We start from the raw sequence: 56100 nt of genomic DNA, 5'->3' as shown, positions 1-56100 counted from the left end.
CCCTACCGGGACCACCCGGTGGAATACCCGGTGGTCACCGGATACTTCATGGGCGCGCTCGGCCTGCCGGTGCACAACATCGGAGTGGACCGGCCCGAGATCAACCAGGCGCAGTGGTTCTACAACCTCAACGCGCTGGTCCTCGGGGCGCTCGCGGTGGCCACCGTGGCGATGATCCTGTCGTTGCGCCGCCGCCGGCCGTGGGACGCCGCCATGTTCGCGCTCTCCCCCGCGCTGCTGGTCACCGCCACCGTCAACTGGGACCTGCTCGCCATCGGGCTGGCCGCGATCGGCATGTACGCCTGGGCGAAACGACAACCCCTGGCCGCCGGCATCCTGCTCGGGCTGGCCACCTCCGCGAAACTGTGGCCGCTCTTCGTGCTCTGGCCGCTCTTCCTGCTCGGGCTGCGTACCGCCCGGGTGAAGGAGATGCTGGTGACGATCGGTTCGGCCATCGTCACGATCGTGGCGGTGAACCTGCCGATCGCGATCCTCTATCCCGACAACTGGCGACGCTTCTTCGACCTGAACAGTGAGCGGGCGGTCGACTGGGGGACACTCTGGTACATCGGCCGCTACCTGGACAGCAAGTGGAACAGCGGCAGCCCTGGCGACCAGGGCCCGTTCCAGTGGCTCAGCAACAACATCCCGACCCTGAACACCGTGTCGTACGCCCTGATCACGCTGGCCTTCCTCGCCATCGGCGCGCTGGCGCTGTTCGCCAAGCGCCGGCCCCGGCTGGCTGCGCTGGTCTTCCTGATGGTCGCGGCGTTCCTGATCTTCAGCAAGGTGTGGTCGCAGCAGTTCAACCTCTGGCTGCTGCCCCTGCTGGTGCTGGCCCGGCCGCGCTGGGGCGCCTTCCTCGCCTGGCAGTTCGCCGAGGTCGGTTACTTCGTCGCGTTCTACGGCGAGCTGCTCGGGGCCGGCGGCAAGCAGGTCTTCCCGGAGGGCGTCTTCGTGTTCGCCGCCACGCTGCGGCTGACCACCGTCGTGGTGCTCTGCGTGCTGGTCGTCCGGGACATCCTGCGGCCCGAGGGCGACCCGGTCCGGAGCAGCTACCTCGACGACCCCGACGGCGGGATCTACGACGGTGCCCCGGACGCCTCCTGGCTCGCCCGACTCCGTGGCCGGCCGGCCCCGGCCGAACCGGCGCCGGCCACGACCTGACCCGTGCCGGCCTAGCGGTACCGGCTTAGCCGTGCCGGCCACGGCCCGACCGGCACCGGCCGGGCCTGCGCCGGCCACGACCCGGTCCGCACGGTCGCGGCAGCACCGACGGGATCGTGGACCGAGCCGGGAGCGCGGACGGCGGAGCGGCCCGGATCAGAGCCGGTAGACGACCGTCTCCCCGACGTCCTCCCGGCTGATTCCCAGGCTGTCGACCGGCAGGTCGACGGTGGCCTGCAACGGGGTACCGGCCACCCGGTCCCGGAGCACGATCACCGTACGCACGCCCATGGTGCGCAGGAAGTCGATGCTTGCCTGGTCGGGGAAGTTCGCGGTGGCCTGGCGTACCTCGGCGAGCCGGTTCGGCGTGAACCCGCTGCCGCCGTTGACGACGTCCTGGAACCGGCTGGTCGACCAGAGCATCACGTGCTGGTCGGTCTTCTGGTCCGAGGGGAGCACCAGGATCGGGCCGTTGGCGACCCGCATCGACGCGGGCTGCACCGGTACCACCGGATGCGGCGTGGTGTTGAGCCCCTCGGCCAGCACCAGCACGATCGGCAGCAGCGTGACCAGCCGCAGGAACGGTCCCGGCCGGGGCGGCACCCGCTCGGCGGCCGAGATCTGCCGGGCCCGCTCCGCGAACGCGCCGACCGAGCCGGCGGCGAGGACGCCGAGCAACAGGGTGACCCAGATCATCAGCCGGCCCGGCGTACGCAGACCGTCCCAGCCGGGCAGGTGCTCGAAGAGCGGCAGGTAGGTCCAGGTGCCGCCGAAGAACCGGCTGCCCATCGCCAGCACCCCGGCGGCGAGCACGGCCGCCAGCAGCAGTAGGCGCTGGCGTACCGTCCAGATCGAGAAGAAGAGGCCGGCGAGGGCGAGCGCGAAGAGGACGTACCCCGGCAGCAGGGTGGTCTCCGGCAGTCCGGGCAGCCCGCCCCGGACCGGCTCGTGCAGGTCGCCCCAGATCAGCGACTCCGGCGGAGCGGTGAGGAAACCACCCGGCGGCGGGGAGTAGTTGTGCAGCTCCTCGGCGGTCCGCCGGGCGTGGGGGTGCAGTTCGGCGACCTTGAAGTACGGGATCGCCAGCAGGGCACCGGTCGCCGCGAAGATCGCGCCGCCCCAGAAGTCGGCCAGCAGCAGCCGGAACCCGAACCACTGCCCTGGCCGGCGCAGGATCCGCCGGACCAGCCAGCTCAGCAGCACCACGACCGCGATCAGACCCATCACGTACGCGAAGACGAGACCGATGCCGAAGCCGAGGCTGAGCTGCCAGGCGGCGACCAGCCAGCCGGCGAACGCCCAGCCGGAACGTCGACGTTCGGGTCGGTAGCCGTGCCGCAGCGACCAGCCGTGTCCCCGGGCCAGCATGGCCAGGGCGAGCGGGATACCGCCGTTGGAGAGCACGTGCAGGTGACCGGCCTGGCCGAGCAGCCAGGGCGCGTACGCGAAGCCGATCCCCGCCACCGCCGCCCCGATCCGTCCCGCCCCGAGCTGCCGTACCAGCGCGTACGCCCCGAGCGCGGCGAGCGCGTGGGCCAGGACGAAGAGGATGTTGTAGCGGAGGATCGCCGCCTCCGGGCCCTGACCGATCATGCCCGCCGGGGCGTACCCGAGCAGGGTGTCGGAGAAGGCGAAGGTCCAGGTCTCCGGGAAGAACGCGTTGCTCTGCCACAACTGGGCCGGCTTGGTCAGCAGGATGTGCCCGGACCAGGCGACCTGCCAGGCCTGTAGCGCCGGATCCCAGTAGTCCTGCGGCAGCGTGTGTCGGGGGTAGCGCAGCGTCGGCCAGGTCATCAGGACGGCCAGGGCCAGTGCGCCGAGCCCGGCCAGGGTCCACTCGTGTACCACCCGACGGCCGACCGCCCGACCGATCCGCCGGATCCGCCCGGGTACCACCTCGGGAGCCGGCGCGAACGCGGCGAACGGGTCGGCGGGCTTCGCCGGCTGGTCGTCACCGGCCGCCTTCTCCTTGCCGTCCTTGCCGTCTTTGTCGTCCTTCTCCTTGCCGGCCTTGTCGTCCTCGGCCTGGCTGTCCTTCGACGTCTTGTCGTCGCCGCCCGCCGCCTCGCCCTCGGCGTCGTCGCCCTTGCTCTCCTCGGCTTTCCCGGCTTCGCCTCCGCCGCTGCCGGACTGCGCCGGCTCCCCGGGCGGGGTGTCGGGCTTCCCGCCTGGCGCCGGGTCGGAGAGCTGCGCCGTCGTTGACGTCACCGCCGTCGCCGGGGCGCCGCCATCGCCGGCTGCCCGCGCGGTCGACGCCGTACCACCGGAGACGGTGGGGTGCGAGCCGCTTCCCGAAGCCGGTACGGCCGACCGCAGGGTCGTGGCGGTCCCGGCCTCGGTCGATGTCGTCCGCTCCCCGGCGGCGCCGGAGTCCGCGCTGGTGGGCGTACCCGATCCGGCCGTCGTGCCCAGGGTCGGGTCCGGGTTGGTGCCGACTGGCGCGGCGCCGGGCCGGGTTGTCTCGTTGGCGTTGGACTGGTCCGTCGACATCGGGTCCTCGTCCCTACCGGCCTACGCGGTCGCGGAGATAGGCGATGTCGGTGGCCTGACCGTCGGCCCCGCCGGGCGTCTCGACGATGACCGGCGCGCCGGCCGCCCGGACCACCGCCACCACCAGTTCCGGATCGATGGTGCCGCTGTCGAGGTTCTCGTGGCGGTCCCGGCCGGAGTCGAAGGCGTCCTTGGAACCGTTGGCGTGGATCAGGTCGATCCGGCCGGTGATCGCCAGAACCCGGTCGACGATGTCCAGCAGGTCCTCGCCGCCCGCGTGCGCGTGGCAGGTGTCCAGGCAGAAGCCGACGTCGTATTCGCCCACCGCATCCCAGAGCCGGGCCAGGTTGTCGAACCGGCGGGCGCAGGCGTTGTCGCCGCCGGCCGTGTTCTCGATGAGCACCGGGACGTCGTGCCCGCCGGACTCGGCGGCCTGGGCGAAGGCCTTGCGCCAGTTGTCGAAGCCCTTGGCGATGTCGTCTCCCGCGTTGACGTGCCCGCCGTGCACGATCAGGCCCTTGGCGCCGACCGCGGCGGCGGCGGTGGCGTGTCCGAGCAGCAGCTTCCGGCTCGGGATGCGGATCCGGTTGTTGGTGGTGGCGAGGTTGATGACGTACGGCGCGTGGATGTAGACGTCCACCTCGGAATCGCGCAGCCGGGCCGCGTCGGCCCGTGGCTGCGGTGTCTTCCAGTCCTTCTGCGGATCGGCGAGGAAGAACTGGACCGCGTCCGCCTTCCGGAGGGCCGCCTCGTCCAACGGATCCGTGGCATCGACATGGGCTCCGATACGCATGAAGGCGAGCCTACGTCGCGCCGGTCGGTCGGGCGGGGACGGGCGCACCTGTCCGGCCCGGCAGCTCGGGCGCGGCGGTCCCGGGGCGGTCCGCGTCACCGCCGGGGGGATGGATCGTTTCTCCAGGTGAGATCCGTTCGCCCGGCGTACGGGCCCGGATCGAGCCACGAGTTGTGCCGGAAAGAGGGAAGACGTGACCCTGTCGCTCCGCCGCCGAGCCGCAGCAGCGGTCCCCGCACTCGCCGCGGGCGCACCACGGCTGCTGTCCGGCTTCGCGGTCGGGGCGTCGGAGCCACTGTCTGGGCCGGGGTCATGCCGGTCCGTGTCGTCCCCGCCGGGTCGGTCGGGCGGGTCGAGGTGGGGTCGGTGCCGCATGGTCCCGATGTGGCCGGCCCCCGGAGCGCCAGGGCGCCGCAGGACGCGGCGCCGGGCAGCTACCCTCCGCCGCCCGACCGACTCGGCGGGGCTGCCGCCGTCCGGGTGCGCCCGGGTGGCCCTTCCGGCCCGCCGGACGGGTCCGGCTGCTGGGCGCCGGTGGCCGCGGTCTGTGTGGTCGGGGTCTCGACAGGAGCAATTCGGGCGATTCTCGCTCAACGCACAACACAGACTGTTATCGCGTAAGATGACAATACAATAGGCTCCGCGGGGCGCCTTCCATCCAACTCATCGGTGTGGTCGTTCCTCCCCAGGTCCCACCCAAAGAATGCGGACGGGATGCGCCCCGCGGCTCTGCGTCGAAGAGCCTCCTCCGGTCAACGCGACCGGAGGAGGCTCTTGGCGCCGGTCCGAGCGCGGGGCGGCCCGGCGGGCATGGGGTCCGCCGACGTCCGGCGCCGGTGGACCGGGTATTCTGCTCAGGTTGTCCGCGCGCGACGGGATCCCTCCCGATACCGCCCGGCAACGACGCATGACCTCCTGCCACGGAAGGACCGTGGCCGCTAGCCCAGAGGAGGTGAGCACGTCTTGCGTCATTACGAGATCATGGTCATCCTCGATCCAAGCCTCGAGGAGCGCACCGTCGCCCCGTCGCTCGACACGTACCTCAACGTGATCCGGACCGCGGGTGGCTCGGTGGAGAAGCTCGACGTGTGGGGTCGTCGGCGCCTCGCGTTCGAGATTGACAAGAAGGCCGAGGGAATCTACGCCGTCATCGACCTGCAGGCGACGCCTGCGGCGGTGGCCGAGCTGGACCGGCAGCTCCGACTCAACGAGTCCGTGCTGCGCACCAAGGTCATCCGGCCGGAGACGCGCTGACGCGTTTCCGGCACGCCCGGATCAGCCTCATCCGTCCTGTCGTACTGCTCTGGCAGCCTTTCAGGGACTGATGAGTGCGCGAGGAGATGGTCATGGCAGGAGATACCACCATCACGGTCATCGGCAACCTGACCGACGACCCCGAGTTGCGTTTCACCCCGTCCGGCGCCGCGGTCGCCAAGTTCCGGGTCGCCTCGACGCCCCGGTTCATGGACCGGACGACGAACGAGTGGAAGGACGGCGAGCCGCTCTTCCTCTCGTGCACCGTCTGGCGGCAGGCGGCCGAGCACGTCGCCGAGTCGTTGCAGCGCGGTGCTCGCGTGATCGTGTCGGGCCGGCTCCGGCAGCGGTCCTACGAGACCCGCGAGGGCGAGAAGCGCACCGTCATCGAGCTGGAGGTCGACGAGATCGGCCCGTCGCTGCGGTACGCCACGGCGAAGGTGCAGAAGATGTCGCGCTCCGGCGGCGGCGGGTTCGGCGCCTCCGGCGGTGGTGGCGGTGGCGGTGGCCAGGGTGGCGGCGGAGGCAACTTCGACGACCCGTGGGCCACGGCGGCTCCGGCCTCCTCGCGTACGTCCGGTTCGGGCGGCGGCAACTTCGACGACGAGCCCCCGTTCTGATCCGGGTGGCTAACACCCGGGATCGCAAACCAGGAGCAAGAGCAATGGCAAAGGCTGCGGCACTGCGCAAGCCGAAGAAGAAGGTGAACCCGCTCGACAAGGACGGGATCACCTACATCGACTACAAGGACACGGCGCTGCTGCGCAAGTTCATCTCCGACCGCGGCAAGATCCGCGCTCGGCGGGTGACCGGGGTCACCTCCCAGCAGCAGCGGCAGATCGCTCGTGCGGTCAAGAACGCCCGCGAGATGGCGCTTCTGCCGTACACGGCCACGGCCCGCTGAGAGGAGGCACCGACATGAAGATCATCCTGACCCAGGAGGTGTCGGGCCTCGGCGGCCCCGGCGACATCGTCGAGGTCAAGGACGGCTACGGCCGCAACTACCTGCTGCCGCAGGGCTTCGCCATCGCCTGGACCAAGGGCGCGGAGAAGCAGGTCACGGTCATCCAGCGGGCCCGCGCGGCCCGGGAGATCCGGGACCTCGGTCACGCCAACGAGGTGAAGGCCCAGCTTGAGGGCCTCAAGGTCAACCTGACCGCGCGCGCCGGCAACGGCGGGCGGCTCTTCGGCTCGGTGACCCCCGGCGACGTGGTGGACGCGGTGAAGGCGGCCGGTGGTCCGTCCCTCGACCGGCGTCGGCTGGAGCTGCCGGGCGCCATCAAGTCGGTCGGCAGCCACCAGGTGCGGGTCAAGCTGCACCCGGAGGTCACCGCGCGGTTCGACCTGAAGGTCGTACCGGGCAAGTAGCCGGCCAGGCGACAGACAGAGTTCCGGGGTGCCGTCCGATCGGGCGGCACCCCGGAGCCGTCTTGCACCCGGAGCCGTCTCGCCAGCGGGCGGGACCAGACCTCAGCCGACCGGTTGACCACTGATCGCGCTGAAGAAGACGGTGGAGAGCCCACCACCGACGACCGCTGCCGCGAACCCGACGGTCACCGCCCGCCAGGTGCGGTTGAACCAGCGCATCAGGGCCGCGACCACCAGACCGGTCGCCAGCGCGGCGAGGAACCGGGGCACCCCGGCCAGCAGCGCGGACATCGCCTGGCCGCGCTCCGATTCACAGGCACCGGAGACCTCCGGTACGCAGTCCACCGGCACACTGGTGTCGAGCGTGAGTACCCAGACGAAGACGGCCAGCACGGCGACCGCGTACCAGGCGGCGGTGTAGAGGACGGCGGTGAGCGGGCCGCTGGGCCGCGGATCGAGCAGATCGTCTTCGAGTCGTCGACTCAGCGGACTGGGTCGGCCCGTCCTGGTCGCCGAGGTGAGCAGGCTGCCGCTCGGTGCGCGCCGGGTGGCCGTACCCGCTCCGCTGACGCTCCGGGCGGAGCCGACCGTACCGGCGCGACCGCGACCCGGTGCCGGCCGCCGGGTGGGGGTCGGGGGCTCGCTCGCCCGGCGTGCCGGCGACACCGGCCGGGCCAGTGGCGGGTAGGCGACCGCCGGAGAACGCGGCGCCGAGTCCGGGATACCCATCCAGCGCGGGTCGTCGCCGGCCAGCCTGGTGCCGGACCAGAACGTGTCGCCACCCTCCGGCCCGGTGCGGTCCGCGCCCCGGGAGCCGCCGTCGGTGGTGTTGTCGCGCCCGCTCCCGGCATCCCGGGCCAGCCCGGCGAGTTCGCCGTGCCGCCACTCGGTGGTGTCGGTGAACCTGTCCCACTGGCCGGTGTCGGTGAACCTGTCCCACTGGCCGGTGTCGGTGCTCCGGTCGCGGCGACGGCCGGTGCCGGGACCTTCCGGCGGCTCGGAGTCGGTGACCCGATCCAACATCCCGGTGTCGGTGAGCCGGTCCCATGGCCCGGCCTCGGTACGCCAACCCGGGCCGGCATCCCCGCCCCGCTCCGGCCCGGGATCGGCGTGCCGGCCCCGGCCACCCCGGTCCTCGCCGACCCGGCGTACCGGTCCGGCGTCGGCCCGGTAGCGGCGGACGGGCTCGGCGTCCGGCTCACGTTGCCGTCGGCGGGCACTGGCGCCCCCCGGACCGGGCAGCGGATCGGCGCTCCGCGACCGCCGGCCGGTACCGCGGCCCGGGTCGCTCTCGCCGGGCGACCGTACCCAGCGGGGATTTGCTCTCGACCGCTCGGTCTCCGGGCCCGGCTCGGTCCCGGCGATGGCGTCCGGCTGCTCCGCGACCTCCGTCGGGTCCTCCGCGCGGTGCCGGGAACGCCGCCGTCCGGCGGTCGGCACCGGGCCGCTCGGATCGTCGGGCTCCCAGCCGGCCGGCTCGGCGCGGCGCCGTCGCCCCGGCGCCCGCCGCGCCGAGCCGTACGTCGTGCCGGGCTCCCGGTCGCCGGTCCGGTCCCACCGGCCGGGCGCGGAATCGTCGGCCGGCTCCCGCCAACCGACCGCGGTGTCACCCCGATCGCGCCGGCCGGTCTCGGTGGACGGCGAATCGACGGCTCCGGCACCCCAACCCGAGGTGGGTACCGCGGTCGGATCGTCGTCCGGGTCGGCCCGGCGCCGTCGGCCCCGGCCGGAGGTCGTGGGAGGGTCACCGAGCAGGCCGCTGTTGGCGCCGGCACCGGTGGTGGGTGCGGCGGCGGCCCATCCGCCGGAGGTGGGCGCCTCGGAGATCCATCCGCCGCTGGTCGGGGCGGCGGCGCCGGCGCCGGTGGTGGGGGCCGCGCCGACCCAGCCGCTGGTGGGGGCCGCGCCGACCCAGCCGCTGGTGGGTGCGGCGGCGGCCCAGTCGTCGGCCTCGTCCCCGCGCCGGCCCGCACCGGCGCGACGCCGGCCGTGTCGGCCGGCCGCCCCGCTGTCGGTGGCCTCGCTCCGGGTGCTCCCGGTCGCGTCGCCGCGCCGCCGGTCGCCGGCACCGCGCCAGCGGTCGTCGTTGCTCTCGCCGCCCGGTGTGTCGTCGGCCGCGCCGCTCGGACCGCGCCAGTATTCGCCGGTGCTGTCCCAGGTCACCTCGGGGGCGACCCGTCGACGCCCGGGCCGGCCGGTCTCCGTCGCCGGCTCGGCCGCCGCGTCGGCGCGGTGGTGCCGGCCCCCGTCGCGACGCTCCGGCTCCGGCTCGGAGGCCCATGTGGAGCTGTCGGCGTACGCCCGGGAGGAGCGGGGCTGGAGCGGCTCGGTGGACTCCCGGGCCCAGGACGGCGTGTAGCTGTCGACCGGGTCCGGTGCGCCACGGTACCGGGCCCGCCGCCGGCTCGGGGTGCGATAGGTGACGTCGGGACGCGAATAAGGATCACCTGGCCAGGGCGTCGCCGGGTCGCTCCGGCCGGCGCTGTCCTGCCACTCATGTCGGGCGAGCTCACCCCGCCCCCGATCCCGATGGTCCACTGCCGAGGCGTGACCTTTCTGGTTAGTCGATCGCGAGGAGTCTGGTAGGTCGTTCGCGAGTAGCCGTACGCAAGATTGCCGTCGCCCGATGATACGCCGTCCCGGTAGCCCGAATTTGACCTGTTTCTTTCCTCCACATGGTGGGGACCGAGTCGGCGCAGGTCAGAGCGGCTACAGGCTATCTTCCCCAATCGTTGTCCACAGCCTGTGCACAGGGCTGCGCACACCCCGCCGGGAACCGTCCACAGGTTGTCCCGAACTCCGTCCACCGGTGTGCTTGAGTCCCTGACCTCGACGTCCGTATCGTTGCTGCCCTGACCCTGCCACCCGTGCCGACATCTCCCCCGGTCAAGGCGGCTGGCCAGGGCCGGTCCGGCCCCTCGGCCGGACGGGGCCGTGGGTCAGCCGAGAAATGTCGTACGTCGGCGGTTCGCTAGGAGCCAGCCGGTGTGGCGGAGGGGGATGCCCGTGTCGGTCACCGACGACGTCCGTGGGGAGTCGCGCCCGTCGCGCGGAGAGTCGCGACCGCCGGCGCCGTCGACCGACGTCCCGGCGCCGCGCGATGGCCAGTTCGACAAGACGCCGCCGCAGGACATCGCGGCCGAGCAGTGCGTGCTCGGCGGGATGCTGCTCTCCAAGGACGCGATCGCCGACGTCGTCGAGATCCTCCGGACCAACGACTTCTACCGGCCGGTGCACTCGACCGTCTTCGACGCGATCCTGGACCTCTACGGCCGGGGCGAGCCGGCCGACGCCATCACCGTCGCCGCCGCGCTCGCCGACTCCGGCGACCTGGCCCGGATCGGCGGCGCGCCCTATCTGCACACGCTGATCGCCAGCGTGCCGACGGCCGCGAACGCTTCCTACTACGCCCGGATCGTCGGCGAGCGCGCCGTGTTGCGGCGCCTGGTCGAGGCGGGTACCCGGATCGTGCAGCTCGGCTACGGCTCGGCCGGTGGCGGCGGGCGGGACGTCGACGACGTGGTGGACCTGGCCCAGCAGGCGATCTACGACGTCACCGAGAAGCGGGTCAGCGAGGACTTCGCGGTGCTCGCCGACATGCTCCAGCCGACGCTGGACGAGATCGAGGCGGTCGGTGCGCAGGGCGGCGTGATGACCGGCGTACCGACCGGCTTCACCGACCTGGACCGGCTGCTCAACGGCCTGCACCCGGGGCAGCTCGTTATTGTGGCGGGTAGGCCTGGTTTGGGAAAAGCCCTGGCGCTCGACACGCCGCTCCCAACCCCCGCCGGTTGGACCACCATGGGCAATGTCAAGGTAGGCGACCAGCTCCTCGGAGCCGACGGGCGCCCCACCACCGTGACGCACGCCTTCGACGTCCTCCACAACCGCCCCTGCTACGAGGTCGAATTCTCCGACGGAAGCGTGATCGTGGCTGACGGCGAGCACCTGTGGAAGACCACCACCAGGGCCAGCCGCCGACAGCGGGCCGAGGGCAAGCGATCCCACCAATGGTCTGCAGATGCACGCGCTACCGCTACCGCCGCACACCAGACAGCCATGGCGGAACCCGATGAACTAATCACATTCCGCGAAGCGGTGGCGCTGACCGGCGAACAGTTCCGGAACGTACTGCACATCGTCGGAGCCGAGGTGGGCTTCGCCGGCGAGGTGGCCCGTGAGTACATTCGGGCGGGCAAGCCGTGGCGCAGGACGAATATCCGCGCCTACTCTCGTCGCGCCCTGATGGCGGCCCTGGCTCGTCGGGTGAACCGGTTGATGAATGTCGAGAACACCGCCAACCACGGTGAGCCGATCACCACAGCCGGCATCGCGATCACGCTCCGGCACCCCACTGACGGGCGACTCAACCACGCCGTCGAGAACGCTCTCCCGATCGAGTTGCCATGTCGCGATGACCTTCCGATCCCGCCCTACACGCTTGGTGTGTGGTTGGGCGACGGCTCCACCCGGTCGGCCCGCTTCACAACCGCCGATCCGGAGATGGTTACCCACGTCAGGGAGGACGGGTTCATTGTTGCACCCGTCGGGACCGAAACCCTCGCCTACTCGATCAAGGTCGCAGGCTTGAATCCGCTCCCAGACCGGGATTGCATTGTCTGCGGCAACAGCTTCACTCCGCGCGGCCCCAGCGTTCGAACCTGTGGGCAGTCCTGCGGGGGAAAGTCCAAAGGTCTTGTGAACCCTGCCGACCGCACCGGCTGCGCGTCCTGCGGGAAGCTTCCCGAGAGCGGCTGGACCGGTGCCCGAAGATGCGCCTCGTGTCACAACCGTTGGGGATCGTTCGTCGGCTACCTCCGCGCGGCTGGCGTGCTCGGCGACAAGCACATCCCGACCGCGTACCTCCGCGCCTCGGAGGCCCAACGGCGCGCGTTGCTCGCCGGATTGATGGATACCGACGGAACTGTCACGCCGACCGGCAGCCTGCAGTTCGCAGTCACGTCGCGACGTCTCGCCGAGGACACTCGCGAGCTGATCGTCAGCCTCGGCTATCGGTGCTCGGTCAACACGAAGCGGGTGAAGGGAAAGACCGAGGAGACCTCCACTGCGTACATCCTGAACTTTTCGACCGAAGACGATGTGTTTCGACTGACGCGAAAGAAGATTGCCCACAAGGAGCGCTGTCGTACGAATGGCACCGCTCGCACCGGTTGTCGGTATATCGTCGACGTTCGCCCGGTTCCCAGTGTCCCCGTGCGGTGCGTAACTGTTGACAACGCCGATCATCTATATCTTGCCGGCCGATCCATGATCCCCACCCACAACAGCACCGCCTCGATGGACTTCGCCAGAAACGCCGCGATCCGGCACAACTGTGCGAGTGCCATCTTCTCGCTGGAAATGAGCAAGGTCGAGATCGTGATGCGACTCCTCTCGGCCGAGGCCCGGGTGCCGCTGCACGTGCTGCGCAGCGGGCAGCTCTCGGACGACGACTGGACCAAGCTGGCCCGCCGGATGGGCGAGATCAGCGAGGCGCCGCTCTTCGTTGACGACACCCCCAACATGAACCTGATGGAGATCCGGGCCAAGGCCCGCCGGCTCAAGCAGCGGCACGACCTCAAGATGATCGTGGTGGACTATCTCCAGCTGATGAGTTCGCCGAAGCGCACCGAGAGCCGCCAGCAGGAGGTCGCCGAGCTGTCCCGAGGGCTGAAGCTGCTTGCCAAGGAGGTCGAGTGCCCGGTGATCGCGGTCAGTCAGCTGAACCGTGGCCCGGAGCAGCGTACCGACAAGCGTCCCCAGTTGTCCGATTTGCGGGAGTCTGGGTCGATCGAGCAGGATGCCGACGTCGTCATACTTCTGCACCGGGACGACTACTACGACAAGGAGTCGCCCCGGGCCGGCGAGGCGGATTTCATCGTCGCCAAGCACCGGAACGGGCCGACCGACACCGTGACGGTGGCGGCGCAGCTCCACCTGTCGCGCTTTGTGGACATGGCAATCGTATGACGGGCCCGATCGAGCGGTGTCTGCGAAATGACGGGTGCCGCGGAGGAGTCGCAGCGCGAACCGTCAGCGACGCTGGCGGGCGTTGAGCCGAGCGGCCTGGCGCGTCAGGTGATCCCGTTCGGCGAGGTTGGGTGCCTTCCGGGCCGCCTCGGCGTACAGCCGTGCCGCCGTCGCCAGATCACCGTCGCGTTCGTGCAGGTACGCCGCCACCGCCGCGTGCCGGGGCAGCGAGTCGTCCAGCGCCGCGAGCGCCGCCAGCCCGGCGCGTGGTCCGTCGGCCTCGCCGACGGCCACTGCGCGGTTGAGCCGGACGACCGGGCTGTCAGTCAGGCGCGCGAGTTCGTCGTACCACTCGACGATCTGCACCCAGTCGGTCTCCTCGGCGGTGGGCGCGTCGGCGTGGAGTGCCGCGATGGCGGCCTGGGCCTGGAACTCGCCCAGCCGGTCGCGGGCGAGGGCCGCCTGGAGGATCTCGACGCCCTCGGCGATCGACTTGGTGTCCCACCGGTCGCGGTCCTGCTCGGCGAGCGGCACCAGACTGCCGTCGGGCGCGGTCCGGGTGGCCCGCCGGGCGTGGTGCAGCAGCATGAGGGCGAGCAGCCCGGCCACCTCGGGGTGGTCGATCGCGGCCGCGAGCTGCCGGGTGAGCCGGATGGCCTCGGCGGCGAGGTCGACGTCGCCGGAATAGCCCTCGTTGAAGACCAGGTAGAGGACCCGCAGCACGGTGGCGACGTCGCCGGGCTGGTCGAACCGCACGCCGGAGACGGTCCGCTTGGCCCGGCTGATCCGCTGCGCCATGGTCGCCTCGGGCACCAGGTAGGCCTGGGCGATCTGGCGGGTGGTCAGCCCGCCGACGGCGCGCAGCGTGAGCGCGACCGCGGACGACGGCGTCAGCGACGGGTGGGCGCACAGGAAGTAAAGCTGGAGCGTGTCGTCCACCGACGGCGCGGGCCCCGGCGACGGCTCCTCGTCGACGAGCTCCTCACGCCGGCGGCGGGCGGTGTCCGTCCGGGTCGTGTCGAGGAACCGGCGCCAGGCCACGGTGATCAGCCAGCCCTTCGGGTCCCGCGGCGGGTCGGCCGGCCAGACCCGGACCGCCTCGACCAGCGCGTCCTGCACGGCATCCTCGGCCGCCGCGAAGTCGGCTCCGCGGCGGACGAGGATGCCGAGCACGCTCGGCGTGAGGCTCCGGAGCAGCGCCTCGTTCATCTCAGAGGTCACTCCGTGATGGTGGGCGGCTCGGCCAGGAACGGCCGCAGCTCGAGCCACTCGTGGATCGGCTTCCCGCCCGCCCCGGGCGCGGCCGACAGTTCTCCGGCCAGTTCGATGGCGCGCTCGTAGCTGTCGACGTCGATCACCATCCAGCCGGCGATGAGGTCCTTGGTCTCGGCGAACGGGCCGTCGGTGACCGGCGGGCGCCCCTCACCGTCGTACCGCACGAACGTCCCCTCGGGGGCGAGCGCCTGACCGTCGACGAACTCGCCGGTCCCCTCGAGCCGGGCCGCGAAGTCGCGCATGTACTGCACGTGCGCCGAGATCTCCTCCGGCGTCCACTGGTCCATCGGCACGTCGTTGACCGCGGCCGGAGCGCCCCGGTAGTGCTTGAGCAGCAGGTACTTGGCCATCGGGCTTCTCCTCGGTACTGATGCGACCCATCTTGGTCACGTTCACCCGCGGGGACGGAGCCGGTCACGGATTCTCGACATCGCCGCCGGAATTGTTTTTGGCGCTCGTGGCTGAGCCTGGTTGAGCCGTCGCTGTCCGGTTCCACGGCGTGGCGCGAGGGCGGAACCGGACGGAGAGTACCCGAGTCTCCGGCGTGAGCCGCCTCGCGGACTCAGCCGAGCAGTGGGAACCAGCCGGCGGCCTCGCCGAGCACCAGCCGGTCGTGCGTGGTCAGCGGGAGCCGCCCCGTCCCTTTCAGCAGATAGTCGGTGTCCGACCAGTCGGCCGGGCGGATCGCCTCGGCGCTGAGCAGTCCGTCCAGGGTCGCCACCGCGATGGCCACGCCGTCCGGCTCCGGGTTTGGCGCGTCCGGGAGGTCCACCGCCAGGTCGAGATGGTGCACCACCGCCTCGGTGACCAGGGTGGCGAGGAACTCCGGCACCGCCAGCACGTGGCCCTGGGTGGTGACGTACCCGAGCGGGTCGGCTGCGGCGGCGGCCCGGACCGCCGCCGGTGCGGTGTCGGTCCAGAGCCGGACCACCCCGCGCGGCCGGTCGAAGGCGGCGGCCGACCGGCGTACCCAGGCCGCGTGCCGCCCCTCGTCCGGATCGCTCGGCGACAGCCAGTAGCTGACGCCGTCCACGTCGGCCGGCCCGACCACCGGGCTGGCGAGCGTGACCAGGGCCCGCTGGGCGTCCAGGACGAGATGCAGGAGCAGGTCGACGACGAACCAGCCCCGGCAGCGGGTCGGCCGGAGCAGGTCGGCGTCGGCGAGGCCGTCGACGGTCGCGGTGATCCGGTCGTACGCCGCACCGAGCGCTCGGCACGGCTCCGCCGCCCGGGCGGCCTCACTGCCCGGCGCCGGGGACAGCTCACCGCCCGCCGCCCGGGGCGCCTCCACGCCGTCCAGCCGACCCACCCACCTTCGCCCAATGGCACGAGCCCCGCACCCGGCGACGTACGCCCGCCCGTCGACGACGCGCGAGGTTCGTTGCCGGGCACGGGGTCCGCGAAGACTCCGGTCAGCCGGCCGGTCCGGTAACCGGCCCCGCAGTGGGGGCGGGTACCGCCCTGCCGGCGGGGCCGGTCAGTCGAAGAAGTCGTTCAGGAAGCCCTTCCGCTTCTTGTGCCGGTAGTGCCCGTGGTAGCCGTAGTGCGGCTGCCCGTGCTGCCCGTACGCCGGTGCCGGTGCCGGCGGGTAGCCGTGGCCGGGCGGTGGCGGCGGCGGTGGCGGTGTGTGGCTCGGACCTCCGTAGGCGGGCTGGTGCGGGGCCGGCGGCGGCGGAGGGTACCCGGCGCCCGGCGCGGGTGCGTGCTGCGACGCCGGCGCCTGCTGCTGGCTCCAGTTGGCCTCGGCCTCGAACAGCTTCTCCAACTCGCCCCGGTCGAGGAAGATGCCACGGCATTCGGTGCACTGGTCAACCGTGACGCCGCTGCGCTCGTACTGGCGCATGTCGCCACGACACTTGGGACAGGTCATCTGCATCACTCGACGGTACCCGGTCGAATCACCGAGTTCCTGTCAGCGCGGCCACCACTTCGGCATCGGACACTTCGTGGAAGTCGTCGTAGTAACGGCTGACGGCGCCGAAGTCGGCCGGGCGCTCCGGGCAGACCACCTCGTCGGCGGCGTCGCTGAGCACGTCGTACGCCTGCGGCGCGCCGACCGGGACGGCCAGCACCACCCGTCGGGCGCCCAGTTGCCGGCCGACCCCCACGGCGGCCCGCGCGGTGGCCCCGGTGGCCAGCCCGTCGTCGACGATCACCGCGATCCGGCCGTCCAGCCGCAGCGGCGGCCGGTCCTTCCGGTAGAGCCGCTCGCGCCGTTCGAGTTCGGCGGTCTCGGCCCGCACCACCGCGTCCACCTCCTCCGGGTCCAGCCGGTCGGCGATCTCCTCGTTGAGCACCCGCAGCCCGCCCGGTCCGACCGCACCGAAGGCCACCTCGGGTGCCTCCGGCAGGCCCAGTTTCCGGACCACCAGTACGTCCAGCGGTGCGCCGAGCCGTTCCGCCACCGCCGCGGCCACCGGTACGCCGCCCCGGACCAGCCCGAGGACGACCACGTCCGGGTCGCCGGCGATCGAGGTGAGCCGGTCGGCGAGTGCGGCACCGGCCTCCGCCCGATCCCGATAGGTCGCGTTCATGCCTCAGGTTTACGCCCTGCCGGCCGATCCCGCTCGGCAGACGCCCCAGAAAAGCTGTCGGGAGGGCGGGTGGGACGTTCCTCGGGCGGCGGCCCGGCCATCCCGCCGGGTCCGGCGTACCGCCACCGTCCCGGTCGGCCGGGTGGGTGGGCGGGTCACGGGATCACTGGAGGCTGCCGAGTTGCCAGCCCAGGGCGGCGGCGCCGAGCCCGACGGCGAGGGAGGTCAGCACGTTCAGCACCGCCCAGCCGCGCCCGGCCGGCCCGCTCCGGAGCAACTGCACGGTCTCGTAGCCGAACGTCGAGTACGTGGTCAGGGCGCCGCAGAAGCCGGTGCCGACCAGCGCGCCGACCCAGCCCGGCAGGGCGGCACCGGTGCCGGCGAGCAGGCCCAGCACCAGTGAGCCGGCGACGTTGACCGTGAACGTGGCCCACGGCGCGGGGCGGGACCGGCGCTCGACCAGCCAGTTGACCGTGAACCGGCCGACCGCGCCGACCGCGCTGCCGAGCAGCACCGCCGTCCAGGTCAGCATCGCGGTCCCCGCTGCCCGGTCACGACCGCACCCGGTCCGCCGCCCACATCCCGAGGCGTACCGCGACCAGCGCTCCGGCGAGCGTGCCGAGCAGGTAGCCGACGGCGACACCGGGGCGGCCCGCGGCGAGCAGTCCCCGGGTCTCCACCGCGTAGGTGGAGAACGTGGTGAAGCCGCCGAGGATCCCGGTGCCGAGGAACGGCCGGACCAGCCGGTGCGGGGCGGCGGCGGTGGTGACCAGCCGCATCAGCAGGCCGATCAGGGCGCAGCCGGAGAGGTTGGTGACCAGGGTCGCCCACGGTACGCCGGTCGCGGCGTGCGGCCAGAGCACCACCAGCCCGTACCGGCCGGCCGCGCCGAGCGCCCCGCCGAGGGCGACCACGGCGAAGACATCCCAGCCGGGCCGGTTCGGCAGCGCGGGCGGCTCGTCGGGTTCGTCGGGCTCGTGCGGCTGATGGGGCTGATGGGGCTCGGCGGGTTCGTCGGAGCGGGGCGGGTTCACGGACGGCCGTCGGCATTCACGGGGTGGCCGTCGGCACCGGTGTGCGGTCGGAGTCCGGGGTGTCCCGCGGGGTGCGGGCGAGCCGGAGCGCGGTGACCCAGCCGAGGAAGGCGACCGGATAGAGCAGGTACCCGAACCGGGTCGACGGCATCAGCAGGATCGCGGCGAGCAGCCCGTACCCGCAGAACAGCGCGGCGGAGGCGGCCGTGCGCGGCGGGCGGCGCAGCAGCAGGACGGCGATCAGCAGACCGGCCGCGACCAGCAGCGCGGCGGCGACCACCCGGCCGGCGGGCAGTGCCTGCGCGATCAGGTACCCGGGGAACGGTGACGCGGCCGGGCTGCTGACCAGGCCGTGGCCGAGCGGGAAGCGCAGCACGTTCTCGACCAGCGCCGCCGAGTCGACGAGCTGGGCCGGGACGAGCGCGACCAGCGGCAGGCCGAGCGCCCCGGCGGCCAGCCGCAGCCCGGTCCGGCGGCCCCGCGTGGCGGCGTGCACCAGCAGGACCAGCGCGACCGGCCAGGCGAAGAGTTTCAGTGCCGCCGCGAGTCCGACCGCAAGCCCGGCGGCGACGAAGCGGTCCCGGGCGGCGCAGGCGAGGGCGAGCAGGCAGAGGGCGAGGACCGGCAGGTCGTCACCGCCGGTCGCCAGGGTCAGCGCGCAGACCGGCAGTACCGTCGCGAGCTGCACCGCCCGGACCAGCGCGGCGTCCCGGGCACCGGCCCGCTCCACCGACGGCGCGGTGCGACCGCCGGCGACCGTCGCCGCCGGGCGGCGCAGCAGCAGCACGGCCAGGCCGAGCGCGACGGCGGTGGCCACGGCGAACCAGATCCGGGCGTCCGTCCACCACGCGGTGCCGGCGACGGCGCGGGGCAGCCCGAAGAGCGCCATGCCCGGCTGGTACGGGGTGTAGCCGAGGAGCTGCTCTCCGCCCGGCAGCGCGGCGATGGCGTCCCGGGTCAGGTACGGCGTGCCGTGGTCGAGCAGCCGGGCGCCGGAGTGCTCGACCACCACCACCTCCTCCTGGGCCCGGTCGAGTCGGCCGCCGACCCGCTCGACCGCCTGCCAGACCAGCGGCAGCAGGGCGGTGGCGGCCCAGGTGACGACGGTCAGCCCACCTCGCGCGGCGGTACCGGCCAGCCGGGAGTCGGGCCGGCGGCGCCGGACGAGGAGTTGACCGAGCACCATGATCGTGCCGAGCAGGTAGCCGACGGCGGCGACGCTGCCCCAGGCCCGGTGCGGCAGGAGTGTGGAGGTGGCTGCGGTGACGGCGGCGAAGCCGGTGGAGAGGAGATAGAGCACCAGGTCGGCGGCGAGCCCCCCGGCGGCCCGGTCGGCCCGGCGCCAGTATCTCCGGCGGTCGGCTGCGGCGGTCTCCAGTTCGTCCGTGGCAGTCACGCGGGCAAGTGTGGCAGACCGCCTGCGGGGCGTGCGGTGATTAGCCGACAGGTGTGGCAGGCGGACGGCGCCGGGTGCGGTGGTCAGGCCGGCAGGTGTGGCAGGCGCTCGCGCCGGGTGCGGTGGTCAGGCCCCTAGGTGTGGCAGGCGCTCGGCGCGGCGCGGTCCGGGCCGGCGGCCGGGGGAGAGCCGGACCACGGCGCCCTCGTCGTGCAGCGCGGGGGCCAGCGTGCCGGGCCGGCCGCCCGCTCCCTGGTGCAGGGCGGCGAGCAGCCGGGCGGCCGGCATCGGTCGGGCGAAGAGGTGCCCCTGCCCGGCGGCGCAGCCCAGCTCCCAGAGCGCGTGGCGCTGCGGCTCGCTCTCCACCCCCTCGGCCACCACGCTCAGGTTGAGGCTGCGGCCGAGGTCGACGGTGGACCGGATCACCGCGGTGGCCTCGGCCGAGGTCTCCATCGCGGTGACAAAGCCCCGGTCGATCTTCAGTTCGTGTACGGGGATCCGGGACAGTACCGACAGCGACGAGTAACCGGTGCCGAAGTCGTCCAGGGCGAGCTGGATCCCCGCGTCCCGGAGCTGGCCGAGCACCTGGTCGACCACCTCGAGCTGGCTCAGCGTCAACGTCTCGGTCAGTTCCAGCACCAGCCGGTCCGGCGGCAGGTCGTGCGCCCGCAGCCGGGCCAGTACCGAGCCGGGGAAGCGGGCGTCCAGCAGGCTGCGTGGCGAGACGTTGACCGCCACCGGCAGGTCGAAGCCGGCCTCCCGCCAGGTGTTGGCGGCGATCAGCGACTGGTCGAGGACGGCCTCGGCGAACGCCGGCAGCAGCCCGGACCGCTCCACCGTCTCCAGGAAACGGAGCGGGTCGATGGTGCCCCGGGCCGGATGGCGCCACCGGGCCAGCGCCTCGGCGGCCACCACCTCGCCGCTGCCGAGGTCGACGATCGGCTGGAAGTTGACGGTGAACTCGCGGTCGGCCACCGCCCGGGGCAGGTCGCCGCCGAGCGAGAGCCGGCTGAGGTCGGCGGTGTCCCGGGCCGGGGCGTACGTGGCGATCCGGCGTCCGGCCCGCTTGGCCTGGTACATCGCCACGTCGGCGCGGCGCAACAGCTCGGTCATTCCGCCGCTGCTCGGCGCGACCGCGATGCCGCCGCTGGCCTCGACGCTGATCCGCATCCCGTCGAGTTCGATCGGCTCGTGCAGCGCGGTGAGCAGCGCCTCGGCCCGGTGCGCGGCGACCGCCGGGGCCGGCAGGCCGTGGAAGAGCACCGCGAACTCGTCGCCGCCGAGCCGGGCGACCAGGTCCTCACCGTGTACGGCGCCGCGCAGCCGCTCGGCCACCTGGATCAATACCCGGTCGCCGGCCGCGTGCCCGAGGGTGTCGTTGACCTCCTTGAAGTGGTTGAGGTCGATCAGCAGCAGCGCGACGACCCCCTCGGTGCGGCGCTGGCCGAGTTGCTCGGCGCCCCGGTCGAGCAGGTGCCGCCGGTTCGCCAGGCCGGTCAGCGCGTCGTGCGCGGCGGCGTGCGCGTGCTCCTCGGCCACCCGGTTCAACTCGGCGTACGCGGACGCGTTGCGGACCGCCGTGCAGAGCGCCGACGCGAAGGTACGCAGGGTGTACTGCTCCCGCTCGGAGAGCTTGACCGGCCCCCGGAAGCGCAGCCGCAGCATTCCGATGTCGTTCGTGCTGTGTCCCTCGAGGGGTACCGGGATGATCAGGCCGGCATCGTTCGCGACCGCGCCGGGCGGTCCATCGTATGTGAGTGTCTTGGCCGTTCCCCTGACCAGCCGACCCGTCCCGGTCAACTCGATCTCCACCTCGTCGGCGGAGAAGAGCTCCGCGCCGCCCGTCACCGCCGTCCTCAGTACGGTGTTCAGGTCCACGGCGTTGAGCGCGTCGGTCGCCCGGGCCAGACGCTGCCATGCCTGCTGCTCGGTACGTGCTCGGATCCGTCCCGAGTACGCCAGGTGGAGGCTGAGGATAAGCGGCGGGATGGCCGCGAGCAGCCGGCTGTCCGCCTGGAGGATCACCAAGGTGCCCAGGATCAGGAAAAATCGGGCGACGACAGTGGCCAATCGCAGATTCCAGTTCTCCCTGAAGAGGTAGCTGACCTTCGTCCCTGTGGCCAAGGCGATGATCGGCAGCGACAGCAGCTCGTCCAGTACCACGTTCACCAGGTACGCAACCGCGAGTGGACCGATCAGGTCGGCGACGGAGAGTGGTGACCCTCCATGGTGGCCGAGGAGGAGCAGCGTCAACGCGCTGGCGCTGACCAGAACCATCTCCTTTGCGACCGAGAACACACTCCTGATCTTGGCTCGCTTGACGATGGCGCAGGTGATGCCGACGCCGAGTCCCGTACTCAGCACGACCCACGGAGCAGGGGCCACTGCGAGGCCAACCATGAAGGCGCTCTCGATCCAGGTGAAGCCGTGCGTGGTCGACCGGATGCGGATCTTTACTGAGGCGGCGGTGCCGACCGCGACCAGCGCAACCAGGGTCGCTGCCATCTGAAGGTTGGAGCCCGTCGTGGAGCCGCTGCGGATGATTGCGTGCACGCAGACCGCAGCCGAGACGGCCGCGAAGACGACGACGGGACCGACAGCCAGCCACAGCCGGTCGGTCCCAGTGTCATGTTCATCAGGACGAGTCACAACCGTTCCCAGGGTATGCGGAGGGTGCGTCTCGCCAGACTACGGTGAGTCGCCTTCCGGCGACACCTGTGTCACTCCCAGCTGTGGCCGCGCATGATCGCTCTCCATTCAGCCCCTGGCTGCTTCCGGGCTACCGGCCTCCGGTAATCCATTGCTGCCCATCCGGTTTGCTTGATGGCTAGCAGCTTAAGGGGAGACTGGTGCAGATAGAGATAAAAAATGTCGCTATGCTCACTATTAGCCAAGGCTCGACACATTCGCTACGTTCTGTCCATGTATGGAGACTGACTGGCGATGATCGACCTACGCTCCTGCGTGCTGGACCGGTCTCGGTGCTCCCTGCCCTGATGCAGTCTCGCGGTGGATTCCCTCGGGCGGTGATCGACAGGCGGACCCCTGCGGGATGGTCATGACGGTCGTGCTGGTTCCACCAACTCGATTGCGGTTAAGTCTTGGTACCCGGGTGGCCTGAATCCATCGGATGACCTGGTAGAACTCGCTTCGTGTCCATCTGCTGACCCTGGGTCTCGGTTGCTGTAGAGCCCTCTGCGATCTCGGAGGATTGCGCCATTACCGACCAACTAGGTCTAGCTCGGACGTCCAGAGATTCGAATGACGTCGGTGAATGTACCGGTGTGTCGGTCGATAGACTGCGGGGGGTCACCTGCTCAACTCGTCCTTTTTGTGCATCTTGGGGTCGTAGATGATCGAGGTTCGGCTTCTCGGGCCGATGCAGGTCCTCATAGGCGGAGTGTCGTTGCCCCTTGGTACGCCGAAACAGCAGACGGTGTTGGCGATGCTGGCGATCCGGCCGGGGCAGATAATCACCCTGGAGGAACTGATCGACGAGCTGTGGCCGGACGCGGCGCCGGCGTCAGCTGTCGCTAATACCCGTGGCTACGCGGCACGCCTTCGACGAGTATTCGATCAGATGGCCGCGACCAGAGGTCTGCTGGCCCGATGCGGTCCTGGCTACCAGTTCCGGGTACGGCCCGACGACGTCGACCTGCTCGCCTTCGAAACTGAGTGTCAGCAGGCCAGCGAGGCTATCAGTACCGGCGACCTGTCCGGCGTGGGTGATCTGATCCGCCAGGCTGAGAATCGGTGGCGGGGACCGATGCTGCCGGGCATGCCGCTCGGACCGATGTTGTCGGCACGCCGGACGGCAGTGCTGGCACAACGGCTCAATCTGGTCGAGCAACGGGCGGAACTGCTCGCTATCGGCCTCAGGCACGCGTTCGACAGATGGAGCCCAGCCGGCCCACCGCGCTGGACGCGCCGGCTGAGGGTCCCCCCGATCTCCCTGACTCGCCCGCTGCGCTGCCGTCCTGTTGGCTTCCCCGGGCAGTCATCGATTTCACCGGACGGACCGAGACAGTACGCCGGCTGGTGGAGGCTGTGGAGCGGGCGGACTCTAGCGCACCGGTGATACGAGTCATCAACGGGATGGCCGGTATTGGAAAGACTGCGCTTGCGGTACACCTGGCGAGTCAGCTCACTCACCGGTACCCCGACGCGCAGCTTTTCGTCGGCTTAAAGGCCACAGCAGTGCCGCCCCGGTGGAGCCGGCTACCGCGTTGGTGACTCTGCTCCGGCAACTCGGCGTACCAGCCGGCCGAATTCCAGCCGAACTTGATCATCGAGTTGCCTTATGGCGTTCGGAACTGGCTACTCGTCGGATTATCGTCATCCTGGACAACGCCGGCAGCCGGAACCAGCTCGAGCCGTTACTGCCGTCTGGGCCCGGCACGCTGGTGCTGGTGACCAGCCGACGGCGGCTGCTGGGTATTGACGGCGTACTCCCCGAGTCGTTGCCAGTCCTCGGACCGGAGGAGGCAGTCGACCTGCTGGCGGCGACTGCTGGGCCGAATCGGGTCCGGGCCGAGCCGGAGGCTGCCGCCTCGGTGGTACAACGTTGTGGACACCTCCCACTGGCAATCCGGCTGGCGGGCGCCCGCCTTGCACACAGACCTGGTTGGAAGGTGGCGGATCTGGCGCACCGGCTCGACCGGAGCAGTCAGGCGCTCGGCGAGATCTCTGCCGAGGACCATAGCGTCGCTGCCGCCTTCGGTTTGTCATACGAACCGCTGCTGGCGCCGGTGCGCCGGATGTTCCGGCTGCTGGGTCTCTACCCCGGCGAGTTCTTCCACACAACTGCAGCGGCGGCACTCACTGGACTGCCACTGCCGGACGCTGAGTCCGCCTTGGCCGAATTGGTCGACCACCATCTTGTAGAGGAACCGAGCGTCGGGCGGTTCCGATTACATGACCTGTTGCATCAGTACGCGGCCGATCTCGCCGTTGCTACTGTAGCTACGGGCTTGCTGGCGGAGCATCGCCACCGGGCGTATCGAGCAGGAGCAAGCTCCGGTCGGTAGGCTCGCGGCGTGACCGAGTCCGCGCACCTCACCCACGTCGACTCCGCCGGGTCGGCCCGGATGGTCGACGTCTCCGCCAAGCCGGTCTCGGTGCGCCGGGCCGTCGCCGCCGGCCGGCTGCGTACCACGGCCGAGGTGGTCGAGCTGTTGCGCCGGGACGGGCTGCCCAAGGGCGACGCCTTGGCCGTCGGTCGGCTCGCCGGCATCATGGGCGCGAAACGCACCCCGGACCTGATCCCACTCTGTCATCCGATCGCCCTGCACGGCGTCACCGTCGATTTGGAACCCGGCGAGGACACCGTAGAGATCACCGCGACGGTCCGGACCGCCGACCGGACCGGCGTCGAGATGGAGGCGCTGACCGCCGTGGCCACCGCCGGGCTCGCGCTGATCGACATGGTCAAGGCCGTCGACCCGGCGGCCTCGATCGAGGGGGTACGCGTGCTGCGCAAGGAAGGCGGCAAGACCGGCGAGTGGACCCGACCGGCGGACCGGCCGTGATCCGGGCGAGGGTCGTGGTCGCCTCCAACCGGGCCGCCACCGGCGTCTACGCCGACACCAGTGGCCCGCTGCTGGTCGAGGGCCTGACGAAGCTCGGCTGCCAGGTCGACGAGCCGGTGGTGGTGCGTGACGGTGACCCGGTCGGCGTCGAGTTGCGGCGCGCGGCGGCCGAGGGCGTCGACGTCGTGCTGACCAGTGGCGGCACCGGGATCAACCCGACCGACCGGACCCCCGAGGTGACCCGGGCGCTGCTCGACTACGAGATCCCGGGCATCGCCGAGGCGATCCGGGCGCACAGCCGGGACAAGGTGCCGACGGCGGCGCTCTCCCGTGGCCTGGCCGGCGTACTCGGCCGGATGCTGGTGGTCAACCTGCCCGGCTCCACCGGTGGTGCCAAGGACGGGCTCGCCGTACTCGGGCCGATCCTGGGGCACGCTGTCGACCAGCTCCGGGGCGGCGACCACCCGCGTACCGACTGAACTCCACCGCGCAGCGTCGGGCCGCGACGATAGGCTCGTACGGTGAACGTGAGGAGCGCGCAGCAGCGGGCCGGACGCGCGGCGGGCGGGTCGGCGTGAGCACCGAGACCGCGATCGCCACCGATCCGCCGACCGTCCCGCCGACGCTGAGCTGGGCGCAGGCCCGGTCCCAGGTCTACCAGGCCGGCGTCGGCGCCGCGCCGGAGCCGGTCGAGCTGCCGGTCGCCGAGGCGGACGGCCAGACCCTGGCCGAGCCGCTGACCACCCTCACCGACCTGCCCGCCTTCCCGACGTCGAGCGTGGACGGCTGGGCCGTACGCGGCGCCGCACCCTGGCGGATCGTCGGCCGGGTCCTCGCCGGTGGCACGCCCGCACCGCTGGTCGAGGACGGCACCGCCGTCGAGATCGCCACCGGTGCGATGCTGCCGGACGGTGCGGCCGGAGTGCTCCGGGTCGAGGAGTCGACGCGTACCGCCGACGGGCTGGTCGCCGGCACGCTGCGGTCGGCACCGGAGTGGCGGGCCCCGGGCGAGGAGGCGCACGCCGGGGAGGAGCTGCTGCCGGCCGGTACCCCGGTCGACCCCGGCGTGATCGGGCTGGCGGCGTCGTGCGGCTACGACGCCCTCCGGGTCCGCCGGGCGCCCCGGGCCTCCCTGATCATCTTCGGTGACGAGCTGCTCACCGCCGGCCGCCCCGGCGCCGGCCGGGTACGCGACTCGCTCGGTCCGGCCGTCCCCGCCTGGCTGCGCCGGTACGGCTGCACCATCACCGCCGCCGACGTGGTCGGTCCGGTGGCGGACACCCTGGAGGCACACGTCGAGGCGCTCCGCCAGGGTCTCGGCACCGCCGACCTGGTCTGCACCACGGGCGGCACCATGCACGGACCGGTCGACCACCTGCACCCGGCCCTGCGCGAGCTGGGCGCGGAATACGTCGTCAACACCGTGGCCGTACGCCCGGGCTTTCCGATGCTGCTCGCCCGGGTGACCGGGCCGGACGGCCGGGTCCGGTTCGTCGCCGGGCTGCCGGGCAATCCACAGTCGGCGATCGTCGCGGTCGTCTCCCTGGTCGCCCCGCTGCTGGCCGGGCTGCGCGGCCGGGTGATGCCGGAGCTGCCCCGGGTGACGCTGGCCGAGCCGGTGGCCGGGCGGGGCGACTTCACCCATCTGGCGCTGGTCCGGGTGGACCCCGCCGACAACACCGCCATTCCGGTCCGGCACGTCGGCTCGGCGATGCTGCGCGGGCTGGCCGGCGCGGCCGGGTTCGCCGTCATCGCCCCGGGCACCAAGGGCGAGCCGGGCGACCGGGTACCAGTCGTACCGTTGCCACTGCTGCCCGGAGAGCGCCCCGAGCGAGGAGTGTGAGATGAGCGTACGGAGCGAGCCCGCCGTCGACACCGAAGCCGTGCCGCCGAGCGGCCGGCTGCACACCGCCGTCGGCACCGCCCCGCTGGACCTTGCCTTCCACGAGTCCGTGGTCGCCGACGCCGCCGCCGGTGCGGTGGTCTCCTTCCAGGGCGTGGTACGCGACCACGACCACGGCCGCTCGGTGCTGCGGCTGGAATACGAGGGCCACCCGAGCGCCGCCGACGTGCTGCGGGAGGTGGCCGCCGAGATCGCGGCCGATCCGGAGGTACACGCGGTGGCGGTCTCGCACCGGCTCGGCCCGCTGGAGATCGGCGACGTGGCCCTGGTGGCGGCGGTGAGCACCGCGCACCGGGCGGCGGCCTTCACGGCCTGCGCGCGGCTGGTCGACGAGGTCAAGGCCCGGTTGCCGGTGTGGAAGCGGCAGCTCTTCGCCGACGGCACCGAGGAGTGGGTGAACTGCCCCTGACCGTCACATGGCGACCCCGTCACATGGCGACCGACGGGTCGATCCGTTACCGCTGGCCGGCGAGCCGGCGGTCGAGCCGGGCGTGCTCGACGTAGAAGGCCGGCTCCGCGCCGGGCCGCCACGGCAGCGCGGCGACCAGCACGATGATCGCCAGGGCCAGGGAGTTCTCCATCAGGGCGCCGAAGAAGCCGTCCTGGTAGTGCGACACCTCCGGCAACTGGTGCTCGTACGGCCAGATCGGTGAGATCAGGAAGAGCAGGTAGAGCCCGACCGCCGCCGCGCCGTGCCGCAGGCCGGTCAGGGTGGGGAACCAGATCGGTGCGCGCAGCCCGGTCATCCCGGCCGGGCTGGTGCCGGCCGTCGACAGTGGCGGACGCGGCCCCGGACCCCGGCTGGCCGTCCGGCGTCGACTCGCGGCGTCGGCGAGGATCACGATCGCCGGGATCACCCAGACCAGGTGGTGCGACCAGGAGATCGGGCTGATCACGTTGGTGGTGAGCCCGACCAGGGTGAAGGCGGTCAGTTCGTCGCCGTCGGCGTGCGCGTGCGAGGCGCGGGACAGCCCGAGCGCCAGCAGCAGCATCGCGAACGCGAGCCAGAGCAGGGTGGGGGTCTCGATCGAGTCGTACAGCCGGGCGAGCACCCCGGCCAGCGACTGGTTCGGCGTCATGTCCGCCGCGCCGACCCGCTCGGTCTGCCAGAGCACCGACATGAAGTAGCTGGTCGACTCGCGACCGGCGATCGCGAAGGTGCCGACGGTGACGGCGATCGCCGTGCCCACCGCGGTCATCGCGGCCCGCCACTGCCGGGTGATCAGGAGATAGACGACGAAGAGCGCCGGAGTGAGCTTGATCGAGGTGGCCAGGCCGATCCCGACCCCGGCCCAGGCGCCGCTGAAGAAGAGCCGGCGCAGCGGGCCGTCGCCGGCGGTGATCCGACTGCCACGCCGGGCCCGCCAGCGCAGCGCCACCAGGTCGGCCATGACGAGACCGAAGAGCAGCAGGTTGACCTGGCCGTAGCCGAGCGTCTCCCGGGCCGGCTCGATGGCGACCGCCATCGGCACGGCGAGACCCAGGGTGAACCAGAGCGACCAGCCGAGCCGGTCGGTGATCGGCTTGAGTAGCGCGGCGAGCACGATCGCCAGGGTCGCGACGCTGGCGACGATGTTGAGCCAGCCGGCGAGGCCGAGCGGGATGCTCGCCATCGGCAGCATGACCAGACCCGCGAAGGGTGGATAGGTGAAGCCGAGGGTGGTCCTGGGTGCGATGAAGTCGTAGAGCTCGTGTCCGCCCGCCCACCAGACCACCGCACCGTGGTAGATCTTCATGTCGAAGAAGTTGTACGGCCGTCCGAACGTGGCAATGGCGAGCCACGCGGCGTAGCAGACGACGGCGACGATGCCGATCCGTACGACTGCTCGACGGTCGATTCCACGAGCAAAGCGGCGGACTGGGGCGAGGCGGCCTAGCCGTCTTTCGACGGTCGCCGGCATGGCGTGGCCACCCCCGTACCAATGTCGGTCTTCCGCCCAGGTCCTCCAGGGAGCCTAGAACGGTGGGTCACTCGAGTGCCTCCTGCGTTATGCGACCGTGTCCGATCCCACACTGGTTCGCGACATTTCCGCCGCGTTAACGCGACGAGTGCGGTTCAGGGGATTCACAGCCGCTCAGTCAGGTGAAACTAGCATATGTCCGGCATGGACCGTGGGCCGATCGGCGATCCCGGCACCGCCTGGCAAGCGGGAACCGACCCCGGGAACCGGCTCCAGGTGCGGCGGTTCGGCGCTCAGCCAGGCAGTTTCCGGGCCGCCGTCGCGGAGCGTACGGCGATCCGCGCGTCACGCCGCGCGGTGCGCACCGCCCGGCGTACCCGTCGACGGCCGCCACCCACCGCGTGGCTGGTCCGCCAGCCCAGGCCGGGCCGGCCCTCGGTGTCGGCGGCCGCGAGCAGCAGCCCGCCCATCAGCCCGAGGTTCTTCATGAAGTGGATCTGGTGGATCCGCCGCTCTGCCGGGTCGTCCTGCTCCCAGAAGGGGTGCCCGGCGATGGTGGTCGGCACCAGCGTGCCGGCCAGCAGCCCCGCGGCCGGCCGGGTGAAGTGTCCGGTGGCCAGCAGCAGCCCGCCGAGGAGCTGGGCGGCACCGTTGATTCTGACCAGGCTGGCCGGATCGGTGGGGATCCCCTCGTGGATGCCCTGCAACAGCGGGGCGACCTTGCCCGTCACCCGCTTCGCCCGGTCCACGTGAAGTTCGGGATTGGCCACGGCGCGGGCGCCGCTGACCACGAAGATCGTGCTCAACAGGGTGCGGGCCACGGTGCGTACGGGTTTCATGGGTCAAGTCTTACCCGTCCGCGCCATGTTTCACCCGTCGAAGTGGGAGACTGGACGGCGCGGTCGCGGTACCGTCGCGAGCTGTGACAACTGTGCGGCTCCGCGCAGAGGGCTCCGCCGACGCCGTGGCGATCCGTCAACTGGTCGCCGAGGCGTTCGCCAGCCCGGAGCGCCGGCTGCCCCCAGAGGTGCAGTTGGTCGAGGCGCTGCGGGTCAGCGACGCCTGGCTGCCCGAGCTGTCCATGGTGGCCGAAGTCGACGGCGAGCTGGTCGGTTACGCCCTGCTGAGTCGGGTCGAGGTGTGGCCGGGCGGGGTACCGGCGCTGGCGCTCGGCCCGGTGGCGGTGCGGCCGGCCTGGCAGCGCCGCGGCTACGGCCAGGACGTCGTCCGGGCCGCGCTCGACGCCGCCGCCGAACTCGGCGAGCGCCTGGTGGTGGTGCTCGGCAACCCCGCCTACTACCGCCGGTTCGGGTTTTCCCCCGCCGCGCGGTTCGGGCTGACCAGCCCGTGGTCCGGGTTGGGTGATCCGTGGCAGGCGCTGGTGCTGCCCTCGGTGGACGGTTCCGACGACCCGGTGCCGAGCGGCGAGGTGACCTTCCCACCACCCTGGTCACAGGTCTGAGGTCCCGCCGGCCCGGTGGGCGGTGCCGGTCGCGGGGTCGCCGGGCGGTGCCGGTCAGGCCGGCTGGGTGCGCAGGTACCGGCCGAAGTGCGGGACCGTGAAGGCCACCGTGCCGCGCTCGCCCGAGTAGATCAGCCCCTTCTTGATCAGCGCGTCCCGGGCCGGCGAGAGGCTGGCCGGCTTGCGCCCGAGCGAGCGGGCGATCTCGGCGGTGGAGACGGCGGCGTCCATGTCGTCCCGGGGACCGCCCCCGGTGCCGTCGTCGCCGTCCGGCGCCTCGACCAGGGAGAGCGCCGCCATCGCCCGCATGTACTCCCGTTCCGCCGGGGTAGCCCGCTCGAAGCGGGAACCGAAGAACCCGACCGCCAACTCGGCCTCGGCCTCGGGCGCGGCGACCCGGACGTCGGCGGCGGTCACAGGTGACCGGGGCGCGGAGTCCCAGGTGGCCTTCCCGTACGCCTGGACGAAGTACGGATAGCCGCCGGACTTCTCGTAGAGCAGGTCGAGGGCCTTCGGCTCGTACTCGACCTGCTCCCGGGCGGCGGGGGCACAGAGCGCCTGGTCGGCGGCGATCCGGTCCAGCCGGTCGATCCGCTGGTAGCGGAAGAGCCGCTCGGAGTAGGACTTGGCGGCGGAGAGTACGGCCGGCAGGTGCGGCAACCCGGCGCCGACCACGATCAGCGGCGCGCCGAGCTGGGACAGCTCGTGGCACGCCGCGCAGAGCCCGGAGACGTCCTCGGGGCCGAGGTCCTGCATCTCGTCGAGGAAGACCGCGACCCCGGTGCCGACGTCGGCGGCGACCTCGGCCGCGTCGGTGAAGAGTTCGACGAGGTCGATCTCGATGTCGCCGGAGTCGGCCCGGCCGCTCGCCGCCGGTACGTCGATGCCGGGTTGCCAGCGGTCCCGCAGCCGGGTCGCCCCGCCACCCCGTCCCGATCCGGCCGGCGCCGAACGCAGCGCGAACGCCTTGAGTACGCCGAGGAAATCGTCGATCCGGTCGGGTGCCCGGTGCCGGGGAGCCAGTTCCCGGATCGCCATGTGCAGGGCGGCGGCCACCGGCCGGCGGATCGACTGGTCCGGCCGGGCCTCGATCTTCCCCGTACCCCACAGCCGGTTGATCGCCTGGGAGCGGAGCGTGTTGAGCAGCACCGTCTTGCCGACTCCGCGCAGGCCGGTGAGGACCAGGCTGCGTTCCGGGCGCCCCCGGGCGATCCGCTCCAGCACGACGTCGAAGACCTCGAGCTCGCGCCCCCGCCCGGCGAGTTCGGGCGGGCGCTGGCCGGCGCCCGGCGCGTACGGGTTGCGGACCGGATCCACGTATCGCACGCTATCGGGCCGTCTAGCCGGGGCGCTAGACATCCGTAGATCGGGGTAGCCGTGTCGCGCCCGGTGGTCGGGCGGGCTGGCGGCGCGGGAGGCGACCGCCCGGGCCGGAGGTCGGCGGGGCGTCGAGGGTCGTCGAGCAAAAACTAGGACCGTCTAGCGTGGATGCTAGACGGTCCTAGTTTTGCCTACCGAAGTGCGCCTGTGCTGGTCAGCGCCGCTTCAGGCAGAGGACGAAGTCGCCCAGGTCCAGCGGGTCGTCCTGTACGTAGTTGGCGTCCGCCTCCGGCGAGCCGAAGATCGGGTCGTTCTCGCACTGCTTCGGGTCGGTGGTGAACGGGATCCGGGACAGCACCTCGTAGGTGCCAGGTCCACACGCCACCTTGCGGAGCTCCGGCTCGTCATCGGTGCCGTCGTTGACCAGGCAGTCGCCCTTGACGTACCGCTCGGACGAACTCGACGGGGTGCTGGCGGGGCGGCTCGGGGTGGACCGCGCCGAACTGGTCGGAGCGGGAGCCCCGATGCCCGGGTCGGAGTCGTCGCCGGATTGGTCGACCGCCCACCAGATCCCGATGCCCCCACAGGCGCAGAGCAGCAGCAACACGATGCCGCCGACGATGAGGGCAATCTTCAGCCCGCCGCCGGACTTCGGCGGGGCGCCGGCCGGGCCGAGCGGCGCACCGGGCGGACCGTACGGGGCACCTGGCGCACCTGGCGCACCGGGCCCGCCGTACGGCGCACCCGGGGGCTGGTACTGACCTCCGCCCCCGTACGGCGCGCCGGGCGGCCCGGACTGCGGCTGGTCGGTCGCTCCCGGGTACCCGGGCTGGTACGCCCCGCCACCCGACGGCGGCTGCCCCCACTCGGGATTCGGACCGCCGCTGGTGGGCGGCTGCGGCTGCCCCCACTCGGGGCTCGGTCCGCCGCTGGTGGGCGGTTGCCCCCAGGCCGGATTCGGTCCGCCGCTGGTGGGCGGCTGCCCCCAGGCCGGATTCGGTCCGCCGCCCGACGGCGGCGGACCCCACTCCGAACCCGCTCCGCCACCCGACGGCGGCTGACCCCACCCCGGGCTGGGCGCGTCGCTCGGCTGCCCAGCCCCGGTGCCGACCGGCGGTGGGTAACCGGGGGGTGGATAGCTCGGAGCCGGTGGTGGCGGCGGATAGCCGGCGTCCGGGGCCGGCGGATAGCCGGGGCTCGGCGGCGGGGTGCCCGGTGGTGGGGGTGGATCGCCACCGGCGGGCGGGCCCGACGAGGGGGACTGATCCGGGTCTTCGGGCTGCCCTCCGGCAGGCGTTCCGTAAATCGACATGCTTCTCCAGGGTCGGGCGCGCGCTCCGACTGCGTTACGGACACCTGGGATGGCTGACGCAGGGGTCGGGGTGGGCGCGGATCGTACGCGGCAGGTCGCTCGGACCGCCGCTCATCTCGTCGGAGTGCCGGGTGGCGGCACCCCGGGAGCTATCGTTTCCGAAGACAGAGCACGAAGTCCAGTTCGTCCAGCTCGCTGTTGAAGAAGTAGAAGTTCGTGTAGTTGCGCACCTGGGCACATTTGGTCTTCGCGTCCTGGGCACCGGTGGTGGCGCCGTTGTAGCGGGCGAGCACCTCGTAGGTCTGCGGCGCGCAGCTCGTGATCGCCAGCTTCGGCGTCGCCTCCGTACCCTCGTTCCGGACGCACTGACCGGCCTTGACGAACCGCGCGTCGGTGGACGGTGCGGCCGGCGCGGTCGTCGGTGCCGACTCGGCCGGGAGGCTGGCCTGGTCGGCCGGCTCCTCGGTCTGTTCGGTGACCGGCGACTGGGCGTCCGGCGGCGGCTCGTCGCGGCCGAGCAGGTAGACGCCGATCGCCGCACCGCCGAGGACCAGTACCGCCAGCCCGACCAGGACAGCGACGAAGGACCGGTTGCCGCGCCCCTTCGGCATCGGGTCCGGTGTCGAGGTGGACCATGACGGGTCCGGGGCTGGCGTTGCCCACACCGGGTCGGCGTCGGAGGCGGTCCAGCCGCCCGGCGGCGGAGCGTACGGCGCGGACCCGCCGGAGTGGTGCGGCGGCGGAGCGTGGCCGACGTCGTGCCGCCGGGTCGGTGCATAGCCGGCGCCCGGCGCGCCCGAGGGCGGCGCCGCGCCGGGCCCGGCCGGCCCGGGATATCCGGCCGGATAGCCGGGGTGGCTGACCGGCGAACCGGGGCCGCCCGGTGGCGCCGACGGCTGCCCGCCTCCCCAGTGGCCCGCCCCGCCCGCCTGGTCCTGCTCGCCCCAGGGGTCGACCGGCTGGCCGTACTCGTCGGTGGTCTGCCGGTCCGGGTCGTTCCACGGCTGCGACGGACCGGGGTACGGTCCGCCGGGCGGTCCGTAGTTGGCCATCGACTGTCCTCCTGGTACGGATCGGTGAGAGGCTCGCCACTCGCCTGGGACGAGCCTGCTGTGGCCACCGTAGCGTGACCCTCCGATGACCTCACCTCCCGGAAGCGCGCCAACCTCGCCGGCCGGGGCCGCCTCGGTCGAGCCGGAACGCGTCGCGCTGGTCGAGGTCGAGCGTGCCGCGCCGGTCGAGTGCTCGGAGATGCCGGCCGGGCCGGTCGACCGGACCGCCGTGCCGGCCGGTCCCGCCCCGGCGCCGCCGACCCGCTCGGCACTGAACCTTTTTCAACCTGAACCGCGCGGCGCTCGGGCACCGCGTCCGACCTTGCGGTCCGTCGGACCGCAAGGGGAGGTTGAAAAAGGTTCACTCATCTGGGTCGCGCTGGGCATCGTCTATCTGGTCTGGGGCTCCACCTACCTCGGCATCCGGGTCACCGTGGAGACGCTGCCACCGCTGCTGTCGGCGGCCGCCCGGTTCGTGGTCGCCGCCGGGGTACTGGCGGTGGTACTGCGGCTGTGGCGCGGCCCCGGCGTACTGCGGGTGACCCGGCGCCAACTGGGCAGCACCGCGCTGGTCGGCGTACTGCTGCTGGCCGGCGGGAACGGGCTGGTGGTGCTGGCCGAGTCGGGGCCGCCGTCGATCGCGGTCCCCACCGGGGTCGCCGCGCTGCTCGTCGCCATGGTGCCGCTGCTGGTGGTGGTGCTCCGGGCCGGCACCGGCGACCGGCCCAGGCTGGCCACCCTGCTCGGGGTGAGCGCCGGCTTCGCCGGTCTGGTGCTGCTGGTACTGCCGACCGGAGGCGCCGGCGCGGCCCCGATCGTCGGGGCGCTGACCGTGGTCGGTTCCGCCGTCTCCTGGTCCGTCGGCTCGTTCCTGTCCGGCCGGCTCGACATGCCCGGCGACCCGTTCGTGGCCACCGTCTATGAGATGCTCGCCGGCTCGGCCGCGCTGGCCGTACTCGGTGTCGCCCGGGGCGAGACGCACGGCCTCGACCTCGGCGCGGTCACCACCCGCTCGTGGCTGGCGCTCGGCTACCTCACCCTGGCCGGGTCGCTGGTCGCGTTCACCGCGTACGTCTGGCTGCTGCGCCACGCGCCGATCTCGCTGGTGTCGACGTACGCCTACGTCAACCCGGTGGTCGCGGTCACCCTCGGCGCGCTGCTGCTCGACGAGTCGGTGACCGGGCGGGTGCTGCTCGGCGGTGCGGTGATCGTGCTCGGCGTCGCCCTGGTCGTCTCCACCGAACGCCCACACTCCTCGGCCGGCACCCGTCCGGCCGGCACCGCGACCCGGGGGCGGGGCGGGACGTGACACCGGGCGTGGTGGCGGCGGCCGGGCTTCTCGGAGTCCTGCTCGGACCGCTGCTGCGCCGGCAGATCTTCCGGTACGCCGTGCCCGGGGCGGGACGGCGGACTCCGCAGACCCGCCCGGACCGCCCCGACGTCGCCGGTCAGCGGGACGGTGCCGGTCAGCGGGACGGTGCCGGTCTTGCAAGGCCGGAGGACCGTGCCGGGCGGACGGGCCGGCGCGACTGCCCGCACTGCGCGGCGGTGCTCGGCACGCCGACCCGGCGGAACCCGCTCGGCGTACTGCCGCCGACCGGGCGCTGTCCGCACTGCCGGGGAGTGGTCGGCCCGCGCCCGGGGCTGGTCGAGGTCGTCGCCGCGACCGGGTACGCCGCGCTCGCCGCCCGGGTCGACGGGGTACTCCCGTTGCTGGCCTACGCCTGGCTCGCCGGCTTCGGCATCGTGCTCGGCTTCGTCGACGTCGCGGTACGGCGGCTTCCCGACCGGCTGACCCTGCCGGCGGCGGCCGGTGCGGCCGGGCTGCTCGGCGCGGCCGCGCTCACCTCCGGCCAGTTCGGCCGGTACGCGGTGGCGGCGGCCTGCGCGCTGGCGCTGGCCGGGGCGTACCTCGGGCTGGTCCTGCTCGCGCCCGGCGGGCTGGGGCCGGGGGACGCCAAGCTCGCCCTGGGGCTCGGCCTCGCCACCGGCTGGTACGGCTGGGACACCGCGTTCTCCGGCGCGCTGGCCGGCCTGCTGCTGGCCAGCGGGTACGCCGCCGTGCTGCTCCGGCTGCGCCGGATCGACCGCCGCGACCACCTGCCGCACGGCCCGGCGATGCTCACCGGCACGCTGGGCGCGGTACTCCTCGCCGCCTGAGCCACGCGCCGCACCACCGGTGAGCCCGGTCCCCGGTCGGGGCGGCTCAGAGCAGCCGGAGTTGGCGGTCCTTCGGGCGCCGGGGTGCGTTGTCGCCGAGCCGTTCGAAGAGGCCGGCGTCGATCGCGTCGAGGAACGGCGAGGGTACGCAGTCCCGCTCCTGGCCGTGCCGCAGCCGCCGGCCCACGTGGCTGAGGTAGAGCCGGTCCTGTGCCCGGGTCAGCCCGACGAAGAAGAGCCGGCGCTCCTCCGCCACCTCCTCCTCGCTCGGTGTCGAGCCGGGGAAGCGCAGCGGCAGCAGCCCGTCCTCGCAGCCGGGCAGGAAGACCACCGGGAACTCCAGGCCCTTGGCGGCGTGCAGGGTGAGCAGGGTGACCGCCTCCGCGCGCGGGTCGAGCGCGTCGACCTCGGCCCCAGTGGCCAACTGGGAGAGGAACAGCTCCAGGTCGTCGCCGCAGCGCCGGGCCAGCGGGGTGAGCAGGTCGGCCGCGGTCCAGATGTCGTCCGGGCCGATCCCGCCGGTGGCGTCCAGGGTCGGGGTGGCGTGCCGCTCGGCGAGTACCTGCCCGGCCAGGCGTACCCGGGCGGCGACCGAGCCGCCGAGGCCGTCGGCGTGCCGCAGCTCGCGGGCGATCACCGAGACGCCGGGCCGGTCCCGCAGCCGGTTGTGCGAGCGCTTCTGCACCGGGATGTTCGCCCGGGCCAGCGCGTCCAGGATCGGTGCCGCCTGGGCGTCGGTGCGGTACAGCACCGCGATGTCGGAGAAGGACACGTTGCTGGTCCGGCCGTCGATCCGACCGGAGTCGAGGGAGCGGTGCGACAGCCCGCCGACGAGGTCGTCGACGGTGCGTACCACGAAATCGGCCTCGTCCGCGACGGAGGCCGCCGGATAGCGGCCGACCAGCGGCGCCTCCGGGTCGAGCCGGGCCGGGTCGAGCCGGCGGCCCCGGACCAGGGTGGACGGCGCGATCGCCTGTACGGCGGCGGCCAGGATCGGCGCCGACGAGCGGTAGTTGCGGGTCAGCCGGACCAGCCGGGCGTCCACGAAGTCCTGCGAGAACCGCAGGAAGTACGCCACGTCGGCGCCCCGGAACGAGTAGATCGCCTGGTCCGGGTCGCCGATCGCGCAGAGGTTGCCGTCGGCCGGGCTGAGCAGCCGGAGCAGTTCGTATTGCGTGGCGTCCACGTCCTGGTACTCGTCGACGAAGATCCACCGCCACCGGTCCCGGTAGCGCGCGACCAGCTCCGGGTCGTCGCGCAGCAGCGTCACCGGCAGGCCGACCAGCTCGTCCAGGTCGACCAGGTCCTGGCCGCGCAGCAGCTTCAGGTAGGTCGCGTCGTCGTCGCCGGCCTCGGCCCGCGCGGTTGCCCGCTCGGTGTCGTCGGCGATCCGGAAGTCGTCCGGCAGCCCGGCGGCCCGGGCGTTCTCCCGCAGGATGGTCAGGCCGAGCGAGTGGAAGGTGCCGACGGTGACGTCCTCGGCGACCGGCCCGAGCAGCCCGTCCAGCCGGTGCCGCAGCTCCTCGGCGGCGCGCCGGGTGAAGGTGATCGCCAGGCAGTGTTCCGGATAGACGTTCAGCTCGGCGCAGAGGTACGCGATCCGGTGGGTGAGGGTACGGGTCTTGCCGGTGCCGGGGCCGGCCACGATCAGCAGTGGCCCGCCCGGGGCGGAGGCGGCGACCCGCTGCATCGCGTCGAGCCGGTCCAGCAGCCCGGTGCCCACCTCCTCCATGCCGGCGAGCATCGGCTCGAACGGCTCGTGCGGCGAGGGCGGCGGGGCGAGCGGCGGCGCGGGTTCGGCCGGCGGGGTGGCGGCCCGGGGCCGGCGGCGCGGCTCGGCCGGGGCGTCCGGCGCCGGCTGCGTCGGGCGGGCGGCCCGGACCGGCGCCTTCGGCTCCGCGGGTGGTCGCTGTCGCGGCACGGGTACGTCGAAGAGCGCGTCCGCGAAGAGCGTCTCCGCCTGCCCACCGCCCCGACCGGCACCGCCGGAGCCGGACGACAGCTCACCGGGCTCGAAGAGGGTGATCACGCCGTACTCGCCGTCGTAGCCGGGGATCCGGCGTACCTGGCCGCGCCGGAGTCGGGTGATCGCCTCGGCGAGCAGTTCGCCGCCGACCCGGCGGATCTCCTCCACCGGCGTGACGGTGAGGATGTCCAGTTCGGCGCCGAGGCCGGCGACCAGGGTGTTGAGCTGTCCCTCCACCGTCTTCGACTTCGGACCGACCTTGTTGATCTCGCCCAGGATCTCGGCGAGCTGGATCAGGTGGGTGACCTGCGGCGCGTTCGCCGGCCGGTGCCCGTCCGGCCGGTCGGCCAGGTCCTCGACCCGGCTCAGTACGCCGACCGTGAGCGGCTTGCCGCACTCCGGGCAGCGCCCGCCCGCCTCCCTGGTCCGCTCGGGCTCCCAGTTCACCCCGCAGAGCCGGTGCCCGTCCGCGTGGTACTTCCCCTCCTCGGGGAAGAACTCGATGGTGCCCCGCAACCCGTCCCCGGTACGCAGCGCCGCCCGCACCGCGTAGTAGTCGAGGTCGGTGGCGAAGACGGTGGCCTCCCGGGCCAGGGCCGGCGGGGAGTGCGCGTCCGAGTTGGAGACCAGCCGGTAGCGGTCCAGACTGGACACCCGCCAGTTCATCTCGGGGTCGGAGGAGAGCCCGGTCTCGACCGCGAAGATGTGCTCGGCGAGGTCGGCGTAGCAGTCCGCGATCGCGTCGAAGCCGGATTTCGAGCCGAGCGCGGAGAACCACGGGGTCCAGATGTGCGCCGGGACGAGGTAGCCGTCCGGGCTGGCCTCCAGGGTGATTTCCAGCAGGTCCCGGGAGTCCAGGCCGAGAATCGGCCGCCCGTCGGAGCCGATGTTGCCGATCCGGCCGAGTGTGGCGTTGAACCGGGCCACCGCGTCCAGGTCGGGCAGGTAGATCAGGTGGTGCACCTTGCGGGTCCGGTCGTCCCGCTTGTAGATGGTGGAGATCTCGACGCTGAGCATGTAGCGCATCGGGCTCGCCTCGGCGACGCTGGCCAGCCGGGGCGGCAGCCGGCGGGCGATGTCCCGCTCCGCCTCCGGGCTGAGCCGGTAGAGCCCCGGCTCGGCCGGGTGCAGCGTCTCGCGCAGGTGCTCGTACCAGGCGGGGTGGGTGAAGTCACCGGTGCCGAGCAGGCTGATTCCCTTGCGCCGGGCCCACCAGGCGAGGTTCGGCATGGTCAGGTCACGGCTGCACGCGCGGGAGTATTTCGAGTGGATGTGCAGGTCCGCGACGAAGGGCACGGCGGCGGAGGGGGAGCCGTCAGCGGGTGCGGCGCGCAACGGAGACACGCCGCATCCTGTCACGGCCTCACCTGTGGGCGCGTGTCGCCACGCGAGAGTGTGATTTCCCGCCCGCCGCCGCGGCCGTCCCGCCGCTGCCGGCAACGGCGGCGTGCCGAGGTTGCGGTCACAGCCGGCGGGGCAGGTCCTGATCGCCGGGCTTGACGCCGGTGTGCACGAGGTCCCAGGCCACGATTCCGGCCAGGATCGCGACGATCGATCCGGCGAGGAGCACCACGGAGTGCCCGGCCAGTACCGGCGTGGCGGCGACCAGCGCGAGAATGCCGGCCAGTCGTGGGGCGGCGACCCCGACGAACTCGTGTCGCCCGAGCAGCGCGTGCCCGGCGAGGAAGAGCACCGGACCCGCGACGAAGACCGGGACCTCGAACGGGGGCGCCGTGCCGATCGGATCCGCTATCAGCCTGCCGGCCGCCGTGGTGGTGGCGACGACCCCGGCCACCATGACCAGGTCCGCGAGGCCGGCCTCCCGGGGGCGGACCCTGGGATCCGGCGCTGCGGCGAAGCTCGGTGCGAGCCTCTCCCGAATCCGGTGGAAGTAGATCCAGTAGAGCAACACGGTGATCGCGAACGACAAGACGAACGCGACGCCCCGGTGGGGGGTGAAGTCGCTGTTGTGGAAGGCCAGGCCGCTGACCGCGACGGTCTGGCCCAGCGCGATGATGATGAACTGCCGGTAGCGTTCGGCGAAGTGTTCGCTGGCGAGGTTCAGTTCCCTGGCCGGAGTGCGGCCGATTCCCGGAGCGGGCCAGCCGATGAGGGCGCAGACGTAGTCGATTGTGATGGCGAGGCCCCAGAGGGCGAACCGGGCGTCGCCCTCGACGAACGCGCCGGCCAGCCAGGGCACGGCGGAGACGGCGAACCAGAAGACGGCCCGCAGCGGCCGGAGGCCGAGCTCGTCGTGTCGCAGGACGTAGGCCATGATCGAAGCGCGGCCGAGGTTGATGGCGAGGTAGCTGACCACGAAGAGCAGGCCGCGATGCTCGAACGCCTCCGGGATGGCGGTGGAGAGCGCCAGCGCACCGAACATCGACCCGATGACCAGCAACTGGAGGCTGATGGCCCGGGAGTCGATGCTGTCGGTGAGCAGGTTGGTATATGCCCAGACCCACCAGATGGCCATGAGGATCAGCAGGGTCTGGGCGGCGCCGACCCAGTGCAGGCGGTTGGTCAGCATCTCCGCGAGCCGGAACAGGCTGAACACGTAGACCAGGTCGAAGAAGAGTTCGACGAACGTAATCGGCTTCGGGCGGTGCAGGTCGCGGACGAGTTTGGACCGCCTGCCCCGGGTCATCCGCCTGCCTCGCCCGCTTTCCGAGGATCTCTCCCGTCGACGGTGGGGGTGAACACCCAAAATATCCGAGGACATGGGGTTGACGAGGCGAAAAGACCGATCCCGACGTCGTCGTGGGTCCGGACGGTGCTGCCCGGATCGCCGTCGGTGCCGGGTCAGGCTGAACGTAGCTCGACCAGGGTCACCTGAGGTGGGGCGCCGACCCGGACCGGCGGCCCCCAGAACCCGGCGCCGTTGGTGACGTAGATCTGGGTGCCGCCGATGGTGGCGTGCCCGGAGACGACCGGCTGTTGCAACCCGACCAGCAGGTTGAAGGGCACGATCTGGCCGCCGTGGGTGTGCCCGGAGAGTTGCAGGTCGACGCCGTGCCGCGCCGCCTCGTGCACGTTGACTGGCTGGTGCGCGAGCAGCACCACCGGCCGGCTCGGGTCCCGGCCGCCCAGCGCCGCCGCGAAGTCGGGGCCCGCGCCGTTGCCCAGCCCTTCCCCGGTCGGGTCGTTCACCCCGGCGACGTCGAGGGCGCCGCCCCGGGCCAGGATCTCCTCGCGCCGGTTCTGCAACACCCGCAGCCCGAGCCGGTCCAGCTCGACCACCCACTCCTCGACCCCGGAGTAGTACTCGTGGTTGCCGGTGACGAAGAAGCTGCCGTACCGGGACCGGAGGTCGTGCAGGGGTGCCGCGGCGGGGCCGAGTTCGCCGACGGTGCCGTCGACGAGGTCACCGACCACCGCCACCAGGTCGGCGTCGAGCCGGTTGATGATCGACACGATCCGCTCGGTGTGCGCCCGGCCGGTCAGCGGTCCGATGTGGATATCGGAGACGGTGGCGATCCGCAGCCCGTCCATGCTCCGGGGGAGCTTGGCCAGCGGGATCTGGACCCGGTCGAGCTGCGGCGGGCCGAGGGCGGTGCGCACGCCGTACCCGACGACCCCGGTCGCGGTGAGCCCGGCGAAGATCGCGGCGCCCCGGGCGAGCAGCAGCCGGCGGCCCGGATCGTGGTCCGGTGCCGGCGGTGCGGCCGGGACCGGCGGTGGCGTGGCGGTCGGGGGCGGCCCGGACGGCGTCGCGGCGATCAGCGCCGGCTCCCGGTCGGGGGCCGCGTCGGTCGGCGGTACGCCACCGATCGGCCGACCCGGAGCAGCGGCTCCGGCCTCCGCACCGCCGGCAGCCGCACCGTCGGACTCGGCCGCGGCCGGGGCGGCCGCCGGTACGGCCACCCGGGTGCGGCGCAGCGCCAGCCTGGCCGCCAGCATCGGGATCTCCAGTACGGCCAGCAGGACGAGCAGGTAGAACATCACGGCCAGCCAGAGATAGCCCGGCCAGGCCAGCCAGTAGAAGCCCTGCTGGGTGCCGACCAGTGTCGCCGGGGTGAGCAGGGCCAGCACCAGCACGGCCACGCCGCCGACCCGGCGCCAGCGCCCCGGCCGGGTGGTGTCCCGGACCAGCCGCTTCCAGAGGTAGAGATGGATCAGGCCGGTGACCAGCGCCAACGTCCCCGCGAAGCCGAGCACCCCGAACAAGCTCGTGCCCTCCTCAGCCGCCCGCGAACGGCGGCAGGACGTCGACCGTCGCACCGACCGGCAGTGGCGCCTGCCGGTCGTGCCAGGCGACGCCGTCGACCAGGAAGCTCGCCATTTCGAGCACGGTGGCCAGCCGCTCGCCGTGCCGGTCGACCAGCTCACCGGCGAGCTGGTCGAGGCTGCCGCCGCCCGGCACGGTCTCCTCCGGTACGCCGGCAGCGGCCCGCGCGGCGGCGAAGTAGCGTACGACCAGGGCGGGTGTGGAGGTCATCGTCAGCCGCCGATCGCCGACATCGGCCGGGCCGGTTGGAGGAACGTCGGGTCGTCGATGCCGTGCCCGGCCCGCTTGCCCCACATCGCCGTCCGCCACCGGTCGGCGAGTTCGTCGTCGGAGGCGCCGCCGCGCAGCGCCGTCCGCAGGTCGGACTCGTCGGTGGCGAAGAGGCAGTTCCGGACCTGCCCGTCGGCGGTGAGCCGGGTCCGGTCGCAGTCCCCGCAGAACGGCCGGGTGACGCTGCCGATCACGCCGACCCGGGCCGGCCGGCCGGCGGCATCCGTCCAGCCCTGCACCAGCCAGGTCTCGGCCGGCGCCCCGCCCCGCTCGGCGGGATCGGGCAGCAGGGTGAACTCGGCCCGCAGCGCGGCGAGGATCTCCTCGGCGGTGACCATGGTCGACCGGTCCCAGCCGTGCTGGGCGTCCAGCGGCATCTGCTCGATGAAGCGGAGCTGATAGCCGTGGGTGAGCGCGAAGCGGAGCAGTTCCGGCGCCTCGGCGTCGTTGACCCCGCGCATCAGCACCGAGTTGATCTTCACCGGGGTCAGCCCGGCGGCCACCGCCCCGGCCAGCCCGGCCAGTACGGCGTCCAGCCGGGGTCGCCGGGTCAGCTCGGTGAACCGGGTCGGGTCGAGGCTGTCCAGCGAGACGTTGACCCGGTCGAGCCCGGCCTCGCGCAGCGGCCCGGCGAGCCGGTCGAGCCCGATCCCGTTGGTGGTCAGCGAGAGCACCGGCCGGGGCGAGAGTGCGGCGACGGCGGCGATGATGCCCGGCAGCCCGGGGCGGATCAGCGGCTCGCCGCCGGTGAACCGGACCTCGGTCACCCCGAGCAGGCGTACCGCGATGCCGACCAGGCGGACGATCTCGTCGTCGGTCAGCACCTCCGACTTCGGCAGCCAGGGCAGCCCCTCGGCCGGCATGCAGTAGGTGCACCGCAGGTTGCACCGGTCGGTGAGCGAGACCCGCAGGTCGGTCGCGGCCCGGCCGTACCGGTCGACGAGGCCCCCGACGTCCGGCCGGTCCGCCGACGTCCGGTCCGGTGCTCCGCCGGATCGAACGGGAATGGTCATCGCTCGACGGTAGCGCGTCAGACCGACAGTGCGGCGCGAGCCGCCCCACCTACCGCATCCCGGTACGCCGCGCCGAAGAGCGCGGTGTGCACCAGCAGCAGGTGGAGCTGGTGCACCGGCACCCGTTCCCGCCAGCCGTCGGCCAGCGGCCACACCTCCTGGTAGGCGTCCACGATCGTGTCCAGGTGCGGGGCACCGCCGAAGAGGGCGAGCTGGGCCAGGTCGGTCTCCCGGTGCCCGCCGTGCGCCGCCGGGTCGACCAGCCAGACCCGCCCGTCGGCGCCCCACAGCAGGTTGCCCGGCCACAGGTCACCGTGGATCCGGGCGGGCGGCTCGGCACCGCCGTACTCCTCGATCCGGGAGATCACCCGCTCCACCAGGGTGACCTCGGCCGCGGCGAGCGCGCCGTTGTCGACCGACTGCCGCAGGTAGGGCACGAGCCGGTGCTCGCCGAACCAGACCGGCCACGGGCCGGCGGAGAGGGTGTTGTCCTGCGGCAGCGCCCCGACGAAGCCCGGCCAGTCCGCCCCGAAGGTGTCCGCGCCGGCCCGGTGCAGCGCGGCCAGCTCGGCGCCGAACCGCCGGGCCGCCGTCGGGGTCGGGTCGCCCGGCTCCACCCACTCCAGGGCCAGCAGCTCCGGCAGCGCCGCGATCACCTCCGGCACCGGCACCGTGCCGGCCGCGCGCAGCCAGCGCAGCCCGGCCGCCTCGGTGGCGAAGAAATTCTCGGGTACGGCCTCCGTCGCACCCTCCGGCCAGGACTTGGCGAAGACGGAGTTGCCGTCGTCCAGGGTGAGCCGGGTGGCGGCGCAGATGTCACCCCCGGGCACCGGCGTCTCCCGGATCCGCTGGTGGGTGAGGAAGAGCGGAAGCTGCCCGGGATGCTCCCGCAGGTACGCCAGGTCCATCTGGGCAAGGTAACTGTTCACCCGCCGCTTCTGGCCAACCAGGTGTCGCGGTGCCGCGATCGGGAGTACATATGAGGGCGTGGCCGCCACCGCGATCCGACCGTACCGGCCGGCCGACCATCGGGCCGGTCGGCGGCTCTGGGCCGAGCTGACCGAGCAGCACCGCGAGTTGTACGAGGATCCGACCTTCGGCGGCGCCGACCCGGGCGCGGCGTTCGAGGAGTACCTGACCCGGCTGGACCTCTCCGGAGTGTGGGTGGCGGAGCGGGGCGACGCCGGGGTGGTCGGGCTGATCGGCCTGATCATGGACGGCCTGGACGGCCGGGTCGAACCGGTGGTGGTGACCGCGCCGCTACGGGGTCAGGGGATCGGCCGGGCGCTGCTCGACCAGGTGGCCGAGGAGGCCCGGCGGCGCGGGCTGGCCCGGCTCACGGTGAAGCCGCAGTCCCGCAACGTGGAGGCGCTGCGCTGCCTGCGCGGCGCCGGCTACGACGTGCTGTCGGCGATCGAGCTGACCGTCGAGCTGCGGCCGGGCTCGGGTGCCCGCCGTGGGTCGGTCGAGCTGCACGGGCAGCAGTTCCACACCTGAGCGGCGGCTCTCGCCGCCCGCCCTTCCGGACGTCCGTCGCCGCCCCCAGGCATATGTCCGGCGAGCGTGATACCACCATGTCATCGTGATGACACGGCGGTATCAGGCGCGCACCGCTACCGCCGGCGGGCGAGGTCCGCGACGAAGGCGGTAGCGGCTCGGGGTCCACTCCGCCTCGGCGACCGCTGCGCGCCACGCAGGCCGCCTGCCGCCTCAACGGTAGGATGAAAGTATGACCGTGAAGCTCAGCATCAGCGTGCCCGACGATGTCGCCGCCTACCTGCACAGCCAGGGCAACGCGTCTGCCGCCGTTGTCGATGCTGTCCGACGTGTCCTTCCGGAAGCGCGCCGGGCGCGTCAGCGGGAAGCGGCCCAGGCGTACGGGGAGTACCTGCGTCGGCGGTCCGTCCGGCATTCCGAGGACGAGCGGGCGCTGATCGAGGAGAGCAACGACATCGCCTTGCGTGACTCGCAGTGGTGAGGCGCGGGCAGATCTGGACCCTGCTGCGCGGTGGTAGCCAGCATCGAGTGCTGGTGATCAGCAACGACGAGTACAACAGCGTCGAAGAACTCGCCATCTGGGCGCTGACCGTCGTCCGGGACGTACCGCATCCAAACCATCTGGTGGTACGCCTGGATGACGACGACCCGCTCACCGGAGCGTGCGTCAGGATCCACAGCGTCGTGCAGATCCTGGACCGGAGCGCGCTCCGCGACAACCACGGCTTCGTCTCGCACACCACGATGAGCACTGTCGAAACCGCGTTGCGGGAGTTCCTTGAGCTGCCGTAGCAGCGGGGACGTCTCCCGACGCCGCTCAGCGACGTCGGGCCAGATCGGTGATGAAGGCGTGCCAGGTGGCAGGAGTGAAGGAAAGCGTGCCGCCGTCGCGGTCCTTGCTGTCCCGCACGAGTACGCGTCCTGGCAGGTTGTCGGCCACCTCAAGGCAGTTGCCGCCGTTCGGGGTGGAGCGCGTGCTCTTACGCCAGGCGGCGTCGGTCATGTCCATGACTTTGCCACTTCCTTGAGCAGGTCCAGGGATTGGCGAGCTGGCAATGCTACTGCGCTGACACTATCCCAGACCTCGTGCAGGCTGGCCACCTGGTTCGCGCTGGTTACCGGCTGTCCTTCCAGGTGGTTGTCGAGATACCCGACGTCCTCGGCATCGGTGAAGCTGGCGAGCGCCAGTGGGCCACCCCAGCCGAGATGAGCCGGTGCGTCGAGCGGAACGATGCGGATGGTGATATTGGGCCGCTCGGTGAGCGTGATGAGATGGCGGATCTGCTCTGCCATGATCTCTGCCTCGCCGCGCCGCAGCGCCAACTCCTCGATGATGGCCGAGATGCGAGGTGGATTGGGACGATCAAGAGCCGCTTGTCGACCTATCCGAATCTGGATCATATGCTCCAACTCGTCGGGCTGAAGAGGGCTGCATGACAGCACCATCCGTGGCATACCGTTCGGTCTGAAAGAGCCCGGGGATCACGAGCGCATCGTACAGTCGCAGGGCGGTGGCCTTCTCCTCGTACTCCAGCCAGGGGCGTAACCACACCGGGGCGAGTTCCTGCTTGACGAAGCTCTCGTAGAAGACCGCCAGCGACGTGCCGTACTCGTTGTCGACGGCCTGGAGATAGTCGAGCTTCGCCGGCCGGGCACCCCGCTCGACGGCGCTCACGTGCTGCGACGAGAAGTAGATCCGTGATCCCCACTCGCCCTGGCTGAGTCCCTCGACCGCCCGCCGGCGGCGCAGTTCCCATAGCAGAAACTCGCTGGCTGACATGCTCATCCGCGCTCTCCGACTCTCTACGAAAGGTGCTCGATTCTCTACGCCCCAATACCTCCGCAGCCGGCCCGACCACCCGGCCGCCGCCCATCTTCCCGGGTCAGTCATCCCGCGTCCAGAGTGGAAGGCAGGCGCATTCGTCCGGATCCCCCGCACGATTCCCGAAAGGACGGACGGATGTGCGCGGGGGTGGCATCGAGGTGTACGCCCGCGACGCCACCCCCGCATCCATCGCAACCCGCCGGGCGGAGGAAGGCATCATGAAATGGCGATCTCGATCAGATCCCGAACACCGCCGGGACTGGCGCCGACTGTGGCGCTACTGCCGTTGCGGACTTCGTTGGCGCTGCCCCGACTCGATCACACCCGCGCCGTACCCGATGTCGCGCCTGCGGGCCAGGAACTCCCGGTGGTGAGCCGCCGGCCGTACGCCCGGTTCCGGCCGCACACGCCGATCCGCCCGCTGTTCCGCTGCCGGGAGTGCGGCGGACCCTGGCCGTGCCAGCCCGCCCGGCTGGTGCTGCTGGCGATGTACCGGGACGACCGGCATCGGCTGGCCGTCTTCCTGGCCAGCCGGTTGCTGGCCGCGATCGAGGACCAGCCCGGCCGGAAGCCGATGGATCTCGCCGCACGGTTTCTGGGCTGGCTTCCGTCGGCATCGACGAAATGCGATACATCTGGCGGCGGGTCGCACTTGCCGGCTGAGCAGCGGAACTACGAAGAGTAGCTGTGGATAACCGTGGACGTGTCGTCCACAGGTGGCCAATCGGGTACCCGGTCATCGCTGCCGCCTCGGCACGCTGCCCGCCATGACCCCGATCGATCGAGCCGTCCTCGCCGTCCGCTCGACCACCGACCTGCTCGCCGCCGTGCCATACCTGCTCGGCTTCCACCCGGCCGACAGCCTGGTGGTGATGGCGCTGCGCGGCAACCGGGTCGTCTTCGTCGCCCGTGGCGACCTGCCCGGCACCACCGCCGGCCCGGCGGCCACCGTCGAGGTCGGCGAGGCCGCCGCGCAGGTCGCGGCGGTCGTCGCCCGGCAGCGTGTCGAGACCACGACCGTCATCGGGTACGGCGGACCGGCCCGGGTCACCCCGGCGGTCGATGCGGTGACCGCCGCCCTCGGCCGGGTCGGGCTGCCGGTGCTCGAAGCGCTCCGGGTGACCGGGGACCGCTACTGGTCCTACCTCTGCGGAGACGCCGACTGCTGTCCGGCCGAGGGGCGGCCGTTCGACTCCTCGACCAGCCAGCTCGCCGCGGCGGCCACCTTCGCCGGTCAGGTCGCACTCCCCGACCGGGACGCCCTGGTCCGGCGGATCGCCCCGGTCGACGGCCCGGCCCGGGACGCCCTGCGGGAAGCGGCCAGGAAGGCGGAGTCCCGCCTCGGCACGCTGCTGGAGAAGGCCCCGCCCGGGGATCCGCAGGGCCGCCGGGCGCTGCGCCGGGCCGGCCGCACGACGGTACGCAGGGCGATGCATCGATACCGTACCGGCGGTCAACTCACCGACGACGAGGTGGCCTGGCTCAGTCTGCTCCTGGTGTACCTGCCGGTTCGGGACGACGCCTGGCGGCGGACCGGTGGCGAGGAGTGGCATCTCGCGCTCTGGACGGACGTGCTCCGTCGGGCCGAGCCGGAACTGGTGCCCGCCCCGGCCAGCCTGCTCGGCTTCGCCGCCTGGCGGGCCGGGCAGGGCGCCCTGGCCAGCGTGGCGGTGGAACGCGCGTTGCAGGCGCAGCCCGGCTACTCGTTCGCCCAGCTCCTCGCCGAGGCGTTACAGGCCGGGATCGGCCCCTCCGTACTCGACGACTGGCTCGACTCCGACCGCGACGACTCGTCGCCCTGTCCCGGTGACGAGCGGCGATGACGGCGGGATCTCGGGTGGGATCCGGTGGGCGCACAGGCGGGGCAGCTCGACAGTCCGCACCGCAGACACTCCGCACTCGCCGGAGCCGAGCGTGGAAGTGCGGGTCAGAGGGTGATCCGGGTGTCTCCGGCGTACACGTTCATGGTGCCGCCCCGGAGGAAGCCCACCAGCGTCATCCCGGCCTCGGTCGCCAGTTCGGCGGCGAGGGTGCTCGGCGCGGAGACGGCGGCGAGCAGCGGGATGCCGGCCATCCACGCCTTCTGGGTCAGCTCGAAGCTGGCCCGGCCGGAGACCAGCAGCAGGTGCCCGCGCAGCGGCAGCCGCTGCTCCCGGACCGCCCAGCCGATCACCTTGTCGACCGCGTTGTGCCGGCCCACGTCCTCGCGCAACACCACGAGTTTCCCGTCGGCGCTGAACAGCCCGGCGGCGTGCAGCCCGCCGGTACGGTCGAAGCCCCGCTGGGCGGCCCGGAGCTGGTCCGGCAGATCGGCGAGGGTACGTGCCGGCACGGTGACCGGGTCCGTCGACACGTCGTGCCGGGACCGGGTCCGGACGGCGTCGATGCTGGCCTTGCCGCACACTCCGCACGAACTGGTCGTGTAGAAGTTCCGGGCCGGATCGGTGGTCGGTGCCGGTACGTCGTCGGCGAGGACGATGTCCACCACGTTGTAGGTGTTCGGGGTGTCGGTGCCGGCGCAGAGCTGCGCCGTGCGTACGTCGTCGGCGGTCCGGATGATCCCCTCGGTGACCAGGAACCCGATCGCCAGGTCGATGTCGTCGCCGGGGGTACGCATTGTTACCGCCAGCGGGGCACGCCGGTTTGGCCCGGCCGGACCCACCCGGATCTCCAGCGGCTCCTCGGCGGCGAGGTTGTCCTGCCGGCGCACCGAGACCCGACCGCCCGCCGCGACGGAGTCCAGGTCTATCCGCAGCACACTCCGCCGACCACTGGCTCGTCCCATGCCCACAATCCTGCCTCGCGGCCCGTCGCCCACCGCCGCAAGCCCCGGTTACCGTTACCGCCATGACCGGAACAGGGCCGTCGACCACGCCGGAATCGGCCGAGCCCGTCTCCATCGCGTCCGTCGCGGCCCAGCCCGCTGCGCCCGCGTCCGTCGCGGCCCAGCCGGACGGGGGCGGGTTCGCGGCGGTGGTGCTGGCCGGTGGGGCGGCCCGCCGGATGGGTGGTGCCGACAAGCCGGCGCTGCCGGTGGGCGGTCGCCCGATGGTGGACCGGGTGCTCGCGGCGGCCGCCGACGCCGACCTCCGGGTCGTGGTCGGCCCGGCCGGCGAGCTACCGGCCGGCGTTCGGGCGACCCGGGAGCAGCCGCCCGGTGGCGGACCGGTCGCCGCGCTCGCCGCCGGACTGGCCCTGCTCCCCGGCACCACGCCGCCCGACACATCCGACACGGCGCCGCCCGACACATCCGACACGGCGCCGCCCGACACATCCGACACCGGCACCGTCGCGCTGCTCGCCGCCGACCTGCCACTGCTGACCACCGACGCGGTGCGTCAGCTCCGTACCGCGCTGTCCCGGGCACCCGGTGTCGACGGCGTGGTCTACGTCGACAACGCCGGACGGGCGCAGTTTCTCTGCGGGGTCTGGCGGGTCGCTCCGCTGCGGGCCGCGTTGACCCGACTGGCCGCCGGTCGCGACGGCATCCTCACCGGTACGTCGATGCGCGCCCTGATCGCCGAGCTGACCGTGACCGCGCTGGCGTGGCGGGGGACGGGGCCGCCACCATGGTTCGACTGCGACACTGAGGACGACGTACGCCGGGCAGAGGAGTGGATCAGGTGAACGCGATGGACCGCTGGGTGGCGGCGGCGTGTGCCGAACTCGACGTCGATCCGGCGCAGGTCGACGTGCCCCGGGTACTCGACCTGGCCCGCGACGTGGCGCACAACGTACTCCGGCCCGGCGCTCCGGTCACCGCGTACCTGCTCGGGCTCGCGGTCGGCCGCGGCGCGGACCCGGCCGTCGCGGCCGCCAACCTCGCCGATCTGGCCGCCCGCTGGTCGTCGGAGAACGGCGACCCCGACGACTAGGCCGGATCCGGCGACGACTCGCGGCGGAGCCGGCCGAGTTCGGTCATCCGCTCGGCCATCCACCGGCACCAGCGGATCCGGGGCGGTGTGCCGGCCAGCGCCAGCTCCAGGGTCGCGAAGGCGCCGAATTGCGGATGGAGTGGATCGTCCGCGTGCCGGGACAGCAGGTCGGCGTGCTGTTCCTGGAAGGCGTCCAGCCGGCGCTGGTACGTCTCGGCCTCGGCGAGATAGAACTCCCGCATCCCGTCCGGATCGGCGGCGGCCAGCGCGTACGTCTTGAGGAGTGCCTCGTCCCGGAACGCCCGGGGTGCGGGCGGCTCGACCAGCCAGGCGGCCAGCGCCTCCCGGCCGGCGGCGGTGAGTCGGTGTGTCTTGCGCTGCCGTGGACCCGGCCCGGCCTCGGCGTCGTGCTCGATCAGCCCACTCGCCGACAGCCGGGCCAGCTCGGGATAGATCTGGCTCTGCTGGGCGGTCCAGTAGTAGCCGATCGGCTTGCGCATCCGCTGGACCAGTTCGTAACCGGTGAGCGGGCCACGGTGGAGAGCGCAGAGCAGGGCATAACCCAGCGCACTGACGGTAGCCAAACTGTTATCTCCCGGAGCGGCTTTGCTATGTCAATTTTGACATAGTCTCCCGACCAGCAACCGCACATCGAACGGGGAACTGATGCGCAGCGTTGGACGATCCATCCTGGCAGCGATCGCGTTGACAGCGGTCATCGGCACGACCGCCGCCTGCGGTGCGGAAGGCGACGCCGGTCCGGAGACCGACCCGAGTGCGTCCCGGGCCGCCCGCCCGGCGGTCTCCCCGGCGCCCGGCGACCACATCCTGGCGATCGTCCGGGCCGGCGCGGAACGGACCTGGGCGGTGCACGCCCCGCCCGGCTACCGCCCCGACGCGCCCACTCCGCTGGTGGTGGCCCTGCACGGCACCGACCAGAGCGTCGACCGGCTGCGGGACACCAGCGGGCTCAACACCCTCGCCGACGCCGAAGGATTCCTGGTCGCCTACCCGAAGTCGCTGAACAGGCAGTTCAGCCGAATCGCCGAGCAGGGCGACGACATCAACTTCGTCCGGGCGCTGGTCGACAAGATGGTCGAGGAGTGGGCCGTCGACCCGGCCCGGGTCTACGCGACGGGGTTCTCCTCCGGCGCCGAGCTGACGTACGCGCTCGGGGTCGAGGCGCCCGAGGTGTTCGCGGCGATCGCGCCGGTCAGCGGGGCCTTCGCCGGCGGCCCGGCGGCCAGTGACCCGAACTACAAGCCGAGCAGACCCGTCTCGTTGATCACCTTCATCGGCCGGGAGGACCGCAACTCCTCCCGGATGTACAGCGGGCTCTCCCGCTGGCAGAAGAACCTGGGCTGCACCGTGGGGAAGCCGGTCTGGGTCGACGCGACCAGGACGGTGAACCGCACGGCGAGCAGCTGCCCGGACGGCAGCCGGGTCGTCGACTACACGGTGAACGGGATGGGCCACGCCTGGCCGTCGGCGAGCGGTTACCGGGCCGCCGTCGATGCCACCGCCGCGATGTGGGAGTTCTTCGCCGCCAGTCCCCGTCGCCAGTGACGGTCTGCGCCGAGGGGCCTGTCCTCCGGGTACCCGGGACGGCCCCTCTAGTGTCTGATCGGGGTCCGCACTATCCCGGCCAACCGGTCGGCTGGGTAGGGTGTGCGGTGCCCTGACGGACGGAGGCGGTTATGGCGGCTGACAACCCTGAGGCGCCGGGGGACGAAGTGACCGAGGGGAGCCCGGCCGAGCATTACGAATCGATCCTTCTCGACGAACCGACCACCGCGGACCTCCGGGTGAAGGTGACCGAGGCGTGGCAGGAGTTCGCCCGGGCGCTCGCCGGCCAACTGCGCGGCCTGCCGACCGGTACGCAGATCGCGCTCACCCTCGACCCCACCGCCTCCGGCACCGGGGACGCCGTCTACTCGGTGAGCATCGAGATCGGCGAGGACGGCCAGGTCGACCTGCGGGCGGTGGGCAACGCCGCCCTGCCCCAGGGGTACCGGCTGGACCGGGCCGCGATCGCCGACATGATCGCGCTCGGCTGGTCGCCGCCCGGCGTGCTCGAGGGCTCCGGTGGGCACTTCGGGATGCGGGCCAGCACCAGCGAGGCGGTCCGGCTTGCCACCACCGTGTCGCGGACCCTGCGTGACGTGTACGGCGCACCACACCCGGCCTTCCTCGTCTTCCTGGTCCACGACGAGTCCGACGAGCCGCTCGCGGTCGAACCGCTCGGCACCGCCCGGCCCGAGGTGGCGGCGGATCCGACCGCCGACCTCGACCTCGACGAGGCGCTCGCGGCGGCCCGGACCGCGCAGAGCGGCAACGACGCGCTGGCCCTGGAGGACCGGGTCCGGACAGTGGTCTCGGCGATGCTGAAGTCGTCGGCGGACCAGCTCCAGGTCGACTCCGACGGCGACATCGGCATCCGGGCCGGATCGGCGATGGTCTTCGTCCGGGTCCGGGACAACCCTCCGCTGGTCGACGTCTTCTCCCCGGTGCTCACCGAGGTCGAGCCGACCGAGCAGCTCTACGTCAAGCTCTCCGAGCTGACCAACCGGATGCCGATCGGCCGGCTCTACTGCACCAACGACACCGTCTGGGCGTCGATCCCGGTCTTCGGCCGCAACTTCCAGGCGACCCACCTGATGCTGGCCGTACAGGTGATGACCGGGCTCGCCGACGAGCTGGACGACCGGCTGCACGGCGAGTTCGGCGGCCGGCGGTTCTTCGGCGAGGGCGACAAGCCGCAGAACCGGGGCTCGGGCGAGCACCGGACCGGGATGTACCTGTAGTCCCTCCTAGATGCGGATCACGCCCAGCGTGCCGAGGGTGCCGAGGTCGGTCGCCTTGATGGCGCCGTCGGAGATGGTCCAGAGCACCCCGTCGACCATCAGCGAGCGGCGGATCATCCCGCTCGACTCCGTGGTACGCGCCTCGGCGTGCTCCACCAGGCCCGCCTCGGTGAAGCCGCCGTCGGTCACCCGCAGCACCAGCGCGCCGCCGCCAAGCCTGCCCTTGCCGTCGATGCCGGCCACCTGGTACGTGGTCAGCGGCACCACCAGCGTCTTGGTGGCCGGCCAGTAGAGGAACGCGTGCGGGTCGAACTCGGCCTCGGAGTGGCCGTACCGGACGTGGTGCTGGGCGATCCGGGTCGGTTTGGTCAGGTCGGAGACGTCGAAGAGGGAGACCTGGCTGCCCTCGGTCCGCCCCTGCCGGTTGGCCTCCTGGCCGACCCCGATCAGCCGCCCGTCGCCGATCGGGTGCAGGTACGACGAGTACCCGGTGATCTTCAACTCGCCGGTGACGGTCGGCTTACGGGGATCGCGCAGGTCCACGGTGTAGAGCGGATCGGTCTGCCGGAAGGTCACCACGTAGCCGGTCCCCTCGGCGAACCGCACGCTGTAGATGCGTTCGCCCTTGCCCAGCCCGGTGACCCGGCCGGTCTCGGTCAGCGTCCGCCCGTCGGCGCGCAGCACGTACACCGCTGAGCTGGACTTCGGGTTCTGTCCCCAGGTACGCCCGCTGGTGGTGGCCACCCGGAGGTGTCCGTCCCACTCCGACAGCGCGTACTGGTTGACCAGCCAGCCGGGCACGGTGGCCGCGGTGACGTAGCGGGGCCGGTCCGGGCCGGAGATGTCGAACTGGTAGATGTCGGTCTGCTCGTCCTTCGGGTCGGGCGCCCGGTCGCCGGAGGTCAGCGACGGTAGCACCCGCCAGCGCTGGTCACTGGCGAGATAGAGCCGCGACCCGTTGCTGTAGACGGTCTCGCCGTCGGCGGCGACCGTCACCGGGTCGCCGTCGCCGAGGCTGGCGGCGCCGAGGTCGAAGCTGAGCAGGGTGACCAGCGAGGTGCCGGAGTAGACCGCCGGCCGGCTCAACCGGTCGCAGCCGACTCGGCCGGTGCTGGTCTGCCCACCGGTGCTGGTCTGGTAGCGGGGCAGCCAGGCGTCGATCGGTGCCTGGTCCACGATATTCCGGTTGGCGGCGAGGTTCTTCTTCTCGTCGGCCGGCCCCGCTGCCTTGTTCAGCGGGAAGTCGAGCCGGGGCCAGGAGCGCACCACCACCCGGACGGTCGGGCCGACCTGCCGGGCGTCGACCAGGCCGCCGTCCATCCGGTAGTCGCCGACGATCTTCGGGGCGCCGGCCAGGTCGACCAGGATCAGTCGGGGACCGACGATGGCCTGCTGCTGGTCGTCGGCGGGGGGCACGCCGGGCCGGGCCCGCCGGCTCAGGCCCGGGTGGACCACGCCGTGCTCCCGGGCCAGCACCAGTGCCCGGTCGCCGTGCAGCAGCAGGTTGGTCTCGGCCCAGCCGACGTCCGGGCCGGAGTCGAGCTTCAGGGTGCCGGTCAGCCGCCGGCTCGCCGGATCGATCACCCGCAGCGTGCCCTGGTCGACCGTCACGATGCGCCGGCCGTCGGTCTTCACCAGGTCCGGCTCGTCCACCCCGGCCTCGTGGGTGTTGGTCCCCGAGTGGCCGGATCCGGCGCCGGGTGCGGCGGCGTTGTCCCGGGCGGTCCCCGCGTCGGCGCCGGCGGCCCGCTCGGCACCACCGTCGGTGGCCTGGAACGCCGGCTCCATAGAGCCGCCCGGTAGGCCGTACGGCCCGACGTACGCCCTGGCGGCGGCGCGGAGCCCGGCCAGCGCGCTTGCGCAGGAGTCGAAGGCGACCAGCCGCAGCCCACTGGCCGGTACGCCGGTGTCGGGCGACGGCGGTGGCGGAGTGGGATCCGGCTCGGAGGTGCAGCCGGTCAGCAGCATGCCGGTCAGCGCCAGGCCGGCGACGAACGCCGTGCCGACGGTGGCGCCGGATCGAGTTCCCCGTTCGGGTGTCATGCGCGGTTCGACGCGCCGACCCGCGTCCACGGTTCCCGGCCCCGGTCACCGGTCCCCGGACACGCCCCTGGTGCGGCCGACGTCGGTCGACCGCACCAGGTCTCCTACCGGGCTGCTGCCGGGTCAGATCCTCCACCGGAGCAGGGCGAGAGCCGTCCGGGGGATCACAGCGGCGGGTAGGCGTTGCGGAGCAGCTCCTGGAACTGAGCCTCGAACCAGTGCCCGGAGAGCGGGGCGTCGGGCAGGGCACCGGACATGTTGTTCTGGTTGCGCGGGTTGCCCTCGTAGGTCGGGTCGCACATCCGGTCGAAGCCCTTGCCCTCGTCGTTCTGGATTTCCCGACTGGCGCCGTCCGACTCGCCCGGCGGCTTGATCCAGACGTACGCGTCGATGCCGGGCTCCGGAGACGCGGTCGGCCGCTCGCCGATGCCGGCACCGGACTGGTTGCACCAGTTGCCGAGGTGGATCCGGCGGTCGATGCGCGACTCGTTGACGAAGATCTCCGGGTCGGTCGAGGTGCTGGCCTGGGTCGGCCGGTTCGGGCCGCCCCAGCCGTTGCGGGAGGTGTCGATCAGCATTCCGATGTCGTTGTTGAAGCCCACCGAGATCAGCTCGTCCCGGTACGCCTGGGCGTACGACAGCTCGTCGACGTACCGGTTC

General features: G+C 72.3%; 55 protein-coding genes (2 of these 55 running past the window's edge). 25 read left to right on the top strand and 30 right to left on the bottom strand.

What is annotated here, in order from left to right; genetic code table 11:
- Positions 1 to 1167 carry part of the coding region annotated (locus AAH979_RS12215) for a glycosyltransferase 87 family protein (RefSeq protein ID WP_346258179.1) on the top strand (this coding region is incomplete at its 5' end). Its footprint begins 223 nt before the window's first position, so 1167 of the 1390 annotated nt are shown.
- Positions 1168 to 1323: 156 nt separating this feature from the next.
- On the opposite strand, the gene AAH979_RS12210 is transcribed toward AAH979_RS12215, so the two are convergent.
- Positions 1324 to 3657 carry a hypothetical protein gene (locus AAH979_RS12210; RefSeq protein WP_346258178.1) on the bottom strand — a complete coding sequence of 778 codons (2334 nt, stop codon included), beginning with the start codon at positions 3655 to 3657 and terminating at the stop codon, positions 1324 to 1326.
- A gap of 13 nt (positions 3658 to 3670) precedes the next feature.
- The gene (locus AAH979_RS12205; RefSeq protein ID WP_346258177.1) at positions 3671 to 4450 is read right to left on the bottom strand and encodes a deoxyribonuclease IV; all 780 of its coding nucleotides are present in this window, start codon (positions 4448 to 4450) and stop codon (positions 3671 to 3673) included.
- A gap of 963 nt (positions 4451 to 5413) precedes the next feature.
- Here AAH979_RS12205 and rpsF point away from each other — a divergent pair.
- From rpsF to rplI, 4 genes are all read left to right on the top strand, one after another.
- A complete protein-coding gene (gene rpsF, locus AAH979_RS12200) occupies positions 5414 to 5704 on the top strand; it encodes a 30S ribosomal protein S6 (protein WP_101368798.1) in 291 nt (96 codons plus the stop codon).
- 74 nt (positions 5705 to 5778) lie between these two features.
- On the top strand, positions 5779 to 6324 hold the full coding sequence (locus tag AAH979_RS12195; RefSeq protein ID WP_346258176.1) for a single-stranded DNA-binding protein: 546 nt from the start codon (positions 5779 to 5781) through the stop codon (positions 6322 to 6324).
- 44 nt (positions 6325 to 6368) lie between these two features.
- A complete protein-coding gene (rpsR, locus tag AAH979_RS12190) occupies positions 6369 to 6608 on the top strand; it encodes a 30S ribosomal protein S18 (RefSeq protein WP_007073789.1) in 240 nt (79 codons plus the stop codon).
- Between the two features lie 14 nt (positions 6609 to 6622).
- The gene (rplI, locus tag AAH979_RS12185; protein WP_130461286.1) at positions 6623 to 7072 is read left to right on the top strand and encodes a 50S ribosomal protein L9; all 450 of its coding nucleotides are present in this window, start codon (positions 6623 to 6625) and stop codon (positions 7070 to 7072) included.
- A 102-nt stretch (positions 7073 to 7174) separates the two neighbouring features.
- On the opposite strand, the gene AAH979_RS12180 is transcribed toward rplI, so the two are convergent.
- On the bottom strand, positions 7175 to 9610 hold the full coding sequence (locus AAH979_RS12180; RefSeq protein ID WP_346258175.1) for a hypothetical protein: 2436 nt from the start codon (positions 9608 to 9610) through the stop codon (positions 7175 to 7177).
- 468 nt (positions 9611 to 10078) lie between these two features.
- On the opposite strand from AAH979_RS12180, the gene dnaB reads away from it, so the two are divergent.
- Positions 10079 to 13042, top strand: coding sequence for a replicative DNA helicase (gene dnaB, locus AAH979_RS12175; protein WP_346258174.1), 2964 nt, complete (start codon positions 10079 to 10081; stop codon positions 13040 to 13042).
- Between the two features lie 63 nt (positions 13043 to 13105).
- Here the strand turns inward: dnaB and AAH979_RS12170 are convergent, their stop codons facing one another.
- From AAH979_RS12170 to AAH979_RS12130, 9 genes are all read right to left on the bottom strand, one after another.
- A complete protein-coding gene (locus AAH979_RS12170; RefSeq protein ID WP_346258201.1) occupies positions 13106 to 14251 on the bottom strand; it encodes a DUF6596 domain-containing protein in 1146 nt (381 codons plus the stop codon).
- Positions 14252 to 14259: 8 nt separating this feature from the next.
- A complete protein-coding gene (locus tag AAH979_RS12165; protein ID WP_346258173.1) occupies positions 14260 to 14667 on the bottom strand; it encodes a YciI family protein in 408 nt (135 codons plus the stop codon).
- Between the two features lie 212 nt (positions 14668 to 14879).
- Positions 14880 to 15626: a maleylpyruvate isomerase N-terminal domain-containing protein gene (locus AAH979_RS12160; protein WP_346258172.1), complete on the bottom strand. Its 747-nt coding sequence runs from the start codon at positions 15624 to 15626 to the stop codon at positions 14880 to 14882.
- A gap of 168 nt (positions 15627 to 15794) precedes the next feature.
- Positions 15795 to 16196 (bottom strand): zf-TFIIB domain-containing protein, encoded by a 402-nt coding sequence (locus AAH979_RS12155; RefSeq protein WP_346258171.1) that lies wholly within the window; start codon positions 16194 to 16196, stop codon positions 15795 to 15797.
- A 19-nt stretch (positions 16197 to 16215) separates the two neighbouring features.
- Positions 16216 to 16851, bottom strand: coding sequence for a phosphoribosyltransferase family protein (locus tag AAH979_RS12150; protein WP_346258170.1), 636 nt, complete (start codon positions 16849 to 16851; stop codon positions 16216 to 16218).
- Positions 16852 to 17014: 163 nt separating this feature from the next.
- Positions 17015 to 17383: a fluoride efflux transporter CrcB gene (gene crcB / locus AAH979_RS12145; protein WP_346258169.1), complete on the bottom strand. Its 369-nt coding sequence runs from the start codon at positions 17381 to 17383 to the stop codon at positions 17015 to 17017.
- Positions 17384 to 17402: 19 nt separating this feature from the next.
- Positions 17403 to 17885 (bottom strand): fluoride efflux transporter CrcB, encoded by a 483-nt coding sequence (gene crcB, locus AAH979_RS12140; RefSeq protein WP_346258168.1) that lies wholly within the window; start codon positions 17883 to 17885, stop codon positions 17403 to 17405.
- Positions 17886 to 17901: 16 nt separating this feature from the next.
- Positions 17902 to 19263 carry a glycosyltransferase 87 family protein gene (locus AAH979_RS12135; protein ID WP_346258200.1) on the bottom strand — a complete coding sequence of 454 codons (1362 nt, stop codon included), beginning with the start codon at positions 19261 to 19263 and terminating at the stop codon, positions 17902 to 17904.
- Positions 19264 to 19407: 144 nt separating this feature from the next.
- Positions 19408 to 21786: a bifunctional diguanylate cyclase/phosphodiesterase gene (locus AAH979_RS12130; RefSeq protein ID WP_346258167.1), complete on the bottom strand. Its 2379-nt coding sequence runs from the start codon at positions 21784 to 21786 to the stop codon at positions 19408 to 19410.
- A gap of 847 nt (positions 21787 to 22633) precedes the next feature.
- On the opposite strand from AAH979_RS12130, the gene AAH979_RS12125 reads away from it, so the two are divergent.
- The 7 genes from AAH979_RS12125 to AAH979_RS12095 all read left to right on the top strand — a co-directional run bounded on the left by AAH979_RS12125 (position 22634) and on the right by AAH979_RS12095 (position 27121).
- Positions 22634 to 23359, top strand: a complete 726-nt coding sequence (locus AAH979_RS12125; RefSeq protein WP_346258166.1) for a BTAD domain-containing putative transcriptional regulator — start codon at positions 22634 to 22636, stop codon at positions 23357 to 23359.
- Positions 23320 to 23514 carry a hypothetical protein gene (locus AAH979_RS12120; protein WP_346258165.1) on the top strand — a complete coding sequence of 65 codons (195 nt, stop codon included), beginning with the start codon at positions 23320 to 23322 and terminating at the stop codon, positions 23512 to 23514. Before AAH979_RS12125 ends, AAH979_RS12120 begins: the two co-directional genes overlap by 40 nt.
- Positions 23511 to 24308: an NB-ARC domain-containing protein gene (locus AAH979_RS12115; protein WP_346258199.1), complete on the top strand. Its 798-nt coding sequence runs from the start codon at positions 23511 to 23513 to the stop codon at positions 24306 to 24308. Before AAH979_RS12120 ends, AAH979_RS12115 begins: the two co-directional genes overlap by 4 nt.
- Positions 24309 to 24317: 9 nt before the next feature.
- The gene (gene moaC, locus AAH979_RS12110) at positions 24318 to 24809 is read left to right on the top strand and encodes a cyclic pyranopterin monophosphate synthase MoaC (protein ID WP_346258164.1); all 492 of its coding nucleotides are present in this window, start codon (positions 24318 to 24320) and stop codon (positions 24807 to 24809) included.
- The gene (locus tag AAH979_RS12105) at positions 24806 to 25288 is read left to right on the top strand and encodes a MogA/MoaB family molybdenum cofactor biosynthesis protein (RefSeq protein ID WP_346258163.1); all 483 of its coding nucleotides are present in this window, start codon (positions 24806 to 24808) and stop codon (positions 25286 to 25288) included. The genes moaC and AAH979_RS12105 overlap by 4 nt, the downstream gene beginning before the upstream one ends.
- 95 nt (positions 25289 to 25383) lie before the next feature.
- The gene (locus tag AAH979_RS12100; protein WP_346258162.1) at positions 25384 to 26652 is read left to right on the top strand and encodes a molybdopterin molybdotransferase MoeA; all 1269 of its coding nucleotides are present in this window, start codon (positions 25384 to 25386) and stop codon (positions 26650 to 26652) included.
- A gap of 1 nt (position 26653) precedes the next feature.
- On the top strand, positions 26654 to 27121 hold the full coding sequence (locus AAH979_RS12095; RefSeq protein WP_346258161.1) for a molybdenum cofactor biosynthesis protein MoaE: 468 nt from the start codon (positions 26654 to 26656) through the stop codon (positions 27119 to 27121).
- Between the two features lie 46 nt (positions 27122 to 27167).
- Here AAH979_RS12095 and AAH979_RS12090 read toward each other — a convergent pair whose 3' ends face one another.
- Both AAH979_RS12090 and AAH979_RS12085 read right to left on the bottom strand, forming a co-directional pair.
- On the bottom strand, positions 27168 to 28613 hold the full coding sequence (locus AAH979_RS12090; protein WP_346258160.1) for a glycosyltransferase 87 family protein: 1446 nt from the start codon (positions 28611 to 28613) through the stop codon (positions 27168 to 27170).
- Between the two features lie 293 nt (positions 28614 to 28906).
- Complete coding sequence (locus AAH979_RS12085; RefSeq protein ID WP_346258159.1) at positions 28907 to 29452, bottom strand: DoxX family membrane protein; 546 nt, start codon at positions 29450 to 29452, stop codon at positions 28907 to 28909.
- A gap of 83 nt (positions 29453 to 29535) precedes the next feature.
- Between AAH979_RS12085 and AAH979_RS12080 the strand changes: the two genes are divergently transcribed.
- Positions 29536 to 30075 carry an N-acetyltransferase gene (locus tag AAH979_RS12080; protein WP_346258158.1) on the top strand — a complete coding sequence of 180 codons (540 nt, stop codon included), beginning with the start codon at positions 29536 to 29538 and terminating at the stop codon, positions 30073 to 30075.
- Positions 30076 to 30129: 54 nt separating this feature from the next.
- On the opposite strand, the gene AAH979_RS12075 is transcribed toward AAH979_RS12080, so the two are convergent.
- The 3 genes from AAH979_RS12075 to AAH979_RS12065 form a co-directional block, all read right to left on the bottom strand.
- Positions 30130 to 31392 (bottom strand): ATP-binding protein, encoded by a 1263-nt coding sequence (locus AAH979_RS12075; RefSeq protein WP_346258157.1) that lies wholly within the window; start codon positions 31390 to 31392, stop codon positions 30130 to 30132.
- Positions 31393 to 31609: 217 nt separating this feature from the next.
- Positions 31610 to 32707, bottom strand: a complete 1098-nt coding sequence (locus AAH979_RS12070; protein ID WP_346258156.1) for a hypothetical protein — start codon at positions 32705 to 32707, stop codon at positions 31610 to 31612.
- 149 nt (positions 32708 to 32856) lie between these two features.
- The gene (locus AAH979_RS12065; protein WP_346258155.1) at positions 32857 to 33759 is read right to left on the bottom strand and encodes a flagellar basal body protein FliL; all 903 of its coding nucleotides are present in this window, start codon (positions 33757 to 33759) and stop codon (positions 32857 to 32859) included.
- Between the two features lie 85 nt (positions 33760 to 33844).
- Here AAH979_RS12065 and AAH979_RS12060 point away from each other — a divergent pair, with 85 nt between their 5' ends.
- Both AAH979_RS12060 and AAH979_RS12055 read left to right on the top strand, forming a co-directional pair.
- Complete coding sequence (locus AAH979_RS12060; protein ID WP_346258154.1) at positions 33845 to 35068, top strand: EamA family transporter; 1224 nt, start codon at positions 33845 to 33847, stop codon at positions 35066 to 35068.
- Positions 35065 to 35919, top strand: coding sequence for an A24 family peptidase (locus AAH979_RS12055; RefSeq protein WP_346258153.1), 855 nt, complete (start codon positions 35065 to 35067; stop codon positions 35917 to 35919). Before AAH979_RS12060 ends, AAH979_RS12055 begins: the two co-directional genes overlap by 4 nt.
- A gap of 46 nt (positions 35920 to 35965) precedes the next feature.
- Here the strand turns inward: AAH979_RS12055 and AAH979_RS12050 are convergent, their stop codons facing one another.
- From AAH979_RS12050 to AAH979_RS12025, 6 genes are all read right to left on the bottom strand, one after another.
- Positions 35966 to 39229 (bottom strand): UvrD-helicase domain-containing protein, encoded by a 3264-nt coding sequence (locus AAH979_RS12050; protein WP_346258152.1) that lies wholly within the window; start codon positions 39227 to 39229, stop codon positions 35966 to 35968.
- Positions 39230 to 39347: 118 nt separating this feature from the next.
- Positions 39348 to 40532 (bottom strand): low temperature requirement protein A, encoded by a 1185-nt coding sequence (locus tag AAH979_RS12045; protein WP_346258151.1) that lies wholly within the window; start codon positions 40530 to 40532, stop codon positions 39348 to 39350.
- A 155-nt stretch (positions 40533 to 40687) separates the two neighbouring features.
- The gene (locus AAH979_RS12040) at positions 40688 to 42052 is read right to left on the bottom strand and encodes a metallophosphoesterase (RefSeq protein WP_346258150.1); all 1365 of its coding nucleotides are present in this window, start codon (positions 42050 to 42052) and stop codon (positions 40688 to 40690) included.
- Between the two features lie 13 nt (positions 42053 to 42065).
- Positions 42066 to 42323: a MoaD/ThiS family protein gene (locus AAH979_RS12035; RefSeq protein ID WP_346258149.1), complete on the bottom strand. Its 258-nt coding sequence runs from the start codon at positions 42321 to 42323 to the stop codon at positions 42066 to 42068.
- Positions 42324 to 42325: 2 nt separating this feature from the next.
- Positions 42326 to 43396 (bottom strand): GTP 3',8-cyclase MoaA, encoded by a 1071-nt coding sequence (gene moaA / locus AAH979_RS12030; RefSeq protein ID WP_346258148.1) that lies wholly within the window; start codon positions 43394 to 43396, stop codon positions 42326 to 42328.
- A gap of 17 nt (positions 43397 to 43413) precedes the next feature.
- Positions 43414 to 44304: a fructosamine kinase family protein gene (locus AAH979_RS12025; RefSeq protein WP_346258198.1), complete on the bottom strand. Its 891-nt coding sequence runs from the start codon at positions 44302 to 44304 to the stop codon at positions 43414 to 43416.
- A 79-nt stretch (positions 44305 to 44383) separates the two neighbouring features.
- Here AAH979_RS12025 and AAH979_RS12020 point away from each other — a divergent pair, with 79 nt between their 5' ends.
- The 3 genes from AAH979_RS12020 (at position 44384) to AAH979_RS12010 (ending at position 45685) form a co-directional block, all read left to right on the top strand.
- The gene (locus AAH979_RS12020) at positions 44384 to 44893 is read left to right on the top strand and encodes a GNAT family N-acetyltransferase (RefSeq protein ID WP_346258147.1); all 510 of its coding nucleotides are present in this window, start codon (positions 44384 to 44386) and stop codon (positions 44891 to 44893) included.
- Positions 44894 to 45125: 232 nt separating this feature from the next.
- Positions 45126 to 45374 (top strand): hypothetical protein, encoded by a 249-nt coding sequence (locus tag AAH979_RS12015; protein ID WP_346258146.1) that lies wholly within the window; start codon positions 45126 to 45128, stop codon positions 45372 to 45374.
- Positions 45371 to 45685, top strand: a complete 315-nt coding sequence (locus AAH979_RS12010; RefSeq protein WP_346258145.1) for a type II toxin-antitoxin system PemK/MazF family toxin — start codon at positions 45371 to 45373, stop codon at positions 45683 to 45685. Before AAH979_RS12015 ends, AAH979_RS12010 begins: the two co-directional genes overlap by 4 nt.
- Before the next feature lie 25 nt (positions 45686 to 45710).
- Here AAH979_RS12010 and AAH979_RS12005 read toward each other — a convergent pair whose 3' ends face one another.
- Genes AAH979_RS12005 through AAH979_RS11995 form a run of 3 tightly spaced genes read right to left on the bottom strand, consistent with a single transcriptional unit; the run spans position 45711 to position 46679 of the window.
- Positions 45711 to 45902: a DUF397 domain-containing protein gene (locus tag AAH979_RS12005; RefSeq protein WP_346258144.1), complete on the bottom strand. Its 192-nt coding sequence runs from the start codon at positions 45900 to 45902 to the stop codon at positions 45711 to 45713.
- Positions 45893 to 46294, bottom strand: coding sequence for a DUF5753 domain-containing protein (locus tag AAH979_RS12000; RefSeq protein WP_346258143.1), 402 nt, complete (start codon positions 46292 to 46294; stop codon positions 45893 to 45895). The genes AAH979_RS12005 and AAH979_RS12000 overlap by 10 nt, the downstream gene beginning before the upstream one ends.
- Positions 46257 to 46679, bottom strand: coding sequence for a Scr1 family TA system antitoxin-like transcriptional regulator (locus AAH979_RS11995; RefSeq protein ID WP_346258142.1), 423 nt, complete (start codon positions 46677 to 46679; stop codon positions 46257 to 46259). The genes AAH979_RS12000 and AAH979_RS11995 overlap by 38 nt, the downstream gene beginning before the upstream one ends.
- Before the next feature lie 325 nt (positions 46680 to 47004).
- Between AAH979_RS11995 and AAH979_RS11990 the strand changes: the two genes are divergently transcribed.
- Positions 47005 to 47403: a hypothetical protein gene (locus AAH979_RS11990; protein WP_346258141.1), complete on the top strand. Its 399-nt coding sequence runs from the start codon at positions 47005 to 47007 to the stop codon at positions 47401 to 47403.
- 82 nt (positions 47404 to 47485) lie between these two features.
- Positions 47486 to 48541: a DUF4192 domain-containing protein gene (locus AAH979_RS11985; protein WP_346258140.1), complete on the top strand. Its 1056-nt coding sequence runs from the start codon at positions 47486 to 47488 to the stop codon at positions 48539 to 48541.
- 104 nt (positions 48542 to 48645) lie between these two features.
- Here AAH979_RS11985 and fdhD read toward each other — a convergent pair whose 3' ends face one another.
- The gene (fdhD, locus tag AAH979_RS11980; protein ID WP_346258139.1) at positions 48646 to 49503 is read right to left on the bottom strand and encodes a formate dehydrogenase accessory sulfurtransferase FdhD; all 858 of its coding nucleotides are present in this window, start codon (positions 49501 to 49503) and stop codon (positions 48646 to 48648) included.
- Positions 49504 to 49721: 218 nt separating this feature from the next.
- On the opposite strand from fdhD, the gene AAH979_RS11975 reads away from it, so the two are divergent.
- Complete coding sequence (locus AAH979_RS11975) at positions 49722 to 50345, top strand: NTP transferase domain-containing protein (RefSeq protein WP_346258197.1); 624 nt, start codon at positions 49722 to 49724, stop codon at positions 50343 to 50345.
- Positions 50342 to 50593, top strand: a complete 252-nt coding sequence (locus AAH979_RS11970) for a DUF6457 domain-containing protein (RefSeq protein ID WP_346258138.1) — start codon at positions 50342 to 50344, stop codon at positions 50591 to 50593. The genes AAH979_RS11975 and AAH979_RS11970 overlap by 4 nt, the downstream gene beginning before the upstream one ends.
- On the opposite strand, the gene AAH979_RS11965 is transcribed toward AAH979_RS11970, so the two are convergent.
- The gene (locus tag AAH979_RS11965; protein WP_346258137.1) at positions 50590 to 51177 is read right to left on the bottom strand and encodes a PadR family transcriptional regulator; all 588 of its coding nucleotides are present in this window, start codon (positions 51175 to 51177) and stop codon (positions 50590 to 50592) included. The genes AAH979_RS11970 and AAH979_RS11965 overlap by 4 nt on opposite strands.
- A gap of 121 nt (positions 51178 to 51298) precedes the next feature.
- Between AAH979_RS11965 and AAH979_RS11960 the strand changes: the two genes are divergently transcribed.
- Both AAH979_RS11960 and AAH979_RS11955 read left to right on the top strand, forming a co-directional pair.
- A complete protein-coding gene (locus AAH979_RS11960; protein WP_346258136.1) occupies positions 51299 to 52159 on the top strand; it encodes a PHB depolymerase family esterase in 861 nt (286 codons plus the stop codon).
- Between the two features lie 131 nt (positions 52160 to 52290).
- Entirely contained in the window at positions 52291 to 53397 is a 1107-nt protein-coding gene (locus tag AAH979_RS11955) for a hypothetical protein (protein WP_346258135.1), read from the top strand.
- Positions 53398 to 53403: 6 nt separating this feature from the next.
- On the opposite strand, the gene AAH979_RS11950 is transcribed toward AAH979_RS11955, so the two are convergent.
- Both AAH979_RS11950 and AAH979_RS11945 read right to left on the bottom strand, forming a co-directional pair.
- The gene (locus tag AAH979_RS11950; protein ID WP_346258134.1) at positions 53404 to 55440 is read right to left on the bottom strand and encodes a beta-propeller domain-containing protein; all 2037 of its coding nucleotides are present in this window, start codon (positions 55438 to 55440) and stop codon (positions 53404 to 53406) included.
- Positions 55441 to 55604: 164 nt separating this feature from the next.
- A protein-coding gene (locus AAH979_RS11945) for a glycoside hydrolase family 6 protein (RefSeq protein WP_346258133.1) crosses the window boundary here: on the bottom strand, positions 55605 to 56100 show its end. The gene runs 869 nt beyond the window's last position; the window shows 496 of its 1365 coding nt (coding positions 870–1365); its start codon lies off the right edge, out of view; the stop codon is at positions 55605 to 55607.

It is taken from the genome of Plantactinospora sp. ZYX-F-223 (genome assembly GCF_039649625.1).
Taxonomy (GTDB): domain Bacteria; phylum Actinomycetota; class Actinomycetes; order Mycobacteriales; family Micromonosporaceae; genus Plantactinospora.
This window is presented reverse-complemented; position numbering and strand designations above follow the sequence as displayed.

Bases quoted from the DNA above. Each gene is read 5' to 3' on its own strand.
- AAH979_RS12000 (WP_346258143.1), bottom strand. From the start codon at position 46,294: ATGATCCAGATTCGGATAGGTCGACAAGCGGCTCTTGATCGTCCCAAT.
- AAH979_RS12065 (WP_346258155.1), bottom strand. From the start codon at position 33,759: ATGGCCAACTACGGACCGCCCGGCGGACCGTACCCCGGTCCGTCGCAG.
- AAH979_RS12045 (WP_346258151.1), bottom strand. From the start codon at position 40,532: ATGACCCGGGGCAGGCGGTCCAAACTCGTCCGCGACCTGCACCGCCCG.
- AAH979_RS12025 (WP_346258198.1), bottom strand. From the start codon at position 44,304: ATGGACCTGGCGTACCTGCGGGAGCATCCCGGGCAGCTTCCGCTCTTC.
- AAH979_RS12130 (WP_346258167.1), bottom strand. From the start codon at position 21,786: ATGGCAGCGACCCTGGTTGCGCTGGTCGCGGTCGGCACCGCCGCCTCA.
- AAH979_RS12005 (WP_346258144.1), bottom strand. From the start codon at position 45,902: ATGGACATGACCGACGCCGCCTGGCGTAAGAGCACGCGCTCCACCCCG.
- AAH979_RS12150 (WP_346258170.1), bottom strand. From the start codon at position 16,851: ATGAACGCGACCTATCGGGATCGGGCGGAGGCCGGTGCCGCACTCGCC.
- crcB (WP_346258169.1), bottom strand. From the start codon at position 17,383: ATGCTGACCTGGACGGCGGTGCTGCTCGGCAGCGCGGTCGGCGCGGTC.
- AAH979_RS12165 (WP_346258173.1), bottom strand. From the start codon at position 14,667: ATGGCCAAGTACCTGCTGCTCAAGCACTACCGGGGCGCTCCGGCCGCG.
- AAH979_RS12170 (WP_346258201.1), bottom strand. From the start codon at position 14,251: ATGAACGAGGCGCTGCTCCGGAGCCTCACGCCGAGCGTGCTCGGCATC.
- AAH979_RS11955 (WP_346258135.1), top strand. From the start codon at position 52,291: ATGGCGGCTGACAACCCTGAGGCGCCGGGGGACGAAGTGACCGAGGGG.
- AAH979_RS11995 (WP_346258142.1), bottom strand. From the start codon at position 46,679: ATGAGCATGTCAGCCAGCGAGTTTCTGCTATGGGAACTGCGCCGCCGG.
- AAH979_RS11950 (WP_346258134.1), bottom strand. From the start codon at position 55,440: ATGACACCCGAACGGGGAACTCGATCCGGCGCCACCGTCGGCACGGCG.
- AAH979_RS12210 (WP_346258178.1), bottom strand. From the start codon at position 3,657: ATGTCGACGGACCAGTCCAACGCCAACGAGACAACCCGGCCCGGCGCC.
- fdhD (WP_346258139.1), bottom strand. From the start codon at position 49,503: ATGGGACGAGCCAGTGGTCGGCGGAGTGTGCTGCGGATAGACCTGGAC.
- AAH979_RS12125 (WP_346258166.1), top strand. From the start codon at position 22,634: ATGATCGAGGTTCGGCTTCTCGGGCCGATGCAGGTCCTCATAGGCGGA.
- AAH979_RS12090 (WP_346258160.1), bottom strand. From the start codon at position 28,613: ATGCCGGCGACCGTCGAAAGACGGCTAGGCCGCCTCGCCCCAGTCCGC.
- AAH979_RS12095 (WP_346258161.1), top strand. From the start codon at position 26,654: ATGAGCGTACGGAGCGAGCCCGCCGTCGACACCGAAGCCGTGCCGCCG.
- AAH979_RS12060 (WP_346258154.1), top strand. From the start codon at position 33,845: ATGACCTCACCTCCCGGAAGCGCGCCAACCTCGCCGGCCGGGGCCGCC.
- AAH979_RS12015 (WP_346258146.1), top strand. From the start codon at position 45,126: ATGACCGTGAAGCTCAGCATCAGCGTGCCCGACGATGTCGCCGCCTAC.
- AAH979_RS11975 (WP_346258197.1), top strand. From the start codon at position 49,722: ATGGGTGGTGCCGACAAGCCGGCGCTGCCGGTGGGCGGTCGCCCGATG.
- rplI (WP_130461286.1), top strand. From the start codon at position 6,623: ATGAAGATCATCCTGACCCAGGAGGTGTCGGGCCTCGGCGGCCCCGGC.
- moaA (WP_346258148.1), bottom strand. From the start codon at position 43,396: ATGACCATTCCCGTTCGATCCGGCGGAGCACCGGACCGGACGTCGGCG.
- AAH979_RS11985 (WP_346258140.1), top strand. From the start codon at position 47,486: ATGACCCCGATCGATCGAGCCGTCCTCGCCGTCCGCTCGACCACCGAC.
- AAH979_RS12205 (WP_346258177.1), bottom strand. From the start codon at position 4,450: ATGCGTATCGGAGCCCATGTCGATGCCACGGATCCGTTGGACGAGGCG.
- AAH979_RS12035 (WP_346258149.1), bottom strand. From the start codon at position 42,323: ATGACCTCCACACCCGCCCTGGTCGTACGCTACTTCGCCGCCGCGCGG.
- AAH979_RS12070 (WP_346258156.1), bottom strand. From the start codon at position 32,707: ATGTCGATTTACGGAACGCCTGCCGGAGGGCAGCCCGAAGACCCGGAT.
- rpsR (WP_007073789.1), top strand. From the start codon at position 6,369: ATGGCAAAGGCTGCGGCACTGCGCAAGCCGAAGAAGAAGGTGAACCCG.
- AAH979_RS12085 (WP_346258159.1), bottom strand. From the start codon at position 29,452: ATGAAACCCGTACGCACCGTGGCCCGCACCCTGTTGAGCACGATCTTC.